This window comes from Streptomyces sp. NPDC054887, from assembly GCF_053610585.1.
This window is the reverse complement of sequence record NZ_JBSGYQ010000021.1, coordinates 1-57,671: the sequence shown is the minus strand read 5'-3', so window position 1 is coordinate 57,671 and position 57,671 is coordinate 1. Positions and strand designations below refer to the sequence as shown.

43 protein-coding genes and 5 pseudogenes (1 of these 48 running past the window's edge) are annotated in these 57,671 nt (G+C 68.9%); 29 read left to right on the top strand and 19 right to left on the bottom strand.

Annotation, left to right across the window (positions count from 1 at the left end; genetic code table 11):
• The 5 genes from ACWGH0_RS14630 to ACWGH0_RS14610 all read left to right on the top strand — a co-directional run.
• Positions 1-821, top strand: partial view of a cytochrome P450 gene (locus ACWGH0_RS14630; protein ID WP_453404514.1) — the 3' portion only. The gene continues 394 nt to the left of window position 1, outside the view; only the last 821 of its 1,215 coding nucleotides appear in the window; its start codon lies beyond the left edge, outside the window; it ends in the stop codon at positions 819-821.
• Positions 822-1,724: 903 nt separating this feature from the next.
• Positions 1,725-4,217 (top strand): SpoIIE family protein phosphatase, encoded by a 2,493-nt coding sequence (locus ACWGH0_RS14625; protein ID WP_453404513.1) that lies wholly within the window; start codon positions 1,725-1,727, stop codon positions 4,215-4,217.
• Between the two features lie 32 nt (positions 4,218-4,249).
• The gene (locus ACWGH0_RS14620) at positions 4,250-5,173 is read left to right on the top strand and encodes an IS5 family transposase (RefSeq protein WP_453404512.1); all 924 of its coding nucleotides are present in this window, start codon (positions 4,250-4,252) and stop codon (positions 5,171-5,173) included.
• A gap of 151 nt (positions 5,174-5,324) precedes the next feature.
• Positions 5,325-6,089 (top strand): hypothetical protein, encoded by a 765-nt coding sequence (locus tag ACWGH0_RS14615; RefSeq protein WP_453404511.1) that lies wholly within the window; start codon positions 5,325-5,327, stop codon positions 6,087-6,089.
• 305 nt (positions 6,090-6,394) lie between these two features.
• A complete protein-coding gene (locus ACWGH0_RS14610) occupies positions 6,395-6,784 on the top strand; it encodes a hypothetical protein (RefSeq protein ID WP_453404510.1) in 390 nt (129 codons plus the stop codon).
• 18 nt (positions 6,785-6,802) lie between these two features.
• Here the strand turns inward: ACWGH0_RS14610 and ACWGH0_RS14605 are convergent.
• The 7 genes and pseudogenes from ACWGH0_RS14605 to ACWGH0_RS14575 all read right to left on the bottom strand — a co-directional run.
• Positions 6,803-6,953 (bottom strand): annotated as a pseudogene (locus ACWGH0_RS14605) (ATP-binding protein); the annotation flags it as partial.
• Positions 6,954-7,129: 176 nt separating this feature from the next.
• Positions 7,130-9,244: a trehalose-6-phosphate synthase gene (locus ACWGH0_RS14600; RefSeq protein ID WP_453404509.1), complete on the bottom strand. Its 2,115-nt coding sequence runs from the start codon at positions 9,242-9,244 to the stop codon at positions 7,130-7,132.
• Between the two features lie 381 nt (positions 9,245-9,625).
• Positions 9,626-10,219, bottom strand: a complete 594-nt coding sequence (locus ACWGH0_RS14595; RefSeq protein ID WP_453404546.1) for an isochorismatase family protein — start codon at positions 10,217-10,219, stop codon at positions 9,626-9,628.
• A 659-nt stretch (positions 10,220-10,878) separates the two neighbouring features.
• Positions 10,879-11,397, bottom strand: a complete 519-nt coding sequence (locus tag ACWGH0_RS14590) for an AAA family ATPase (RefSeq protein WP_453404508.1) — start codon at positions 11,395-11,397, stop codon at positions 10,879-10,881.
• A 194-nt stretch (positions 11,398-11,591) separates the two neighbouring features.
• On the bottom strand, positions 11,592-11,975 hold the full coding sequence (locus ACWGH0_RS14585) for a TrmO family methyltransferase domain-containing protein (RefSeq protein ID WP_453404507.1): 384 nt from the start codon (positions 11,973-11,975) through the stop codon (positions 11,592-11,594).
• A 175-nt stretch (positions 11,976-12,150) separates the two neighbouring features.
• Positions 12,151-12,288, bottom strand: a complete 138-nt coding sequence (locus ACWGH0_RS14580) for a hypothetical protein (RefSeq protein ID WP_453404506.1) — start codon at positions 12,286-12,288, stop codon at positions 12,151-12,153.
• A gap of 641 nt (positions 12,289-12,929) precedes the next feature.
• Positions 12,930-13,079 carry a hypothetical protein gene (locus ACWGH0_RS14575; RefSeq protein ID WP_453404505.1) on the bottom strand — a complete coding sequence of 50 codons (150 nt, stop codon included), beginning with the start codon at positions 13,077-13,079 and terminating at the stop codon, positions 12,930-12,932.
• A gap of 545 nt (positions 13,080-13,624) precedes the next feature.
• On the opposite strand from ACWGH0_RS14575, the pseudogene ACWGH0_RS14570 reads away from it, so the two are divergent.
• A pseudogene (locus ACWGH0_RS14570) lies at positions 13,625-13,735 on the top strand (aromatic-ring hydroxylase C-terminal domain-containing protein); the annotation flags it as partial.
• Between the two features lie 545 nt (positions 13,736-14,280).
• On the opposite strand, the gene ACWGH0_RS14565 reads toward ACWGH0_RS14570, so the two are convergent.
• A complete protein-coding gene (locus ACWGH0_RS14565; protein WP_453404504.1) occupies positions 14,281-15,522 on the bottom strand; it encodes a PucR family transcriptional regulator in 1,242 nt (413 codons plus the stop codon).
• A gap of 33 nt (positions 15,523-15,555) precedes the next feature.
• Entirely contained in the window at positions 15,556-15,738 is a 183-nt protein-coding gene (locus ACWGH0_RS14560; RefSeq protein ID WP_452805873.1) for a hypothetical protein, read from the bottom strand.
• 239 nt (positions 15,739-15,977) lie between these two features.
• Between ACWGH0_RS14560 and ACWGH0_RS14555 the strand changes: the two genes are divergently transcribed.
• From ACWGH0_RS14555 to ACWGH0_RS14520, 8 genes are all read left to right on the top strand, one after another.
• Entirely contained in the window at positions 15,978-16,931 is a 954-nt protein-coding gene (locus ACWGH0_RS14555; protein ID WP_453404503.1) for a DUF3068 domain-containing protein, read from the top strand.
• 306 nt (positions 16,932-17,237) lie between these two features.
• Positions 17,238-18,443 carry a glycosyltransferase family 4 protein gene (locus ACWGH0_RS14550; protein WP_453404502.1) on the top strand — a complete coding sequence of 402 codons (1,206 nt, stop codon included), beginning with the start codon at positions 17,238-17,240 and terminating at the stop codon, positions 18,441-18,443.
• A gap of 78 nt (positions 18,444-18,521) precedes the next feature.
• Positions 18,522-19,199: a class I SAM-dependent methyltransferase gene (locus ACWGH0_RS14545; RefSeq protein WP_453404501.1), complete on the top strand. Its 678-nt coding sequence runs from the start codon at positions 18,522-18,524 to the stop codon at positions 19,197-19,199.
• Between the two features lie 22 nt (positions 19,200-19,221).
• A complete protein-coding gene (locus tag ACWGH0_RS14540; protein ID WP_453404500.1) occupies positions 19,222-23,568 on the top strand; it encodes an alpha-(1->3)-arabinofuranosyltransferase domain-containing protein in 4,347 nt (1,448 codons plus the stop codon).
• 80 nt (positions 23,569-23,648) lie between these two features.
• Entirely contained in the window at positions 23,649-25,235 is a 1,587-nt protein-coding gene (locus ACWGH0_RS14535) for a condensation protein (RefSeq protein ID WP_453404499.1), read from the top strand.
• A 26-nt stretch (positions 25,236-25,261) separates the two neighbouring features.
• Complete coding sequence (locus tag ACWGH0_RS14530; RefSeq protein ID WP_453404545.1) at positions 25,262-26,023, top strand: class I SAM-dependent methyltransferase; 762 nt, start codon at positions 25,262-25,264, stop codon at positions 26,021-26,023.
• 3 nt (positions 26,024-26,026) lie between these two features.
• Positions 26,027-26,938, top strand: a complete 912-nt coding sequence (locus ACWGH0_RS14525) for a DMT family transporter (protein WP_453404498.1) — start codon at positions 26,027-26,029, stop codon at positions 26,936-26,938.
• Entirely contained in the window at positions 26,928-27,143 is a 216-nt protein-coding gene (locus ACWGH0_RS14520; protein WP_453404497.1) for a Trm112 family protein, read from the top strand. Before ACWGH0_RS14525 ends, ACWGH0_RS14520 begins: the two co-directional genes overlap by 11 nt.
• Positions 27,144-28,060: 917 nt before the next feature.
• On the opposite strand, the gene ACWGH0_RS14515 is transcribed toward ACWGH0_RS14520, so the two are convergent.
• Positions 28,061-28,459 carry a hypothetical protein gene (locus ACWGH0_RS14515; protein ID WP_453404496.1) on the bottom strand — a complete coding sequence of 133 codons (399 nt, stop codon included), beginning with the start codon at positions 28,457-28,459 and terminating at the stop codon, positions 28,061-28,063.
• Between the two features lie 378 nt (positions 28,460-28,837).
• Here ACWGH0_RS14515 and ACWGH0_RS14510 point away from each other — a divergent pair, with 378 nt between their 5' ends.
• The 3 genes from ACWGH0_RS14510 (at position 28,838) to ACWGH0_RS14500 (ending at position 30,564) form a co-directional block, all read left to right on the top strand.
• A complete protein-coding gene (locus ACWGH0_RS14510; RefSeq protein ID WP_453404495.1) occupies positions 28,838-29,311 on the top strand; it encodes a hypothetical protein in 474 nt (157 codons plus the stop codon).
• A gap of 389 nt (positions 29,312-29,700) precedes the next feature.
• On the top strand, positions 29,701-29,901 hold the full coding sequence (locus ACWGH0_RS14505) for a hypothetical protein (RefSeq protein ID WP_453404494.1): 201 nt from the start codon (positions 29,701-29,703) through the stop codon (positions 29,899-29,901).
• A gap of 480 nt (positions 29,902-30,381) precedes the next feature.
• Complete coding sequence (locus ACWGH0_RS14500) at positions 30,382-30,564, top strand: hypothetical protein (RefSeq protein ID WP_453404493.1); 183 nt, start codon at positions 30,382-30,384, stop codon at positions 30,562-30,564.
• A 1,087-nt stretch (positions 30,565-31,651) separates the two neighbouring features.
• On the opposite strand, the gene ACWGH0_RS14495 is transcribed toward ACWGH0_RS14500, so the two are convergent.
• Positions 31,652-31,990, bottom strand: a complete 339-nt coding sequence (locus ACWGH0_RS14495; protein WP_453404492.1) for a helix-turn-helix domain-containing protein — start codon at positions 31,988-31,990, stop codon at positions 31,652-31,654.
• Positions 31,991-32,889: 899 nt separating this feature from the next.
• On the opposite strand from ACWGH0_RS14495, the gene ACWGH0_RS14490 reads away from it, so the two are divergent.
• On the top strand, positions 32,890-33,093 hold the full coding sequence (locus tag ACWGH0_RS14490) for a hypothetical protein (RefSeq protein WP_453404491.1): 204 nt from the start codon (positions 32,890-32,892) through the stop codon (positions 33,091-33,093).
• A gap of 267 nt (positions 33,094-33,360) precedes the next feature.
• Here the strand turns inward: ACWGH0_RS14490 and ACWGH0_RS14485 are convergent.
• Positions 33,361-33,791 (bottom strand): annotated as a pseudogene (locus tag ACWGH0_RS14485) (DUF6892 domain-containing protein).
• Positions 33,792-36,278: 2,487 nt separating this feature from the next.
• Here ACWGH0_RS14485 and ACWGH0_RS14480 point away from each other — a divergent pair.
• Positions 36,279-36,524, top strand: a complete 246-nt coding sequence (locus tag ACWGH0_RS14480) for a hypothetical protein (RefSeq protein WP_453404490.1) — start codon at positions 36,279-36,281, stop codon at positions 36,522-36,524.
• A gap of 76 nt (positions 36,525-36,600) precedes the next feature.
• The gene (locus tag ACWGH0_RS14475; protein WP_453404489.1) at positions 36,601-37,431 is read left to right on the top strand and encodes a pectate lyase; all 831 of its coding nucleotides are present in this window, start codon (positions 36,601-36,603) and stop codon (positions 37,429-37,431) included.
• Between the two features lie 394 nt (positions 37,432-37,825).
• Here the strand turns inward: ACWGH0_RS14475 and ACWGH0_RS14470 are convergent, their stop codons facing one another.
• Positions 37,826-39,028, bottom strand: coding sequence for a hypothetical protein (locus tag ACWGH0_RS14470; RefSeq protein WP_453404488.1), 1,203 nt, complete (start codon positions 39,026-39,028; stop codon positions 37,826-37,828).
• A gap of 484 nt (positions 39,029-39,512) precedes the next feature.
• Between ACWGH0_RS14470 and ACWGH0_RS14465 the strand changes: the two genes are divergently transcribed.
• The 3 genes from ACWGH0_RS14465 (at position 39,513) to ACWGH0_RS14455 (ending at position 41,887) form a co-directional block, all read left to right on the top strand.
• A complete protein-coding gene (locus ACWGH0_RS14465) occupies positions 39,513-40,751 on the top strand; it encodes a PP2C family protein-serine/threonine phosphatase (RefSeq protein ID WP_453404487.1) in 1,239 nt (412 codons plus the stop codon).
• Between the two features lie 580 nt (positions 40,752-41,331).
• Positions 41,332-41,688, top strand: a complete 357-nt coding sequence (locus ACWGH0_RS14460) for a PRC-barrel domain-containing protein (RefSeq protein WP_453404544.1) — start codon at positions 41,332-41,334, stop codon at positions 41,686-41,688.
• A 28-nt stretch (positions 41,689-41,716) separates the two neighbouring features.
• Positions 41,717-41,887: a hypothetical protein gene (locus tag ACWGH0_RS14455; protein ID WP_453404486.1), complete on the top strand. Its 171-nt coding sequence runs from the start codon at positions 41,717-41,719 to the stop codon at positions 41,885-41,887.
• 607 nt (positions 41,888-42,494) lie between these two features.
• Here ACWGH0_RS14455 and ACWGH0_RS14450 read toward each other — a convergent pair.
• Positions 42,495-43,103, bottom strand: coding sequence for a zinc-binding dehydrogenase (locus ACWGH0_RS14450; RefSeq protein ID WP_453404485.1), 609 nt, complete (start codon positions 43,101-43,103; stop codon positions 42,495-42,497).
• 442 nt (positions 43,104-43,545) lie between these two features.
• Between ACWGH0_RS14450 and ACWGH0_RS14445 the strand changes: the two genes are divergently transcribed.
• The gene (locus tag ACWGH0_RS14445) at positions 43,546-44,460 is read left to right on the top strand and encodes a GlxA family transcriptional regulator (protein ID WP_453404543.1); all 915 of its coding nucleotides are present in this window, start codon (positions 43,546-43,548) and stop codon (positions 44,458-44,460) included.
• 303 nt (positions 44,461-44,763) lie between these two features.
• Here the strand turns inward: ACWGH0_RS14445 and ACWGH0_RS14440 are convergent.
• Positions 44,764-44,949, bottom strand: a pseudogene (locus tag ACWGH0_RS14440) (zinc ribbon domain-containing protein); the annotation flags it as partial.
• A gap of 1,277 nt (positions 44,950-46,226) precedes the next feature.
• Between ACWGH0_RS14440 and ACWGH0_RS14435 the strand changes: the two are divergent.
• Entirely contained in the window at positions 46,227-46,967 is a 741-nt protein-coding gene (locus ACWGH0_RS14435; protein WP_453404484.1) for a DUF1775 domain-containing protein, read from the top strand.
• A 308-nt stretch (positions 46,968-47,275) separates the two neighbouring features.
• Here ACWGH0_RS14435 and chrA read toward each other — a convergent pair whose 3' ends face one another.
• The 3 genes from chrA to ACWGH0_RS14420 all read right to left on the bottom strand — a co-directional run bounded on the left by chrA (position 47,276) and on the right by ACWGH0_RS14420 (position 50,680).
• Positions 47,276-48,685: a chromate efflux transporter gene (chrA, locus tag ACWGH0_RS14430; RefSeq protein WP_453404483.1), complete on the bottom strand. Its 1,410-nt coding sequence runs from the start codon at positions 48,683-48,685 to the stop codon at positions 47,276-47,278.
• Positions 48,686-49,298: 613 nt separating this feature from the next.
• Complete coding sequence (locus ACWGH0_RS14425; protein ID WP_453404482.1) at positions 49,299-50,087, bottom strand: hypothetical protein; 789 nt, start codon at positions 50,085-50,087, stop codon at positions 49,299-49,301.
• Positions 50,084-50,680 carry an ABC transporter ATP-binding protein gene (locus ACWGH0_RS14420; RefSeq protein ID WP_453404542.1) on the bottom strand — a complete coding sequence of 199 codons (597 nt, stop codon included), beginning with the start codon at positions 50,678-50,680 and terminating at the stop codon, positions 50,084-50,086. Before ACWGH0_RS14420 ends, ACWGH0_RS14425 begins: the two co-directional genes overlap by 4 nt.
• 328 nt (positions 50,681-51,008) lie before the next feature.
• On the opposite strand from ACWGH0_RS14420, the gene ACWGH0_RS14415 reads away from it, so the two are divergent.
• From ACWGH0_RS14415 to ACWGH0_RS14400, 4 genes and pseudogenes are all read left to right on the top strand, one after another.
• On the top strand, positions 51,009-52,238 hold the full coding sequence (locus ACWGH0_RS14415; protein ID WP_453404541.1) for a flavin-containing monooxygenase: 1,230 nt from the start codon (positions 51,009-51,011) through the stop codon (positions 52,236-52,238).
• Positions 52,239-53,933: 1,695 nt separating this feature from the next.
• Positions 53,934-54,095 (top strand): hypothetical protein, encoded by a 162-nt coding sequence (locus ACWGH0_RS14410; RefSeq protein ID WP_453404481.1) that lies wholly within the window; start codon positions 53,934-53,936, stop codon positions 54,093-54,095.
• Between the two features lie 1,073 nt (positions 54,096-55,168).
• A pseudogene (locus ACWGH0_RS14405) lies at positions 55,169-55,599 on the top strand (Asp23/Gls24 family envelope stress response protein).
• Between the two features lie 37 nt (positions 55,600-55,636).
• Positions 55,637-55,864 (top strand): hypothetical protein, encoded by a 228-nt coding sequence (locus tag ACWGH0_RS14400; protein WP_453404480.1) that lies wholly within the window; start codon positions 55,637-55,639, stop codon positions 55,862-55,864.
• Between the two features lie 730 nt (positions 55,865-56,594).
• On the opposite strand, the gene ACWGH0_RS14395 is transcribed toward ACWGH0_RS14400, so the two are convergent.
• Positions 56,595-57,671, bottom strand: a 1,077-nt coding sequence (locus ACWGH0_RS14395) for an ice-binding family protein (RefSeq protein ID WP_453404479.1), incomplete at its 5' end; no start/stop codon positions are given.

Here is a 57,671-nt window from a genome sequence, read left to right as displayed (position 1 = left end):
TCGCGGCCGGGCCGCCCGCCGACCTCATCCAGCATGTGACCTCCCCCTTTCCGATGCACGTCGTCGGAACCGTGCTGGGTGTGCCGGAGGCCGACCGGCCGCGCCTGCGCACCTGGGCCAGCAACGTCCTCACCCGGGCGAAGGACGAAGCGGAGGTCGAACGCGCACGGCAGGCCAAGGAAGAAGCCCGCGCCTTCTTCCTCGAACTGGCCCGTGAACGCCGGCTCCAGCCGCAGGACGACCTCATCAGCGAGCTCGGAGCCGCTGTCGACAGCGGCAGGATCGAGGAGGAAGAACTCCTCGCCCTGGTCACGCTGACGGCGCTGAACGGCTGGCACGCGGTGCGCAACCACACCTCCAACATGGTCTACCTCCTGCTCACCGACGACAGTCTGAAGATCCGACTGCGCTCCGACCCGCAGGCCGTCCCCGAGGCCGTGGAAGAGCTCTCGCGCTGGATCCCCCACAAGCACGGCGTGGGACAAGCCCGCATCGCCACGGAGGACGTCGAGGTGGGTGGCGTCCTGGTCCGCCGCGGCGAGGCCGTCTACGTCTCATACGTGGCAGCGAACTGGGACGAACAGTGCTACCCCGAACCGCACCGGATCGACATCGACCGCAAGGGCCCGCCCCACTTGGCCTTCGGCTACGGCCCTCACCATTGCGTAGCACCACTGCTGGCCCGCATGGAAGCCGAACTGCTGCTGACCACCCTCATGGCACGCCTTCCCGACCTGCGGCTGGCCATCGATCCCGGAGACGTGCCCTGGCAGAAGGACGTACTCATCCGAGGGCCGGTGGCCCTGCCGGTCACCTGGTAGAACACCACGCCCACCGGCCGACGGCGGCCGGGAACCGGCTGCTGGTGGAGTCCTCGATGCTCACCGCGCTGTTGTGGTCCCGATGGGGGCAGGAACCGCCGACCTCTGGCGAGCCTCTCATTCCGCGTGCACCAAGGGCCCGAGGCTGACCTGTCTCAGGCAGGGGTACCAGCGCCGCTGCGACACCCCTTATTGGGCTGCTCCCCCTGAGCCACTGGCTTCTGCGATCACCGCCCCGGCGGAACTCCACAACGGTCTCAGCCTGATGCGTGCACGGACGCAGCCCCCGGAGCCCGTTCGCCCGCCGTCCCCACCCCCAGGCACCGCCGTGTTGCACGCTGACAACGCCCTGCGCCTGCCCCGTGCTGTCACCGCCAGCGCCTTCACCGGTGCGGAGATGGGCGGCGGCTGGGCTTACGACAGCCTTGGGGTGCTGCCAGTCCTCTACGGCGCAGCGCCCCGGGAGAGGAGCCGCCGCTGTGGGATCTGCTGGCCTGGGCGTCGCCGCAGGACCTCTTCGTGATGGCAGTCCGGGAGTCGCCGAGACCGCGCTCGCTCCGTCTCCGCTGCCTGCCTGCCGACATGATCGAGCAGCTCCGGTTGAAACCCAGGATGACCGTGCTGGCAGTCGGATGGGGCACGTACCTCATGAGCGCCGTCCGAGCAGATATGGGTGATCATGAGCATCGGCGACGGTCAGTAGCTGTCAGTTATCGGGGTCTTTACGGTCCTCCGTGTCTGGACCGTACAGGTGCCCCACCGACGGTTGGCGTGCTCTTGCCCGGGTGTCTCGGGGATCCAGGGCGGAGCCATGGCCATATCGAGGCGACGGACCCCGGAAATCGATGCGTCTCGCTGGGCTGCCCCCTTGGCCGGCGGGCCCGACCTGCGCACACTGGAACTATGCGCGAAATGATCGTCGGCGAGACGGCGCAGCGTGAGGATCTGCTCGCTGCAGCCGTCGTCGAAGCCGTCGAAGGAACCGGCGCGTACGCCGGGAGCGTTTTCCTCCGCTCCCACGACCGCCGGTCGATCGTGCTCGCCGCGACGTGCGGTGTACCACCCTCGCTGCTCGGGGGCTGGCACCTCATTCCGGTCAGCAGTCCCATCCCTGTCGCCGCAGCCTATGACTCCGGGCGCACGGTCCACCTGGCCGACGCCGAGGACACGATGCGCCGGTATCCCCAGCTCGCGGTAGCCCTGCCATACGCCTTCGGCTCCTGCTCCGTGCCGGTGGGCTCAGGTGGGGAGACCTTCGGTGCGCTGGCGATCGTCTGGGCGGCGTCGCCCGGCGGCGAAGGGCTGTCCAAGGCCCAGCGCCGCCACGTGCGGACCATCGCCAACCGGCTCGGTGACTCCCTCTCCGACCTCCGCGCCCGTACCGGCGACCCCGTCGAGTGCGACCCGCAGACGATTCCCGTCGAGAGCCCAGCTCCCTCGGCACCGGCCGTACGGGCCGGCCTGTTCGACTGGGACCTCGTCACCGGCACCTTCACCGTGGACGACGAGCTTTGCGCGATCTTCGGTCTCGACCCCCGCGCTTTCGACGGACGAGCCGAAACGCTTGCTGCCTGCCTGCACCCCGGCGACCGCGCCACCCTTCGAGCGGCCGCCCGCGCGGGAGCCGCCGAGGGCCGGATCACAGCACGGCCCCTGCGCATACGGGACCACAGGGACGGCGGCGAGGGGTACCGCACGGTCGAGTTGTGGGGCAGCGCACCGGAGGCCGGCACCGCGCGGGCACGCACCCACCTGATCGGCACGGTCGTCGACGCGCAGGCCGGCAGCGCGGCCGTCGCCGCGGTCGAACGGCTGCGGGACGGGGTGCTCTCCCTCGCCCCCGACGGGCGGGTCACCTATGCCAACCACAGCGCGCTGCAGCTGCTGGGCGTGCGCGGCGACGAATTGCTGGGCCAGTTCCTCTCGGACGTGCTGCCGTGGCTGTCCGATCCCGACGTCGAGTACCGGCACCGGTCCGCGATGATCTCGCAGGCGCCAGTCTCCTTCCTGGCCTGCAGACCGCCCGACCGGTGGCTCGCCTTCTCCCTCCATCCGCAAGCAGACGGAGTAACCGGCCGGGTGGTGCCCGTCGGCACTTCACCGTCGACCTCAACGCCATCCGCTGCCTCGGCCGAGACAGCAACCGCTGCCCCACCGGCGCGCCTAGGCGTCATGTACCACGTCCTGCAGCTGGGCAGCGCGCTGACCGAGGCGGTCACCGCCCGCGAAGTCTGCGAAGTGGTCTCCGACCAGCTCCTCCCGGCCTTCGGGGGCCAGCAGCTGGCGATCTACGTGGTCCGCGACGGCACCATGCACCTGCTCTTCCACACCGGCCACCACGAAGATTTCCTCGACTGGCTCGAGGGCGTACCGCTGCATGCGCGCCTGCCGGGTACGGAGGCCCTGACCTCCGGCACTCCGCTCTTCATCGAGTCGCAGCAGGACCTTTCCCAGGGCTACCCCGGCATCTACACGGGCGACGTACGCTCCTGGGCGTATCTGCCACTGATCGCCTCCAGCCGCCCTGTCGGCACCTGCGTCCTCGGCTTCGACGACATCCACCGGTTCACGGAGAAGGACCGCGGCGTCCTCACCGCACTCGCCGGGCTGATCGCCCAGGCCCTGGAACGCGCACGACTGTACGACTCGGAGTTCGCCCTCGCGCGCGGTCTGCAACAGGCGCTCCTGCCGCACCGACTGCCCGTAGTCCCGGGCATCCGCACCGTCGCGCGCTATCTACCCGGTACCAGCGGAATGGACATCGGTGGCGACTGGTACGACGTCATCCCCACCGACAGTGGGGTCTCTCTCATCATCGGAGACGTGGAAGGGCACAGCATCGCCGCCGCGGCCACAATGGCCCAATTGCGCAGCGCCGTAAGGGCCTTCGCAGCCGTGGGCCATAGGCCCGGCGATGTGATGGCCGGCGTCAACCGAACCCTCATCGACCTCGACCCCGGGCTGCTGGCCAGCTGTTGCTCCATCCACCTCGAACCCCACAGCCAGCACGCCTACGCCGTCGTCGCCGGCCACCCCGCACCCCTGCTCCGCCGTCCCGACGGGACGACCGACGCCCTTGAACTGGATGCCGGCCCACTGCTCGGTGTGGATCGCGCAAGCGTCTATCCAGCAGCCCGGATCGACCTCCCGCCAGGATCCATCCTCGCCCTCTACACCGACGGACTGGTCGAGGAACGCGGCGCCGACATCGACGTGGGGATCGACCGCCTGCGAACATCCCTCGCCCGCGTCCGGGCCGACTCACTGGACGAACTCGCCGACCGCCTGCTGCACAACGCCCGGGGCTCCTCGTACCGAGCTGACGACATAGCCCTGTTGCTCACCGAGCTCGGTGCCGGTCACGGTGCCGACAACCAGGCTTCTTGGATCTCCTGACAGGGGTGGGGTGTTGAGGTCAGGCTCGTCGTATGGGTCGTGGGGATCTGACGAGTGTGGAATGGGAACGGCTGGAGCCGTTCTGGCCTCGTGGCGGTAGGCCTGGAGGCCGGTGGAGTGATCACCGCAGGGTGATCAACGGAGTGCTCTACCGGGTGCGGACGGGTGTCCAGTGGCGGGACTTGCCGGAGCGGTTCGGTCCGTGGGAGACCGTCTACAAACGGCATCGCCGCTGGTCAGTGGATGGAACTTGGGCGATGCTGCTGTCTCGTATCCAAGCTGCCGAGGACGCCGCGGGCCGAATCGACTGGGAGGTGTCAGTCGACTCGACCGCGGTGCGGGCCCACCAGCATGCCGCCGGTTGCGAGGAAGGCACCGGCGGCCGCCGGTCCTCAAAGGGGAAACGTACGGGGGACGAACCAGGTCGATCCGGTGCTACGGAAACTCGCCGTCCGGCTGGAGCAGGTGGTCAGATCGGCGAATGTCTGGGACGTTCCCGAGGCGGCTACACCACCAAGATCCACCTCGCCGCCGAAGGACGGAGCCGACCTCTCGCCGTCGTCCTGACGCCGGGCCACTACGGCGACGGCCCCCAACTCCAACGCGTACTGGAGCACGTCAACGTGCCCCAGGCCGGAGTCGGCCGCCCGCGCATGCGACCCGATCACGTCCTGGCCGACAAGGCCTACACCTCCCGGAAGAACCGCCGCTACCTGCGACGACGCGGCATTCCACACACCATCCCCGAACGCCTCGACCAGCAAAGACACTGGAAGAACCGTGGCTCCCGAGGCGGCCGGCCCACCGGCTTCGACAGCGAGCGATACAAGAACCGCAACACCGTCGAACGCGCAAGCAACCGGCTGAAAGGCTTCCGGGCAGCCGCCACCCGCTACGAGAAACAGTGCCTAAACCACTGCGGCCGCCCGGCTAAGACGAAAAGGGGCAAGCTCTGATGTCCCTCGGCTGACGCCCCCGGCCACCGGCGGTGGCCGGATCGGCGGCCTTTCGGCGTCAGGGCATGGCCGGGTACGCCTGGCTCATGTGGTGGTCCGTCCGGACTCCCGTCGATCGCCATGGAGGCGCGCTGTGATGGCCCCAGCCGGCATGACCAGTTTCGAGGACGTCTACGCCCTCCCCGACCCCCGCGGGTACTTCGCCGCCCTCGAGCCGTACGCGTACCAGACCCCCGGCCACGCCCAGCCGGTCTTCCGCGCGCTCAGCGCCGAACTCGGGCCGGCGCGGCGAACGGTCCTCGACATGTGCTGCTCCTACGGGATCAACGCCGCCCTGCTCAACCACGACGTCACCCTCGACGAACTCTTCGCGCACTACACCTCGCCAGCGGTGGCCGGAGTCACTACCGCCGCACTCGCCGACCTCGACCGTGACTTCTACGCGGCCCGCCGCCGCCCGGACGCCGTACGGACCATCGGCATCGACGTGTCCCAGCCGGCCCTGGACTACGCGGTGGCCGTCGGGTTGCTCAACCAGGGGCACTGCCTGGACCTGGAACACACCGAACCGACGGAGCGGCTGCGCGGTTCGCTCGCCGGGACGGGCCTGATCACCATCACCGGCGGCACGAGCTTCCTGACCGAGCGCACCTTTACCCGGCTGTTCACCGCCATCGGCCGCCCCATGCCGGTGGCGGCCTTCGTCCTGCGTACCCACGACTACAGGCCGATCTCCGCCTGCCTGCAATCGTACGGACTCACCGTGGAGCGCGGCGCCGACACCCACCGGCAGCGGCGCTTCACCGACCCCCAGGAACAACAGCGGGCAGTAGCCACCGTCACCGCCCTCGGCGAGGACCCCGCGGGGAAAGAGTCGGCGGGCTACTTCCACACCCGACTCCACCTGGCCCGCTGAAAGCCATGCCGAGGACCGGGAAGGACCCGGCCGGACCTGTACCAAACGGAAGGAGTGGAAGTGCTTGTCCCCGGCGCGTTCCCGGCAGGCTGGGAAACACGACCCAGATTGAGCGGCCTGGGCACATGCCGCAGGCGGAGGGACCAGCGCAGCACGGCGCTATGGCTGCGTAGGTCAAAAGCAGGAACGGTTGTCGACGCGTTCTGGGAACGACCACGGGTCGACGACCACGAAGATGTTGCTGAGAAGTAGGAACAGGGGACGCCGTAGGGGGCTTCGGGTTCCTGGACCGCCGGGGATTGCCCATGAGGGATGATCCCCTCATGGACAGAGTTGTTGACCTTGACGAGGTGGCTGTCGTTCTAGCTGAGCGGACCGTGGGTTGGACGTCAGCTGGACTTGAAGTGGGCCGGGCGACGTGGAGGGATGCGGAGGCTTCCTGGCCTCAGCCACTGGAGACGGACAGGGCTCGGGTTCATGATCCGGAATCGGTTGGCGTGGTCATATCCGGTCCGGCGGAGGCCGTGCTGTCGGTTGTGCTGTTCCGTGGTGGCTGGGGCGATGTGGACTTCGTCGCTGACCTTGACGACGCTGGTTGCCTGCCGGCCTCGGGGGTCACCTCGGCTTCAGAGTTCGGGACCCGGGTGGATCAGTGGGTCACTCGTGTCTTCGGGAGCCTCGACAACGGTCGATGAGGGCTGCCCCGCCTCGGCTCACATGGCCACCTGCTGTTCAGCGCGAGCGCGGGGTGCTGGCGAGTCGGTAGGAGTCGGTGCCCGTCCCGATGATGTTGCCGCCGAAGGTGAGGCGGTCGACGATGGCTGCGCAGAGGCGGGAATCGGTGAAGGTCTTCGTCCAGCCGGACGTGAGGTATGGCAGACCGATCTCCAGGCATCTCCCTGCCGCCCCCGGAGCGGTTCGGTCAGCGTGAGGGCATGGACGACCCGCAGACAGGCGCGGTCGGTTTCGGCCCGAAGCCACTCCCCCGGGCGCATCATCACCGCCGCTTTCAGCGGGTTCGCCATACTTGCCCTCACTCACTACGCCTCGTGAGTCGAACCGCTCGGTCGCCAGCTCCTGCACGCGCCCCTGTATGGCGCGGCGGTGCTGGCGCGGATGGCAGTGATGACCGTGCGTGCCCAATCGGCGGGGTCCGGGATATTCAGCAAGGCGGCCAGGCCGGAGATGTGGGCAGCACGCTCCTGCCCCGTCATGGTGAGCGCAGTGCGCAGAGTGTCCACCAAGTCGTCGGGCAGCAGCGGGTCGGTCAGCACGGCTGCGTCTCCCAGGTGCTGGGCCACTCCAGCGTGGCGGGAGAGGACCAGGACGCCTGGGCGTCGAGTGGCGTGGTGTGCGGTGATGTACTCCTGGGCGGTGAGGTTCATGCCGTCGGCCAGGGAGGTCACCCAGAACACGTCGGCTGCCAGGTAGTGGTCGACGATGTCGGTGAAGTCGAGGTTGTGGGGGAGGTACTCGACGGGCTGCCAGCCGGTGGTGCCCCAGCGTCGATTGATATGGGTGATGGCGGTCTCGAGGGCGGTGCGGGTCGTGTCGTAGGCGCGGATGCCGAGCTCGGGGGGCGGGCAGATCAGCCGGTAACAAATCTTGTGGCGCAGTGCGGGCGTTTCAGTGAGGAGGCTGTCGAGTGCACGGATCTTGTGGACGGGGGCTTTGGCGTAGTCGAGTCGTTCCACGGACAGCACCAGCTGGGTGCCATCGTTGCCGGGGTGCGGTCGGGCTGCGGCACGGGTACGGGCGAGGGTGGTGACGGAGCTGCGGTCGATGCCCAGGGGGTGCACGCCGATGCGAGGGGCGACTCCGGCGGATTGAGTGAGGAGCCGGTGGAAGTGCTCGGCGCAATCGGGGGTGTGGAAGCCGGCCCAGTCGAGGCGGGCGAGTGAGTCGCGCAGCTGGTCGGCTTGCGGGATGCGATCGAAGACGTCGGGGTGGGGGAAGGGGGTGTGGTGGAACAAACCGATGGTCAGATCGGGTCGGTCGGCTTTGAGGACGGCGGGTACGAGCCAGAGGTTGTAGTCGTGGAGCCAGACGGTCGCGCCGTGTTCGGCGAGGGAGGCGATGTGCCGGGCGAAGGCGGTGTTGACGGCCTGATAGTCGCTCCAGTAAGCGCGAGGGTGACGGATGAGGTCAGGTTGGGACATCAGGGCCGGCCAGAGGGTCTCTTTGCAGGTCCGGTGGAAGTAGCCGGCCCACCGGCCGGGCGGCATCGGCAGGAGGGACAGCCTTGGGCCGCCGGCAGCCGCAGGAGGTGGCGGTGGCGGCGCGGGTGCTTCTCCGACGTGGGCGGCGGCCCACACGGCATTCAAGTCTGCGTCGGTCAAAGCGGCCTGCAGGGTGGGCAGGACGCCGTTCGGGCTGGAGGGCGGCTGCCAATGCCCGTCGAGCCACCGAACAGGCGGTCGGTGGTAGCCGACCACCACCGGGTGCTTCGGGGGCCGGCCGAGGCGTTCGAGCCCTTCAAGCACGGCGGCGGCCCCTTCGAGGGCCGAGTGATGGATCAGGGTGCCGGCCGGGGCCTGTGCCCTGAGGGCGGGCTCCGCGTTGGCGACCACCACGGCAGGCGTGCCCAGGCGGAACAGCGATAAGTCGTTGAGGGAGTCCCCGGCCACCAGCATCCCGCTGCGCGGCCATGCGAGCCTTCGGGCGAGAAGCTCCAGCGCGCGCCCCTTACCGGCGTTGGGCGGCAGGACGTCGAAGTAGCGGCCCGAAGCGTAGGACCAGGAGCAGCCCAGCGCCTGGACCGCCCGGATCAATTCGTGGCAGAGATGCTCCGCGGCGAGGTAGAAGGAGCAACGGCCTTCCTGCGGTACGTGCTCTTGGTAGACGAGGTGCGGGAACGGGGCCAGCGCCGCCCGGACGTGTCCGGCACCCGGCCATCCGGTACGTAGCTGCGCCTCCAGGGCCCGGTCGTGCGTCATGCGGGTGGCGTCGACGACGCTGGACCCGACGTCGGCGATGATCCATTGCGGAGAGGGCAGCAGGGGGTCCTCGCGCAAAAGCGCCCGGACCGACGGCAGGCCGCGGCCGGTCGCGAAGACAACGGCTGTGTCCGGATCCTCGCTCAGGGCGTCGAGGAGCCGGCGCCGCTCGTGTCGGCTTCCGGCCAACAGCGTGCCGTCCAGATCGGTGGCCAGCACCCTGACGGTGCCTGCCCTTGCCCTCCGGGGCTCACCACGCGGGGTCATGGGTCACCGGGTCGATAGCATCCGTTCCCTCACAGGCGTCCGGATCCGGCGGCTGCGGCAGAACTCCCTGCAGGTCCCGGATCGCTCGACCGAGACGGACTGCAGGGGCATCTGTGCTGTCCAGCAGCCGGGTCACCGCTTCCCCGGGCACCTCGCGCGCGGCGGCGACCAACTCGTCGATGGCGGAACCGATTCGGGACACAGCATCTCCCTCGGGATGGGCCGGCAAGGGCTGGCCGGGCGGGCGGCGGAAACAGGAGCACCGCACACCCCCCGACACGGGGCAGGAGGCCGGTCTGTGACCGGCTCCGAACGGCGTGAACCGGCGCCGGATTACTGGGCTACCGGTACCTCGCCGGACACCTCAACGCCCACCTGGCGGAAGTCCTCCAGAGTCGACGCCGTCGTGTCCGGGGCAACCCCGACCGAGTAGTCCAGGAGCACACGCGCACGGAACCCGGCCTTCACGGCGTCCAGAGCCGTCGCACGCACACAGTGGTCGGTGGCGATGCCCACCACATCGACGTCTTCCACCCCTCGCGAGCGCAGCCAGTCCGCCAGGGGCGTGCCGTGTTCGTCGGCGCCTTCGAAGCCGCTCTTGGAGGCACTGTGGGCGCCCTTGAAGAAGACGGCGTCCACCTTGCCGCCCGTGGCCGTGGGGGCGAAGTTCGGGTGGAACTCACCGCCCTCATTGCCGACCACGCAGTGGACGGGGAAGCTGTCTTTGAAGTCCGGGTTCTCCGAGAAGTGGCTCCCCGGATCGATGTGATGGTCCCGGGTGGCGACGACGTACTGATAGTCAGACCCCGCACTTCGTTCCACTAGATCGGCGACGGCGGTCGCGATCCGCGTTCCACCCGCAACCGGGACGCTGCCTCCCTCACAGAGGTCGTTCTGCACATCCACCACGATCAAACCTCGACTCATCACGACCACCTCTCACAACGCAGGACGGGATCGCTGCGACAAACAGAACCGCACCAGATCGGGCACCCACACCGGGGCCCTCGACCCCAGCCAGGCCGGGCCACCGGAAACCCGGAGGTGACACCATCCGCGCATCAGCCCTCGCCGCAATCCACTTCGGACACCCCCAAGGCCTACACGCCACCGCCCGCCCCGTGGACGGAGCATCCGCAGTCGTCACCCGCCCGGACGAACAGGTTCACCGCAGAATCGATTCGCGGCGCTGGCAGACCAGGCGTGCACGCGCAGAACCCGGTACGTACCACAGTTGCGGCCACTTACTGCGATGCGACCGGCAAGCACCGTGATGGGGGGGGCTGCCTCTCCAGTGCCCGGACGCGACGGCCCTGCTGACCGTCCACGACCTGGGGGACGTAAGGCAGATCGGCAGCGTTGCTGAGAGTGAGATTCGATGTTCATGCTGACGGCGTTGAGACGCGGGCCGGCATCGAAGTGTTCGTATCCGTTATTGGGGCTGACTTGGACGTAGTGAGGCCGCCACGGTAATGCGGGGAGATGGGGTCGACGCTATGTCGATCTCTGTGATCTCTGGCGCCTGTGACCTTGTGGTTTGCGAGACGGACATGTCTATGTCGGGTAGTCGAGTCGTCACCAGTCGCTCAGCTGGAAACGCTGCTCGTGATCGTTTCTGCAACTTGGGTGGGCGAGAGGTGAGTGGTGTCGATGACTTCAGCTTCTCGCCGCAGCCAGGGAAGGGCGTCCTGGTAGCGAGGAATGTGGTCCAGGCGCCATTGCCGAGCGCCGTTTTCGACCATGTCGCTCTCGATGCGTCGGGCCAGCGTGTCTGGATCGGTGTGCAGCACGAAGTGCCGCACCGGAATGCCAGCCTTCGCCAACCCGGCGTGGATCTCTCCCCAGTACTGCTCGACGAGCACCGACTGGGGGATTACGAGCACTCCACCGACGAAGTCGAGGACCTGCGAAGCAGTCGCCACGACCAGACCACGCCATGGCGGCCATTCCTGGAAGTCCTTGACGGGAACGGAGTTGAGGACGTGCCTCAGCATGAAGCCGACGGTCTCGGAGTCGAAGACCCTTGCGTCTGGAAGAAGCGCGGCAAGTTCCTTCGAGGTCGTCGTCTTGCCGGCACCGAAGGTCCCGTTCAGCCAAATAATCATACTGGTGACCCTATTCGCGGGGACGGATTCGCTGTTGGCGTCCCGGACAGGACCGCTCTACGGAGTAGCCCAGCAGACACGCCGCGAGAGTCAGCGGTGCAGCAACTCCATTCGATGGCGCGGCCGTCAGGGTGCGGAGGCGGCGGTTTTCACCGGGGCGGTGTCGAGTTCCGGCCGCTTCAGTGACCTCTCGGTCAGGATCGTTCCTCCGCGTGCGTCCAGTAGTCGCGCAGCATGTCGGTGGGCCACTCCGGCTGGTGTACAAGTCCGCGGGGCAGCATCTCTTGGAACACCGGTGCCAGGTCGATGACGGGGGTGCCGTCGTCGGCGTCCAGGTCGAGCACGTGAAGATCACGGCCCTCGACTCGAAGGAGCCTGGGGTACGAGGTGGCGATGCGGGCGGGGCGTCGGTGGTTGCGGTGGACGAGGCCGCCGGTGGCCGGCCATGCCGGGTTGTCGCGAGGGCTGCGGGGCTCGAGTTCGATGTCCTGGTCCGAGCCGAGGCTGAAGTGCCAGGTGACCTCGATGTGGCTGAACTCCTCGATCCCTTGCAGGGCGCCTTCAGGGATGCTCGGCACGATGCGGATGATCGACTCGACGTTGCCCTTGTAGTCGTCGAGGCGGCCCCTGTACCTCCGACGACTCTGCCGATCACCGGCACCTTGATGTGCTCGTCGAACACGCGCTGCCCTTCGTGGGTCTCCGGCGGTCGAGAAGCCGCCCTGCCCGAATCTGTTGCTTCTACGGTACGCGTCAGCCTGCGAGGAGCATTGCGCGGGCCCCGTCGTCCAGCTTCGCAGCCTGGGTGTCCGCACGGTTTCGGAAGGGCGACAGCGCCCGTCGCATCTGGACGACCGTCTCCTTGGCCCGGCCGGACTGCACGCCGGTCATGGCGTCGAGTGCCTGACTCCAGGTGTCGCAGGCGAGGTCGAGATGCCCTGCTGTGCCTGGACGGCGCCGAGGTACCCCAGGGTGACGGAGTGCGTCCGCGCGAACTGGGCGCGTCAAGTTCGGACGCTGTGTCTGAACTGCTTTCTAGCACCTTGAAGGTCGCCATGGTCACGCAGCGCTGCGGCGGTCTCATGAGCGAGGCTGGACTCGGCGAAGAAGACCACCCTCTTCGCTCATCGTCGCCTGCGTCTGCTCGGCCAAGGTCCCGTTCGATCTGCAGCAGCGCGGCCACGGCGGCCTTCTTCCCTCCGACGGCTGCCAGGCCGCGGGCGTGCACGACGCCGAGCAGCGAACGCTCCCGCCAGCACGCTTGCGCGTAGCGGCGGCTGGACAAGGAGGCTTCGGCGAGTCGTACGGCTTCCTGCGGCTTGCCCAGGTTCGCCGACCCGGTCGCACTCGGCGAGCGTGCCGCTCAGGTTGTCCGTGATCGGACAGCGTCGCCAGTCATATCTGTAAGCGGGTGAACCAATCTCTACGGCAGGCGACCCGTCGCTCGTCACCTCCTGCTTCTGCCATGACACGTGGACGCGGGTTGCCATGCACGGTGGTGGGGGGCGGGCTCTACAACGCCGCCGGTGTGGTCAAGGCACCAGGGGTTTGTCGTCGGTGTGGCCGCATACCCAGGCCAGAGCGTCGTGGACACCGTGGATGTAGTCGCGGGGCACGGTGCGCTGGGTGGAGTCTGCCATCTGCACGGTGGTCGCGTCCGCCTCCGCAATCAGTACCTCCATCGCTGGCGCTCCGTCCGTTGACTGCGCGGTGATGGGCCCGGGCTCCCCACGCCCCAGCGCCCAGAGGTACCCAGCCAGGGCACCCCGGGCATACTGCGTCTGCTGATCCGGCCCCGCAGCCTCAGCCTCCAAACACTCAAAGGCCCGTTCGACCTCGGTCACATCGCGGACTCCGGTCTTTGCCTGCGTCGCACTGAGCGGATGCCTGGTCATACATGTACGACTAACCCCGCTCACCCAGCCCATGTCACGGCGCACCCGGCGCTCACCCGACAACCGGTAGCCGCCCCGGCGCACCCAGCCCCATGCGAATACACCCGTAGGTACGGGCGATACGACGGCTCGCTCAGTCACCCCAGGTGATTACCCCGGGCCGCGTCGCAAGCGGGCACGTGCAACAGAAGGCGACACACCTCGGGAGGTCTGCCGCTCCTTCCTTGACCGTAACCTGCGTCCCAGCCTCCCAAATGGGCTGCGCCAATCCAGAACTGATGAGTTGCCAGGATTGAGCGCAACGCTCGACGCATGGCCCAACTACCCAAGGCGCGCTGCTCGTCCGCCCCGACGGCTTTGTCGCATGGCGGACACCGGCCGCCGAACCCGACCCGGAAACACTGCTCTGCGACATAGTGACGGCGCTACTGCGCCGGCCCTGACGCCTGCGGTGAGTAGGCGCCGCTGCGTGCCCAGGGCGGTGCCGCAACTTCTGTCCGCCCGTAGGCACCTGCACAGTAGATGCGGCAATCTCGCGGAGTCCCAGCCGGAGCCCTGGACCAAGCCGTCCAGGTCCTTGTCTCTCCCAACAGTGTCATCACACTACTGCGGCCGCGGCCAGTCGCCCGGAACCTCGTGCGGCTGCATCTTCGTCAACGGGCGGCAATCCGCCTGCACTCGGGCCGAATGCTGGCACACCGACGTGACGGCGATTGACACGGCGACTACTACGCTCCCGGGTTCGTCAGTCCGCCCATCTTCCGGGCGCTCGGGTCCCGGCGCTCGGGTCCCGGCTCCCGGCTCCCGGCTCCCGGCTCCCGGCTCCCGGCTCCCGGCTCCCGCAAATCAGAATCCATGACCCCCGTGTGCGAAGTGCGTGTGGCGCACCCTGGGCCCGCTCATCCGCTTCCGACCTGACCGCCCGGGTAGGGCCGCAACGCGGAGTTCTTCGGCGGGCCGGTCCCAACTTCCCGTCAGGGCAGCCCGGTCAGTCAGGCGGGGGGACGAGGTCACCGCGCAGCCGCCGGGCGCGGAGTACCATTTCCATTTCGAAGCGGCGGTCCGGGTCGTCCAGGTCCTCGCCCCACAGCTCACGCAGCTGTCTCAGCCGGTAGCGCACGGTCTGCGGGTGGACTCCGAGCCGGTCGGCCACTTCCGGTGCGCCACCTCGCGTCTCCAACCAGGCCAGCAGGGTTTCGGCGAGACGGTGGGCGTGCGCGGGGCCGCCGGTCTCGCTCAGATGGGCCAGCCGCCGCCGCGCCAGATCGTCGATCAACTCGCCCGAGGGCAGCAGCACCAGGGCTTCGACGTGATCGCCGCAGTGCAGGAGCCGCCCTTGCGGCAGCAGGCCCTGCTCGATCATCCTGACGGCGGCCTCGGCCCAGCGCAGCGACGTGGCGGCCTGCGCCAGGGGAACCGACGGGCCGATCGCGCCGGACCAACTGGCCGTCGCCCGGTGCAGCAGCTCCGCGCGCCCGGGCGCGTCCGGGTCCGGCACCACCATGCGCGGCTGCTCGCCTTCCATGTCGAGCAGCACCTCGTCGCCCACGGCGGGGGCGACGGCCTCCTGGGCGGGGCGCAGCAGCACAGCCACTGCCACCCTTTCGGGCAGTTTCCAGCCGATACCGGCCGCGCGGTCGGCGAGGCGGGTGGACGGATCCGTGCGGTGCTCGGTGAGCAGGAGCTCGACGAGTTGTCGTTGCAGGCGCAGCCGCTCTCCGGCCTGGCGGGCGACGGCCTCGGCGTAGCCGCGTACCGACTGGGCCACCATGACGTCGAGGTACTCGAACGCGGACTCGGCGAGTTCGTACATGGCCGCGGGCGGGATGTCGACCTGCTGGCCGATCTCCGCCATACGCCGCCAGGAAAGGCGCACCCCCAGCCGGTAAATTCCCTGCAGGGAGTCCAGGGTGCGCCCCTGCGTGACTTCGCCGCGCCCGAAGTCCTGGAACATTTCGGGAAGGGCGCGCGGCCGGTCCGACCCCGTGGTCATCTGCTCCACGAAGAGCTCCAGCGCGTGCCGGATGGCGATCAGGGCCTTCGGCTCTCCGGACTCGTCGGTGATGAAGGCCAGCCCCGGATACTCCCGTCGGATCGCGGCGAGGATGTCCCGTGCGAGCTCCGGGACCTGTTCCAGGGCGCGGTCGGCGAAACGCTGAATCCGTTCTCGTGGCACGTCGTGCCACGCTGACGACGCTTCCACAGCACGACTCCTGGATGTCCGCCGCATGCCGCTCGATCAGCCGGCCTGGATCCTTACAACCTAGCCCGCGCTCGGGCTCGGCGTGCTGGACGTCCCGTCGGCGGGCGGGTTGGGGAAGGTGACGAGCGGCACATTCTGCTGCTCGGGTGTGGCGTCGAGAGCGGCGACGATTCCGAAGGCGGCGCCTGTGGCCAGGACGGCGGAGGCAGCGCAGGTCAGGAAGACGGCGAGCAGTCTGGGCATGAGGATGATCGGCCTCTCTGTCGATGAGGTTGTCACCCAGCGCGCCGGCCCGGTCCGGCGCGGTCAGTATGCGAGTCGCATTGACAGGTGGTCAAGGGCCGCCTAATTTCGCCGGTCACAGCGCTGTTACTCCCGGGTACGCCACTCCTCGGCCCGGACAGGCTGGAAACCGTGCGTGCGACCCCTTCCCGCACAGTCCACGAATGCCCCGCACATTCCGCCCGCATTGGAGTACCCGTATGCGCCATTCAACGTCGCGTTTGTCCCTGATTCTGCTGGGTCTTGGAGTCTTCCTGCTGGTATTCACCCAGCTGCTCGTCTGGTACGTGGAGCCGCGCGCCAAGCGCACACCGACCGATGTGAACTCCACGACGGTCTTCAGCGGTAAGGGCAGCTATTTCGACACCGGATCCGGGTCCACGGTCGAGGGTCAGACCATAACGATCACCCGCCGGGTGCTGGGCGACGTCGCCGGCAGCGAGCGCAGCGGAAACGCGATCTGGGACGTGTCGACACAGATCGACACCCCGAAGACGCTGCCGCTGGCTGACCCGCGGAGATCGTTGCAGTGGACCACGGAGCGCTGGGTCACCGACCGCCGGACGAACCTGCCGGTGCGCTGTTGCGAGGAGAAGCCCAGGTTCGAGGGCGAGGCCTACCTGAAGTTCCCGTTCGACGTCGAGAAGCGCGGTTACACCTGGTGGGACAGCACCCTGGGTGCCGCCGTACCGCTGAAGTTCAAGGGCACCACCACGGTCCGCGGCCACCGGGGCTACCTCTTCGCCGGCACCGTCGCGCCCACTGCCACCGGCACCCGTCAGGTGCCCGGCGTGCTGGTGGGCCGCCGTCAGGGCCAGGTGCTCGCCGAGGAGTGGTACTCCAACGCGGGGATCGAGCTGACGGTGGACCAGCGCACGGGCCGGATCATGAACGCGGTGATCGCGCCGACCAAGACGCTGCGGGCCCCTGGGTCGAAGAAGGACGCGGTCACACTGCTGTCCAGTAAGCGGCTCAAGTTCACCGAGGCGACCCGGCGCGAGCAGGTGGCGCTGGCCTCCGACGACGGAAGTCGGCTGAAGCTGCTCGGCGAGACCGTGCCGGTGGTGGGCGGGATTGCGGGCGGCCTCTTTGCGGCCGTCGGCGTCGTGATGCTGATCCGTGGCCGCCGTCGGACGGAACACTCAGGTAAGTGATAAGAACGGTCCGCCGATGAGACCAAACTTGTCACCTGCGTGCGTAGTGGAACGAATCACTCGTACCAACACTTGGGTTACCCCGCAGTAGAAACAGCTTGTTCCGGTTTGAGGCGACTCCCACTCCCAGGAGTCGCCACCGATCCGGTGCTCGCTCACCCGTCGAGCGCACCCGGTCGGCACCGTCGCCGCAATAACGGCAATACGGCAGTACCCGCACTCCGCACCAGCCCAGCGCTTCACCCCCGGAAGCCCGGCAATCCCTCACCCCGCCTCTCCCCGCAGCCGCCGAGTCGGAGCACCTCTATGCCCCAGCACGCGTCCGCCCTGGCCTCCGGCCAGGAGGACTCCCCCGCTCAAGCGCGCCCCGGCGGCCGAGTCACCGACTCGCCCGCCTTCGATCCCCACATCGCATCCGTCGCGGAACCACTGCCGCGCCGGATCACCTTCCTCGCCCGACGCGACCTGGGCAACCAGGCCGCCGGCGGCTCGGAACTGCTCATCGACCGGATAGCCGGCGGTCTGACCGCCGGCGGCCACGAGGTCACGCTCGTGTGTGGCGGCCCGGCCGCAGAACGCGACTACCGAGTGATCTCCGCAGGCGGCGACGCGGGACACTTCCTGCGCGCCAGGAAGACCTTCGCCCGTGAGGTCGGCGAGTGCGACCTGCTGGTCGAGGTGTGCAACGGCATGCCGTACCTGGCGCCGCTGTGGCACCGCGGACCGACGTTGTGCCTGGTCAACCATGTGCACACCGACCTTTGGCAGATGCGCTATCCGGGCCCGGCGGCCCGGCTCGGCCGCAGGCTGGAGCACTGGGCGCTGGCGGGCACTCACCGCGACAACCTGATGGTGGCCGTCTCCGAGTCGACCGCCTCCGAGCTGCGCGGCATCGGCGTGGCCGCGGACCGCATCCGGATCGTCAACAACGGCGTCGAGGATCCCGGCCCGCTCCTGCCCGAAGCGAAGGAACCGCTGTTCCTGGCCGTCGGCCGGCTGGTCGAGTACAAGCGCATCGACCTGCTCCTACGGCTGTGGGAGCGGGTCCGCCCGGTCACCGGCGGTCGGCTCGTCATCGTCGGTGACGGCCCCGAACGCGAGCGACTGGAAACCATGGCCGGTCCCGGTGTGACGTTCGCCGGCCGGGTGTCGGAGGCCGAGAAGCACCGGCTGATGTGCGAGGCGTGGCTACTCTTGCACCCCTCCCTCGTCGAGGGCTGGGGGCTGGTCGTCACCGAGGCCGCCGCCCGGGCCACTCCCGCCGTCGGTTTCGACATACCGGGCCTGTGCGACTCCATCGAGGACGGGGAGACCGGAGTACTGGCACGGGGCGAGAGTTCGTTCGCCGCCGCGTGGTGCGCGCTGTCCCTCAGTGCCCACCGGCGCGCAGCCATGGGACGTGCCGCCGCGCGTCGTGCCAAGCGCTTCCGCTGGAGATCCACGGTCCGCCAGTTCCAGGCTGTCGCCGCCGAGGCCGCGGCCCTCGCCTCCGCCCCGGGACGCAGGAGGTGAGCGGCCATTCCTGAGGTCACGACAAGCGCGTACAAGGATCCGTCGCTGCGGCGATCGGCCACCCTCTTCCAAGCGTTCATGCGTGAGCAGAGCGACCCCGAGCGGTGCTACACCCTGCTGGCCCGTGACTCGGTCGCGCAGGTGGCACGTCACATCGACCTGCCCGGCAAGATCGTCGTCGACATCGGCGGCGGCAGCGGCCACTTCACCGAGGAGTTCCGCCGCCGCGGCGCGCGGAGCTACCTCTTCGAACCCGACCCGCGGGAGCTGAGCGCCCGCGGCACGGTGTGCGAGGACGCGGTGCTCGCCGACGGATACCTGCTGCCGCTCGCGGACGGCGCGGCGGACGTGTGCTTCTCGTCCAATGTGCTGGAGCACGTGGCGGACCCGCAGACCTTCATCAGCGAGATGGTGCGGGTCACCCGCCCCGGCGGACTGATCTACCTGTCGTTCACCAACTGGCTCTCCCCCTGGGGAGGTCACGAGACAGCGCCGTGGCACTACCTCGGGGCCGGCCGGGCCCGCGATCGCTACGAACGGCGCACCGGCCGCGAGGCCAAGCACACCCTCGGCGAAAACCTGTTTCCCGTCCACATCGGTCCCACCCTGCGGCATGTCCGCGGCCGTGACGACGTGCAGGTCGTCACAGCGCGGTCCCGTTACTGGCCATTCCTCGCGAGCACGATCACCCGGGTGCCGGGACTCCGCGAGATCGCCACCTGGAATCTGCTGCTGATTCTCAGGCGAAGCCCATGAGCAAGCGAAGCGAGGAACGGTCATGACCACAACGGTCCAGGCGCCCACCCGGGCGCCGCAGCCCGGCCCGACGCCGTCCGAGGCGTCCCGGGCGCCGCGGGGACGACGCCTGCTGTTCGGCTTCTGGGCCGTCGTGCTGGTGTGCTTCCTCGCGGTGTCACCGGGGAAGATGACGTTCGAGACCAAGCTCGGTGTCGCCCTCGACCCCTGGCGCTTCCTCGGCGACCTCGGTTCGCTGTGGAACGGCAACATGGGCCTCGGCGGCATAGCCAACCAGTACATCGGCTACGCCTTCCCCGCGCTCCCCTACTACGCGCTCACGGACCTGCTCCAGGTGCCGGTGTGGCTGGCCGAGCGTCTGTGGCTGTCGATCATCGTGACAGCCGCCTTCTGGGGTGCGCTCAGACTCGCCGAACGGCTGCGCGTGGGCACGCCCGCGACTCGGTTGCTCGGTGCGGTGGTGTACGCGCTGTGGCCCACCTTCACCATCGTCATCGGCTCGACTTCTGCCGCCGCGCTGCCCGGTGCCGTGCTGCCCTGGGTGCTGCTGCCGCTGACCTCCGCGGCGCTGAGCCCGCGAACGGCCGCCGCGCGTTCGGCCATGCTGATCCCCTTCATGGGGGGTGTGAACGCCGCCTCGACGCTGGCCTCGCTGCTGCCCGTGGGTCTGTACCTGCTCAGCCGCCCGGCCGGCCGGCGTCGGCGCGCCCTGCTGGGCTGGTGGATACCGGGCGTCGTGCTGGCCACCGTGTGGTGGGTGGTGCCGCTGCTCCTGTTCGCCGTCCACGGCGAGAACTTCATGCCGTACGTCGAGCAGGCCGACACCACCACCGCCACCATGTCCGCGACCGAGTTGCTGCGCGGCGCCGGCAACTGGGTGGCGTACCTGCACTTCGGTGAGGCGTGGCTGCCCGCCGGCTGGACCGTCGCGGCCTCCGTCATCGCTGTGCTCGGTTCGGCGTTCGCCGCGGCCCTGGGGCTGGCGGGCCTGGCCCGCCGGGACCTGCCGGAGCGCCGCTGGCTGCTGCTGACCGTGCTTGCCGTCGTCCTGATCACGCTGGCCGGGTACGGCGGCGCCTTCGGCGGTCCGTTCCACGGTGTCGTGCAGGACTGGTTGAACGGTGCGCTGAAGCCCTTCCGCAACATCTACAAGTTCCAGCCGGGGCTGGCCCTCGCGCTCGCCCTCGGACTGGCCCACCTGACGGCTGTGCTCTCGATGAACACAAGTCCTCGCGCACTTCCCGTCCGCCGCTGGGCGCCCGCGGCGGTCGCGGTGCTGGTACTGCCCGGCCTGGCCCTGCCCTACCTCAACGGCTCGATCCTCCAGCCGGGCGCCTTCACCAAGCTGCCCACCCACTGGGAGAAGGCTGCCGGCTGGCTCAAGGACAACGCCCCGAACAGCCGGGCCATGGTCGTACCCGCGACGGCGCACGGCATCTACACCTGGGGCTCCCCCATCGACCAACCGTTTGACGTGCTGGCCGAAACACCCTGGGGACAGCGCGACTTCGTGCCCTTCGGCGCACCCGGCTCACGCCGCGCGACGGACGCCGTCGAGCAGGCGCTGCTGACCGGCACCGAGGTCCCGGGCCTTCAGGCGTACCTGGCACGGGCCGGCATGCACGAAGTGGTGGTGCGTAACGACCTCGACCCCGACCAGATCGGTTATGTCCCGCCGCAGACGGTGAAACGGACCCTGGAATCCTCCGGCTACAGAAAGGTCGCCGGGTTCGGCCCGCTCGTGACCGGCGGGCGCATCGCCGCCGACACCCCGCTCCAGGTGCAGGGACTGTACCCGCGGCTCCAGTCCGTGGAGATCTACCAGCCCCAGGACCGCGACAGGCGTCCCGACCGGGTCGGTGTGTCTGCCGCGGCCGACACGGCCGTGGTCAGTGGCGGACCCGAGGCGCTGCTCCAGCTGTCGGCCGATCCCTCGATGGCCGACCGGCCGGCCGTGCTGGCCGGGGACAGTCTTCCCAAGGGCGTCACCGCACCGGTGAAGGCCGTCGCGGACGGGCTGCGCCGAGCCGACACCCGGTTCGGACTGGTCAACAACAACACCTCGTACACGTACACCCCGGACGAGCGCAATCACTCCGGCAGCCTCCAGAACCCGGGCGAGAAGCCCCGGCAGATCCTGCCGTCGGAGGGCACGGGTCACCAGACGACGGCCCACCTGCGCGGCGCGACGTCCGTGACGGCCTCCAGCAGCGGCAACTGGCTGTTCCACCTGCCGCAGTACGACCCGGTGAACGCCTTCGACGGCAACCCGGACACCGCGTGGGCCGAGGGCAGCCCGGGCAAGCCGGCCGGTCAGTGGCTCAAGGTGGACTTCTCCGGGCCGACCGACATCCCGGCCTCCATCCAGCTGACGCCCCTGCCGGGCGACAGCATGCGCGCCGCGCCCACGCGGGTGCGGATCGAGACCGACCGCGGTTCGGCCGAAAGCCCGCTCCAGACGCACGGTCTCCCACAGGCCGTCAAGGCGCCCGCCGGCGAGGCCTCCTGGATGAAGATCACCGTCCTTGCCGCGCAGCAGGCGCGGCCGGGCCTGACCGGGGCCGGCTTCTCCGAGGTGTCGATCCCGGACGTGCAGGTGACGCGCATGCTGGCGCTGCCCGCCGACGCGAAGCGCACCGACGCGGCGGCGACCGTGTACTCCCTGCACCGCGGCACCGACGCGGGCGGCCTGTCGCCCGTATCGGCCGAGGTGGGACTGCACCGGCAGTTCAGCACCCAGGAAGCGGGCGAGTACAAGGTGTCGGCGCGAGCCGTCGCCGTGCCCGGCGGCCCGTTGGACGAACTGCTGAACCGTTCGGCCCCGGGATCGAAGAACCGGCTGACGGCCTCCGCGGACTCCACCAGCCGCAACGGCACGTCGCTCAGCGCCCGCAACCTGGTCGACGGTGATCTGACGACCGCCTGGATCGCGGGCGACCGACCGGTCGTCCACCTGAGCTGGCCCAAGAAGGAGAAGGTCGACGAGATCGTCCTGGCGCCGGCGGGCGGGGTGTCCACCCGGCCCGAGCAGGTGCTGATCAGCTCGCCGCACGGCGCCGCGACAGCTGATGTGGACGAGAACGGGCGGGTGCGCTTCCCGGAGATCGAGACGAACCGGCTCGACATCACCGTCAGCAGGGTCGCCCCGCTCACCGTCCACAATCCGGTGGCGGACGCGCAGTTGCAGCTGCCGGTCGGGCTCAGTGAGGTCCACGTACCCGCGCTGGCCGACCTGCGGGTGGCTCCTCCGAAGCCGTCCGCGCGCTTCTCGCTGCCGTGCGGTGAGGGCCCGGACCTTGCTGTCGGCGGTGTCCTGCACAAGACGAAGGCATCCGGAGCGGTACGGGACCTCACCGAGCGGCGTCCCGTCACCGTCGCACTCTGCGCAGGAGACGAAAAGGACGGCACCCTGAAGCTTCCGGCCGGAAAGCAGGAGGTGGAGGCGGGTGACGCGGGTCCGCTGGCGATCACCGACGTCACGCTGACCCAGGGCACCCCGCAGAAGATCGCGGGGGCGGAACGCGAGGCCACCGTCACCCGGTGGACCGACGACAGGCGGAGCGTGTCGGTGTCGGCCGGCTCCGGCGAGGCCACGTACCTGCACACCTACGAGAACGCCAACGACGGCTGGAAGGCCACCCTGGACGGTAGGGAGCTGGAGTCGGTGCGGCTCGACGGCTGGCAGCAGGCCTGGGTGGTCCCGGCCGGGGCGTCCGGCACCGTGGACCTGGAGTTCGAGCCCTCCGGGCCGTACCGGGCCGCACTGATCGGCGGTGTGATCGCGCTCGTCGCGCTGGCCGCACTGGCCTTCGTGGGCCGCAGGCGCAACGCCGGCGCAGCCGACGAGGAGCTGCCCGAACCGGCGGCACCCGGGATGCTGCTCGGGACGCTGGCGCTGACCGCCGTCGTCGCGGTGGCGGCGGGTCCGCTGGCCCTGGTGGTGCCCGTACTCGCCGTGGCGGCCCGGTTCCGGCCGGCCGTCCTGGTGCCGACCGCCGGGGTGGCGATGGGCGCAGCGGGCATCGTCGCGGCCATTGGCGCCGGGGAGCCGGCCGCCGACGGACAAGGCGCTTTCAGCGCCTTCGCCCAGGTGCTGGCGCTGGTGGCCCTGTCCGCCGCCTTGGTGACGGCGGTGAGCCCGGCGTCCACGGCGACCGGTCGGGGAAGTGAGGGCGGCGGCGCCGCGCCGGAAGGCGACGGCTACGGCAACGCACCGGAAGGCGATGGTTACGGCGGCACATCGGAAAGCGACAGTTACGGCGGCGCGGCCGTAGCCGGACCGGTGGTCACGGCCCGGCGGGGAAGCACAAGCCCCGGGGACCGGACCGAGCCGCTCCCCAGGGATCCAGGACGCGGTGGCCCGTCATGACCTCGTCGTGGAGCGCCGCCGGGAGGGGGGCCTCAACCTCTCCCGGCGGGGTCCGGATTCCCTTTCCGGCCACCGATGAGGTGTCGCGGCACTGCGTCAGTGACGACGAGCCGGAGACCGTACACATCGAGGTCCATCTGCCCGGCCGGCTGGACCCGGCACGGTTGCGGACCGCGTTCCGGCGGGCGCTGCTGATGCACCCCCGGGTGCTGATGCGGGAAGTGCCCGGACGCCGGCACCGGCAGTCCTTCGTGTGGGAGCTGACCGGCGAACCGGACCACGACCCGGTACGTTTCGCGCGGCCGGGACCCGACGCGTTGGGCCGCGCCCGCGCGCGGGCCCTGACGGAATGCCCGTCACTGGCCCTGTCGCCGCCGATGCGCCTGGAAGTCATCGAGGTCGACGGGGGCAAGGCCGCCGGTGAGCTGCCGGAGGCGGGCTTGCCAGGCACGGGCTTGCCGGGGGTGACCCGGACCGTGCTGCTGCTGACGATGCATCACACGGCCCTCGACGCAGGGTCCGGGCTGCGGCTGCTCGCCACGACCGCGGAACAGTACGGCGGCTCGGCCGCTCTCCCCGTCCCCGGCCCGGTTCGGCCGGGCCCCTCCGGGCCGGCCGCGACCGGCGGCACGGGCCGTGTGATGTGCGCGCGGCCCGTACGCATCGCCCCGGACTCCCGCCCCGAGCCGGCACGGGCCAGCGCCGTCGGCAATGGCATGCTCCAGGTGGAACTTCCTGTTCCGCCGCGTGCGGGTGGAACGGACGGGCTCGCACCGTGGACCGTCAACGACCAACTGCTGGTCGCCGCAACACTGATGGTGAGCCGCTGGAACACTTCGCAGGGCCGTCCCGCCGGTCCGGTGCGGATCACCATGCCCGTCGACGACCGCCCGCGCGGCAGAGAGATGCCCATGGGGAACGGAACCCGGCTCGTCGAGGTGCCCATGACCTCCCAGGACCCGCGCGACTCTGACCTGCTGCTCGGTGAGCGGCCGGACCCGGCGGCCCTGACCCGGTTGCTGCACACCACCGCTCGGCGCACCCGCGCGCTCAAGTCGGCCCACGGCGCACCGCTGGGGCCCGGGACGAGCCTGTTGACAGCGCCGCTCCTGCCGGTCAGGCTCCGGGGCACCCTCACCCGTGGCGCGCGGCGGGCGGCGGCACCCTGGACATCGACGGTGCTGGTGACCAACATCGGACGCGTTCCGTACGCGCTGGACTTCGGTGACGCCGGCCGGGCGAAGGCCGTGTGGTTCTCCGCACCTGCGCGGATGCCGCGCGGGCTGAGCGTGGCCGCGGCTTCCACCGGCGGGCGACTGCACGTGACCCTGCGCTGGTCGCGCGCGCTGCTCGGTGACGCATCCGGCGCGTACTTGACCAGCCTGTTCGAGCAGGTGCTTTCGGCAACGTCACAGGTCACCCGGCACGGATCGAACGCTGGGGATTCGGGACCGGAAACCGACGTACCGGAGTCGGACGTACCGTGGGCGGACATACCAGGGACGGACGTCACCACTCCGGACACCACCACTGTGCACGCGGAGCCGCCCGGAGTTCGGAGGAAGGCCCGCCGACCCGGCGGGCCGCACGACCGCGACGCGCCGCGTCCCGAACCGACACCAAGTGGAGACCGCTCCGCCCGGCAGAACCATGCGAGGCCGTCATGACCCGCTCACCCCACTGCTCCGCCGCCATGAAGTCGGAGGAGGCGGTCATACCTTCGCCGGCCCGGCCCGTTCCCGGACTGCGGGACTTCTACGAGGACCCCGCCGTCCCCGTCGCCTCCGGCGAAGCCCGTAGTCTGCGCCAGGCCCGGATGCTCGCCGATGCGCTCGGACCCGCAGGACCCGGCCACCCCGCCGCGACCGTGCTCGACGTGGGCTGCGGCGACGGTACGGCGGCCGCGACCGCCGCCCGCGAACTGAACGGGCACCGCATCGTGGGAGTCGACTGGTCGCTGGGCGCGCTGCGCCGGGCGGCACCACGCCTGAGCCATGTCGTCCGCGGCGAGTTGACCGGCGGTGGGCTGCCGTTCGCCTCCGGCAGCACCGACGCCGTGCTCTTCAGCGAGGTGGTCGAGCACCTCGTCGACCCCGACAGCGCACTCGACGAACTGCACCGGGTGCTGCGCCCCGGAGGACATCTGATGCTCTCCACGCCGAACCTCGCCGCCTGGTACAACCGCGGGCTGCTGCTCGCCGGAGTCCAGCCGGTGTTCTCCGAAGTGAGTCTGCGCCACATCCACGGCAGGCCGGGCAGCGAGGTGGTCGGCCATCTGCGCCTGTACACGGCACGCGCGCTGCGCGAGTTCGTGGCGGCGTGCGGGTTCGAGGTGGTGACGGTCGCCGGTGCGCCGTTCCACGGCGTGCCGCGCCCACTCCGCCCGCTGGACCGCTTGGCCTGCCGGCTGCCGTCCCTCGCCTCCATCCTCCTTGTGCACGCGAGGAAGGTGTAGCCCGTGGTGTGGGGAGTGGCCGCCGCATTGGTGGCGAACGTTCTGTACAGCACCGGCTTCGTCCTGGAGAAGCGGGCCCTGGCCGGCATGCCGCCGCTGAGTGCCGCACATCCGGGCCGGGCCCTGCTCCTGCTTGCAGGCAGGCCCTTGTGGATTTGCGGCGCCATGGTGCTCGCCCTCGGGTTCGCCGCCCAACTGGCCGTCTACCGCACGCTGCCGATCGCCGCCGCCCAGGGCCTGTTCCTGTCCGGGCTGGTCCTTCTACTGGTGCTCGCGTCGGTGGTGCTCGGTGAGCGACCCTCCGGCCGTGAGCGGCGCGCGGTGGCCGTCATCGGGCTGGCACTGGTCATGGTCGTGTCCTCGCTGTACGGGAGCAGCGAGGAGATCAGCCACAGCGCGCCCGCGGGCATCCTGCTGGCACTGTGCCTGCCGACCATCACAGCCGGACTGCTCCTGTACGCGGCCGCGGAACGGCGAGCTCGCCGACGCCACCGGCAGCCGACCACCGGAGTGGCCTACGCCGTGGCGGTCGGCCTGCTGTACGGGGTCAGCTCGCTCGCCATCAAGGGCATCTCCGGGCACCTGGGCACCTCGGACCTCCAAGACTCCGTACCGGCCCTGCTCGCCTCCCCCTACCCGTACCTTCTGCTTTTGACAGGGAGCAGCGGACTGGTGCTCTCGCAGACCGCCCTGCAGCGCTGCCGGGCGTCACTCATCGTCCCGGTGTGCTCGACGGTTACCTGCGTGTTCACCATCGTCAGCGGCACGATCGCGTTCAGCGAGCCGCTGCCCCAAGACCCGCTACGGCTGTTACTGCGCATCGGCGGCACCGCGTTGGCCCTTATGGTCCTGCTCACCCTGCCGCGACACGACGCGGCCACCCCACATCCGAAGGAATACCGCCATGAAGCCTGACAACCCGCTGCTGAAAATCCTCGCCTGCCCGCTCGACAAGGGCCCGCTGACCCTCGACGAGACCGGGGGCGCTCTCTACAATCCGCGCCTGCACCGCCGCTATCCGATCATCGATGGCATTCCCCAACTGCTCCCTTCCTCCGGCGAGCCCGTCGTCGAACAGGAACACGACGCACTGCCGACCGGGCTGCCCGACTCCGCCTGAACGCAGAAGTGAGCGTCCGTACCCACCCGCACTTTTGACCGTCATGGGCCCCGAAGCGCTCCCGGGCTCCGTCATGGCCGTTGGGCCGCCTACGATCTCCCCCGCTCCGACGGAAGGCGGCGGCCGCACTCTGCAGCGGCGGATAGACGCGGTGGTGCTGACCAGCAGACTGCCGGGTCCCGTCGATCTCGCGCAGATCACTCAGCGCGAGCCCCATCTGGGCTCGGCCGCGAAGACGCGACGCCGAGACGTGCACTACGACGTCCTCGTCTTGCACCACCTGCTCGGCTACTCCAGCACTGACACCGCTGAGTCATGGGAGAAGAACCCACCAAGATCCGATACGTCGTCACCCAACACGCCCACTGACCATGAAGCAGCACCACACGAGAGTCGACCGGTCGCTGGCAGGGCACAGGCGGCAGGCCAGAAAGCCATCGCCCGCCACGGTCCGGTGGCGATGGCTGCCACCTCGTTCGCGGGGGGCAGCTGATCGCGGTGCGGACCGCCTGCACCGAAGAACTGCAGGCCACCTCGGGGATCGCTTTGAAGTAGGTGAACTGCCGATAGGTGTTGTCGGACGACCCCAGCGGCCTCTCATCCCTCCGGAAGCTCACCGCGTGCGGGCCCCGTTCGGCGCAGCGGGGAAAGGAGAAGCTCTCCCTCAAATGAACGTGCACCTCATGAGCCAGGCGCAGCGTCGTCCACGCGCCGGCGTCCGGGTTGGGTGGGCCAGATTTGCTCTGCTGGGGCCGAATGGGCGGGACCCGTGGCGAGGTTGGCAACGGTGACGGCGTCGGCACCCTGGCTGATGTCGGCGTGCGGTGGAGGGTCGGCCGTAGCTTTCGTACGGAGTTCCGGGTGGGGCGGTGGTTCGAATGGGCCGAGGCTGGTCTTGAGTGGGGCCTGGCTGCCGGTTACAGACGCCGTGAGAGGGGATGAGCGGATTCGGGACTGGCTTCGCGTTCGATGACGATGTTGCGGGCGAAGACGACTTGTTCGACGAACGCGGGGAAGCTGCCGTCCGGGACGGGGGCGGCCCCGTCGCTGATCGGTGGTCCGTTGAGTGCGCAGGCGCGCGAGCCCGAGAGGCGCACGGGGTCGGGCAGCCAGGGGCAGTCCACGGTGACCACCGTCCAGTCGAGGGTGATGCTGCCGATGGTCGGGTCGTGATCTGTGCCGAAGGTGCGGATCCGCTCTTCGAGGGCTTGGCCGGCCAGGTTCGTGATGTCCTGCCGCGTCAGGTGCATGGAGGTCCACAAAGCCTCGACGGCGGTTGATGAGTGGTAGTAGGTGGCGGCGAACAGGCGGGGCACACCACCCCACCCACCGGGCCGGACCTTCGTAACAATCGTTCTGCACGTTTCTTCGCACACCCGAACCCACGCCGCACAAACGCGCGAAGAAAGAGGACGGGCGGCTCCTGCAGTGACGGAGGAACAACCGCAGAAGCCCGCCCTGACCAGGGGTTGCCCCCGAAACCCGGATGCATGCCCATCTGGCGCCAGATTGCGCACGAGGGCCTGAGCGGGTGGCCTGGCGGCATGAGCCGGCACCGCCTCTTCTGGTGGGCTTTCGTGAACGACCCCTTGCGCTTTCGGTAACAAATGGTGACAGCATGTCACGAGCAGTGATGGCTGCCGGTCGGAGCACGGCTGTTCGTTCCACCGGCCCGGAATGCAGGGGTGGTCTGTATGGGCAACACGACGGGTGCGATGGAGTGGCTGGCCGACGCGGCATGGGATCCGGTCGCCTGCGCCAGGCAGTGGCGGCGCCACCAGCCGGACGTCGCCCTGCTTCCGGCCGGCCGACGTTGGGACGTCGTGATCACACCCGAGCGCCTCGGCTTCACCCTCCTGCGCGCCATAGGGGCATGCCGACTGCGGCCCGGGCCGGTCCTGTTCGACACCTGCGCCAGGCTCACCGGGTTCTTCGTGCCGCCGGGCGCCACTACCGGCTGGTTCGCCTCCGGAATCCGCTGCGCCGGCACAGGCGCCTGGATCGCCACCCCGTGGCCGCGGCCCACGCGCGGACGTCTGCGCTGGCTCGTCCTGCCGGACGGCACCGGCGCCCTCAACGATCTGGCCACCCTCGAACACCTCATGCACGACGCAACAACCCGCGACCTGACCGGCACCCGTGCCAGCGCGAGCGAGCGGGGGCGGTGAGCATCTGGTGTCAGCATCCAGCGAACGCGATCACCCGAAAGGGATGCGGTCACACGAACTTCGTTCTCGCCTGCGGGGGAACCCAGCAGCCCATGATCGAGCCCTACGCACTGTCCGGCGACGCCCGCGAGTTCCACTGCCTGCCGTCAAGCACCCAAGCCCAGCGGTGCACCCTGTGCGGCGAACTGCGCTTTTACGAACCCGAAACCGGCGCCGACCAATGGCCAGAGCACGCCAGCTACTGCCCAGACGCCTCCCCCGCTCCCCCTGCAGACGGAGAATCCCTTTGAACGCCCGACACGGCGGCCCACCGGCACGCCGCTCGTACCGGTGCTGTGACAGTCCCTATGTGTCGCCGTCCCCCGCCGCTGCGAGCACGTTGTCGGACCATGACGCGACATGACGAAGTGGATCCCCTCGAGCCCTTCACCCACTGGCCCAGGCAGGTCCAAGCACCCGAGAAGGCAACGACCGGAGCAGCCAGGCTGACGCGGGCACTGCGATTCGTGCGCCTCCTGCTCCTCACCCTGGCCACCCTCGCTGCCGTCCTGAGCTTCGCCACAGCACTGGCCGGCCTCCCCCTGCCCTGACAACGCACCCACTCCAGTCAGCAACAGCCGAAAGCTCTGACGCAGCCGCCCCGCCAAGCCCCGCCGCCCGGAGCGGCTGCGCTCAGTCGCGAGCCCGTCATGCGGCCAGCAGGTCAGTCCTGCGGCTTGGCGTTCCTGTTCATGCCGGGTCTTGATGAGCGGGCTTGGTCGGCTTCGGCTTCGCACAGCTTTGCGCACCACCGGCACTCCTCGTGATCCTCCTGAGAAGCGTCGCGCCGAAAGGCGCCGAACAACCCTGCCGCGTTACGTCCGATGCGGTACTCATCGCGTGAGTGATTCATGCCGCACCAAACGCCGCGGGCCACCGGACGCTACGGGACGAGACCGTTCCCCCACACCGCTGTGACCAGCGCGCCGAAACACTCTGATCACGTAACAGCCGCGCCACACGGCGCGCCGCGACCACCACCGCCCCAACCATGACCTCAACCCGCGTTCACAACTGGCGCCCGGGCCAGCATGAGCACGGGAGGCTCGGGAAGTCGCCAAGGCTCCAGTGTCGGACGGTACGAAGGGCCCACCCCACGGCCCGCCGCCCTCAACGGCCGCGGCGGCCTGGGCGGTCGCCTCATCAACACCCTCGCCGAGCAGACCCTCTGCGACGACGGCGGCAAGACCGTCCACGCCTCCCTCCCCCGGTAGCCGAAAGCCGAGACGACCGCCTCCCTAGCGAGGTTCCTCGAGCACCGCTGTGCGGAACTGCGAACACTCAGGGCCGGGGCGCGGGCTCGTGCACCCCAAGCGGTGCAGAACCGATTAACCACTAGGCCGAATTACTTCACATGCGACAACGCGGCCACCCGTTTGCCGCGCATCCCGCCCAACAGGCGTTCCGTTGAACGGAATATGACGAAGTTAAGTCCGTTGGTCACTCCAGGGCTCCACCCGCTCGGCGCGCGGAAGCCCAATTGCAGGGTTCGGATGGGAGCCTGGACGTTCACGCCGACCGACGGGCACCCCCTCTGGGGAACCGACGCGACCCTGCACGACGGCGAGCGGCGCGTCGCCCTGCGACACTCCGCCGCCCTTCTCGAGCACCTCCTGGCCCGACTGGAGAGCATCGAGGCCGACCTCGACGCCGGTGGCAATGGCCCGGGTGCAGGCGAGGGACATTACCGTGACGCCCCGGGGGGCGGGGTCCCGTCGACGCGTAAGTGATATCCGTCCCCCACGGACCCGCAGTGTGGGGCCCTGCCACCCCTCAGGGCCCCCTTTACGGGCGGCAGCGTGCCTTCTCGCGCCCTGTCCGGCCGGGCTCACTGGGAGCACGATGGAGGTGTGGCTTCCTCGGACAAGCAGAACCAGGGTGCGGGGCTGCAGCCGGCTGGATGCCCTGCGGCTGACCGAGCAGCCGCAGGGCGGCGATCAGTGAGGGGCGGCGGGCCACTACGGTGCTGGCGCAGCGGATGCGTGACGCGCACCGGGCAACCCGTACAGAGCACTTCCACCACCAAGCCGATCTGCGCGCCGTCGGTCCTTGCGGCACTTTGCTTCATGCCGTCCTGCGCCCGAAGCTGCAGACGCGCGGGATGACGGGTCGTGTCGCTGCTGGTCCTTGGGCGGGGTGTTCCTGCCGGCATCCACGTCGGCGGCTAACACCAGGCGGCAACGGTGAGGTCCCGGCCGTCGGCCTGTTCAAGGTAGCGAAGTTGCCCGGAACGCTTTGCGTCCCGGGCAGCATGTGTGGATGGCAGCCACGAACTCTGAGGAGCCGTAGGCCTCGGCCGACTCAGGCCGCGGCCCTCGAGTTCGCCGATCCGACGGTGCGGCGGTGTTCGGCGTTGATGCGCTGGGCTTCTTCGAGCTGGTCCTCGAGGACGATGATGCGGCACGCGGCGTCGATGGGGATGCCCTGATCGACGAGCTCCCGGGCCCGGGCGGCGACACGGAGCTGGTAGCGGGAGTAGCGGCGGTGACCACCCTCTGAGCGCAGCGGGGTGATGAGGCGGGCGTCTCCGAGGGCTCGGAGGAAGCCTGGGGTGGTGCCGATCATGTCGGCGGCCCGGCCCGTGGTGTAGGCGGGGTAGTCGTCGTCGTCGAGACGGCTGTAGGAGTCGTCTGCGGTCATCGCACCTTCCTGTGGGGCATGCTGGAGGGGCCCTGGTGCCAATGGCACCAGGGCCCCGAAGGAACTGCTACACCATCTGCCGGCCCTGGTACTGCGCCGGCCTTCTGTTTCCGCGTGCCCAACTGAGTTGCTGTCGGGGGTGCGGGGATCGCGGTTGCTTGACCGGAGACCACCTCACTATCGGATGTCCTGCGGTACCCGGACTCAAAGACTTCAGCCCGGGCGATCCTGATGGCGCCTCGTTCCTCCGCTCTTCCCTCTGGGATCAACTACTTACCAAACGGGTACTGCTGTACTGCTCTACTGCGTACTGCTGGTGATGCGAACTGCTCAGCGGCCTGAGTCAGCGCCACCCTTTCGGCAGCCAGCCCCGTCGCCCATCCTGCGTCTACTCTGGCTTAGAACCCCACTGCCGAACCTCCCGGTGCGCGCGCCCGCAGCCGACGCCTTCACCGAGGTGCTGCTCACTGACTTCACTGCTGGGTACTGCGAATCGGTACTGCGAACTGCACTTGCGGGTACTGCCACCGCGTCAACTGCGGTACTGCTCACGGCGGCCCCTGATCACCGCGGGCCACCCGGTCCGGTCGTCAGTCCCGTCGCCGTCCTGCAACCACTGGCTTCGACACTCCACCACCGCACCGCCCTGCGCACTGCACTTACGGGTACTGCGTGCTGCGGATACTGCTTGCCCGGCGTTCGTCTCTGCCAGGCCCTGCGGTCTCTCTGCGTTACGAGAGAAACCATAACCACACCACCACCCAATGTCTACTCCGACGAGCACAGATTTCTGCTCGTGAGAGGCAGAGGTACTTAGCCTGCGCACGTGTGCACGGAAGCCGGCCCTGCGTCCAGCGCGGCTCGCCCCGGCCATGAACGACTGCATCTCCTCCGTCCGCGTGCCTGACGGGTGGACGGTGACGCTGTACGAGCACGCGGACTACACCGGAGAGCACCTCGCCCTGGTAGTCGACACCCCGAAGCTGCCCGATGCCCTGCATGTCAAGGAGTCCTCAACTGTCGTCGCCGAGCCGTCGAAGTCGTTCGCGCACTACTTGGACGCCGGGGACGATCACTTCTACTTCGAGGACTCGGTCAGATGACCCGGCTGCCCCTGCGGGGGCGGGGAGGCCGCGGCGGAGCCTGCGGCCGGCGGGTTAGCCGACCATGATCGTTCTCACTTTCAGAGATGCGGGAGTCAGGCCCTCCCGGCCAGTCGGCAGGTAGCCCGGCGCCGCAGCCACCTAAGAGCCGCCGGCCGCCTTCCCATCAAGGGGCGCCGGAGTAGCCGTAGGCGCAGGAGGCGTCCGTGTGACGGCGGTGCGCGACCTTCTCCGGCCGGGGCGGCGGGCGACGAACGGGGCCGGTACTCAGTCGGTGTCGATGCCCCGCGCGGTGAAGACCTCCGCCGCGTCCGGCACGGCCAGGACGCCGTCCTCCACGAAGGTGACCTCCCGTAGGTTGGGCAGCAGGGCGAGGTGGTCGAGCGAGCGGACGTCGAACAGGTCGTCCTCGCCGTCCCAGGCGGGGGCGCAGTGCCGGCAGACGTCCGCCCCGGCGTCGAAGCACAGCTCCTCGACTCGGGCGAGCAGGCCGGGATCTCCAGGGCCTCGAAGTGGGCCCGGGACTCCGGCAGCACCTCCGCGTGCAGGCCGTTCTCCCGGACGTGGGGCGCGGGGTCGTCGATCCCCCGCTCGGCCAGGCGCGCGGGCAGGTCGCAGACCGGAAGGAACGGCTCGGAGCCGTACATGAGCCCCTCGATGACGAGCAGCTTGAGGTTGAAGTCGCGGAACTGGCTTATGGGAGATGAGCACCACGGAGGTACGACACGGGCCGGAGCCCAGCCCCGGCCGGGCCCGGCCCCGCCCAGGCCGCAGTGTCGGTCAACCTGCGAAAGCGTATGCCGTGGCGGACGTGGAGGCGGCGCAGCTCAAAATCGACTCGAGATACCTCGTACCTCCGGCATGCCGCGACGATCACCAACCGTCAGCCCTTACAACAAGACGACTGCAAGGTTAGTACCACCCGTGGTGCCTGGCTTGTAGCCGCAGTGGCCGTCAATGGGGCTTGGGCCGCCGGTCGTGCGCTTCCACTAGCGGCACCCACTGATTGTTCTCAGCGCAAGCCCGCGCTACCGCCTGGCGTCGCGTCCTCTACTGCTCGAGTCGGCCATCTCGGCCAGCGCCGTGAGTTCGCCGATGGCGAGCAGGACCGGTCGTCTGCCCACCCCGGAGGGCTATAACGACCGGAAGAACATCCGCACCCGTTACCCGGTAAGCGCAGACGCCGTTGTACGGGCGAAGCGCGAATGAGTCCCCCATCCCATACGCGCCTTCTGGAGGGGCCCTGAGAACCGCGCCTGGCCTCAGGGCCCCTGCCGCGCGGAGCTGCGCTGGCCCAGCAGTCGGTTGAACGCGCCCATGCACCGCAGGCAGTGACGAGAGCTTTCCGCCCGTGCGGTTTCGAATGCATCCTCGAGCCGTTGACCGCACAAGGCCTCGGCGCCTTGTTTCATCCGCCCGTGCCACACCACTTCTGTCCCTGGCTCATCAGAGCCGGGGCACATCTCGTGCATAGCTCTCCCAGGATGGACAATCCTTCTCTCCCAGGACACCGCCTACCGGTCCCCCGCGCAGCGCGGCAGGCGCCAAGCGGAGCAGCCAGCCGCACACGCGCGTGATGCCGTGCCGTTCAGAGTGATCCTGCATCCGGCGGGCACTGCCCCCGAGACGGCGTCGGCATCCTGCCCCCCTGCGCCTGCACTGGTGTCACCCTGACGACGCACTCCCTAGATGTGACCGCGTCAACAGGCATGGGAACCCGCCTTGGGGCAAGGAGGCGTTTATGAGACCGGGTGACCACAACAGCGAACCTCTGACAGCGGATGCACCGCTCGAGGAGACTGCGGACGCGGTGGCGGCCCAACTGGCAACGGATACCGCGGCTGCCGTCGCTGCCCTGCGTCCCCAGGCGGCCCGTTACATCACCGGGCAAAGCCCGCTCGCCCAAGACAGCGACTGATACACCCATCACAGAAGCACTTGCCTGCCACGCCCGTTGGCGCCGGCCCGCACGGCACCAGCTCCTAGCCAATGCCAGCCTACCGCGCAGTAAACCGGTCCCTGGCAGGTACGCAGAGGCCTACAGCCCCCATCGGGAGGGGCTGGACAGACTGCGGGCCCGCGAGGGCAGTCGAGCCGCGGTGGCCGGCCTAGTCTTCGCGCGCCCAGGCCGGCCACGCTCTTCATACCCTCGCCTCGGCATCCCGCCAAGGCGCCACGACGCGTCTACCCCCCCAGATCATTCGGGTGCCGCCAACGTCTCAGTGATGGACGGCCTCAGCAGCAGTGGGCCACCTCCCGGCATTACCCGCGTAGGGCGTACCTCGGCAAGGCAAGAGTCCGGGCACCGATCTGCGCGCACGTATGCCGCCACCCAGACGCGGCCCACTAGCCACGCCCGCTCTGGAAAACGTGTCCCTCGCCTCGACAATCGGGAGCCGGGCATCCCCAGGCTCGGGGGGAGCGGCGCCCTGCGAGCGCAATGACCAGCGGAATATGTGACGTGACGATCGGATGACGGCCAGCTACGCGACGTGCCCGCGCAGGTGTCATCAGCGTTAACGGAGCGTGAATATTCTCGACGGGTCGGATGACCCCTACACCCGGCCGCCCGCCTCGGCGCCTACTGGCTCGACCGGGCAGAACACGACACAGAGCTGTGCAGGGATTGCCGCACCCTGTTCGAACCACCGCCCGAAGCACCCCAGTCGGCGGCAAGTTATCGCATGACCAGCCTCGCGACACTGACGGTCATGGCCGCACTCACCCTGACCTTCGCAGGAGCGCTCCCGCGCTGACCACCGCGACGCCCTGCAGGGGGTGGGGTCCCACCACTCGGGCCCGGCGCCTCGCCATTGCACGAAGTCGGGTCAGTGAGGCCACGTCCTCGGCGTTCTCCAGCACCTCCACGCCCATCCCGTCGACGGACGCGACGCGCCCGTGCCCTCGCCGGTGGACCCGACGCCTGCGGATCCGGCGCCCGCAGACCCCACGCCGAGCACCTCCCTCAAGTCCCGCGAGCCGAGCGCCTCACCGTCACGTACGTCCGATGCCGGCGCGCCCGCCGCCGGTGAGCAGGACGGGCCAGTGTTGGTCGGACGGCTCTGTGGACCCGCACAGCAAAGACTTCTGGGCGCAGAGCAACGTCACGCTCAAGACGCGCGAGGAACTGGACACGCTGACCGTCGAGTTGTGGATCGCCCAGACCGGCGGAGTCACCTCCACCGGTGCCTGGCGGTCACTCCCCCGAGGACGACTTCACCCTGACGATCGCCGAGAAGGACGGCTACATCGTCCACACCTGGGTGCTCAAGCACGGGCGTACGGTCCAAGCCGGCCTGTGGATGTTCGCCGGGCAGTACTACCACACCAGCGGCGGCCGGGACGCCCGGGACGACCGCTACGCGGCCACCGCCCGAACGCGGAGCGAACAGCTCGCCGTGTCGGGCGACTTCGCCCCGCACGACGACTGATTGCGAAAACGCGGCAACCTTTTCCTCCCCCGTGGCGACCAGAAGGCGCAAGATCTTCCCCACACAAGGAATGGGCATGACTGCACGAACTGAACAGCGCGTCCGCCACCGTCGCCGGGTCACCACGCGCCGGGCGGTGATCAGCGGAGCCGCCGCCCTCGGGCTGACCGGTGCGGTGATCGCCACCACGACGATGCTGTCCCCTGCCGGGGCCGCCGCGTCCTGGCCCGCGGACACCGGCAGCAAGCCGGTGCCGAAAACCATCCCGGTCTCCGGTGAGTACGACGGCGGGATGAAGAAGTTCTACGGCACCGGAGCCCTGGGCGGCAGCGGCCAGGACGAGGGTCAGTCCCCCCTCTTCGAGTTGGCCGACGGTGCCGTCCTGAAGAACGTCATCATCGGCACGCCCGCCGCCGACGGCGTCCACTGCAAGGGCAGCTGCACGCTGCAGAACGTATGGTGGCTGGACGTCGGCGAGGATGCCGCCACCTTCAAGGGCAAGTCGGCTTCGGCGACGTACAACGTCATCGGCGGTGGGGCGAAGAAGGCCGACGACAAGGTCCTCCAGTTCAATGGGGCCGGCAAGCTCACCGCGACCGGCTTCCAGGTCGAGGGCTTCGGCAAGCTGGTCCGCTCGTGCGGCAACTGCAAGACGCAGCATAAGCGCACGATCGTGCTGAGTGACATCGACGTGACCGCGCCGGGGAAGTCGATCGTCGGCATCAACCAGAATTACGGCGACACCGCAACGCTGTCGAAGATCCGGATCCACGGCGACGCAAAGAAGAAGATCAAGACCTGCGTGCGCTTCAAGGGCAACAACACCGGCAAGGAGCCCACCCAGCTGGGCAGCGGCCCCGACGGCACCGCGTGCCGCTTCTCGGCATCGGACATCACGTACAACTGAGTCGTACCACTGACTGACGTACGTCGGCGCCGTCGTCACCGCACGGCGGCGCCGCACCGCCGTCTCCTGGAACGTCACCGTCACCCGGACGGTCGCGCCCCATCGCGCGGCGGCCGCCCGCACGTCGTCTGCGTCGCGCATGGGGATGCTGCCGAAATACACCGGCGGTTCGCCGACGTGGAAGACCGCCTCCACGACGGCGGGCAGCGAGCGGGCGTCCGTCCGGAACCAAGCGCCGGTCTGCACCACGTCGAGGGTTCTCAGTCAGGCACTGACGCCCGTAAGGCAAGTCAACGATCTGGCACGCACGCGCCTCATGAGGTGTCCAATGACTCACAACCACATCACTGGCTCCTCGCGCTCGCCGCAGAAGCGGACCGACCGCCAAGTACGCTCAGCGCGTCGGCGGAGCGAGGGCGGTCAGATCCGCGCAGACCGGCCCCCGGGCCCTGAGATCGCGTAGCAGCGCCTTCTTCGTCCGGTGCATGGCGATGAACCGAGCGTAGCGTTCAGTGAAAGTGCTCGTCGTGGCTTCCTGGTCGGCCAGGGCGGCCAGGTCGCCCATGATGCGGACGACTTCCGCGTAGTGGCGGGTCCCTCGCGCGGCGAGCAGTTCTGATGCCCGCTGCCAGGCGGCCTCGGGATCGTGCCGCAGGTCGGCCAGTCGCCGGTCCCGCGCCTGGCGTTCCTCACGAGCCGCACGTTCTCGCGCCTGCGCCTCCTGGCGTTCCTCCTCAGCGACGCGCGACGCCGTCAGGGCAGTGGCTGCGGCGAGGATTTCAGAAGTTGTTCGGGGTGCCGTGGCACGGTCGGGAGCCGGCTGGGCATCAAGGAAGCGGCGGCGTAGCTCCGACAGCATGTGGGTATCGCCGTCGTGGAGCAGGTGGGCGAGGACGGTGTCCTTCTCGCCCGCGTCGAGGGTGGCGATCCAAGCACGGTAGGCGGCAAGTGAGGGACGTGGTTCGGGCTGCGGTGAGCGTTTCGCTGCGGCAGCGATGAGGTCCATGTCGATGCGCAGGAACGTGGCCAGGTCGGCGAGAGCCTCGGGCAGGTCGGCCAGGCCCGGCGGCACCGGGGGCTCGAGGCCGTCACCGTCGAGCTCGCCGTTTTGCAGGCACAGGAGCCAGGCGAGGTAGAGGAGGCGCGTGTCGCCCTCGGCGACCTGCTGACGGGAGCGGGCGATGGACGGCAGCCACTGCTGGTCCCTGTCCTCGTCGTCCTCAGGGTCGAAGAGGTCGATGAAGTCCTCCACCGCGTCCTCGGAATCGGACTGCAGGGTGATCAGCACGTGGCCCCCGCTCTCGCGGACGGTCGCCGAGTCGCCGACGCAGTAGGGCCCGGTGGCCCCGAGTGGCAAGACGGTGGTGGGCCAACGCAGGATCACCTGCCGGGTGCCCCAGTTCGCGAAGTAGAGGTGGGCGTCGTAGTGCGTTTCCATCAGTGCCTGCGGGTCGCCCCGGAAGTCACCCCAGCTGTAGGTGTTGAGGAAACTGTGCCGGGTGAGGCGGGCGCGCGTCGTCAGCGCGCGGATCTCGGCGAGCTGGCTGTCGGTCAGCGGCGCCTCAACCAGGAACTGGTAGTGCTGGTACTCCGACATGTTCCTCGTCTCTTCGTATCCGTTCTGCTCCGGGCCAATTCGTAGCAGACATGCAGATCCGGGGCTGGGGGATGCGCCATTCTGGCGGAAGGCGGGCTCGCCGAGCTCCGGCCAGGGTGACTCACACATGATCCCCTCGAGAATTCGCCGTGCGAGTGCTGCCTCTGGAACGAGCTGCGGCCACGTCGTGGCAACGCCCCGCCACGACGCGATGCTGTACGGCGGCGGCCGGACGCAGTCGCGGTTTACGACCTCGCGACGCCTGCCGGGCCGTTCGGGAGCTGTTGGTCAATAGGTGCGTCCGTACACCAGCCCTGTGGTGCAATGACTTTCGGCCCGGCACCAGCCCCTGATACACCTGGGACGGAGTCGCGGAGCCCCGAGCAGCAGCGACCAAGGAGTCATCATGACCGTATGCGAGCCTGACGGAAATGGTGAGCCGACTACTTGCGCTCCGGAGAAAGGGAGCGGCCGAACCAGGGCGATGACTTTGGCAAGGACACTGTCTGCCGCGGAGACCGCGGCGCCCGTGGAGTCGCTCGACGTGGTCGCGCACATGCTCAAGGAGAACCTCGGGGCCGCGTCCGTATCGTTCTTGATCACCGACTTCACCGGCAGTTCGGTAGTACGGCTGGGTGCGGCCGGCAGCGTCGACACCGACGGGCCCGCCCGGCGCATCACGCTACGAGGCACCCTGTACGACGACGTGATCCGCACCCAGCGACCGAAGGTGCAGGACATCGGTGAAGGCGCGCTGGTGCGGATTGTCGCCCCCGTGACCAATCGGGGGGACGCCATCGGGCTTCTCGAACTCTTTCTGACCGCAGTGCCGAATGCGGAGGTGATGCGAGAGATCGGGGAGACCGCGCACGCCCTGGCGTACATCGTCATCGCGAACCGGTCCTTCACCGACGTGTACCAGTGGGGCCGCCGCACCACCCCGCTCAGCCTGGCGGCAGAGATCCAGCACCGGCTGCTCCCGGCCTCCCTGGCATGCGAGGCCGCCCAGTTCGCGGTCGCCGGGGCGCTCGAGCCCGCCGACCACGTCGGCGGTGACACCTTCGACTACGTGATCGACCGGGACACCGTCCAGCTCTCCGTCACCGACGCCGTGGGCCACGACGTCAACGCCGCACTACTGGCCACCCTCCTGGTGGGCGCCTTGCGCCGGGCACGCCGAGCCGGCGCAGACCTCGCCGAACAGGCCCGCCAGGCCGACCAAGCGATGCGCGATCACGGCCGTCAGGGCTACGCCACCGGCCAGCTCCTGCGCATCAGCCTGCTCGACGGCAAGACCGAATTCATCAACGCCGGCCACCCGTGGCCGCTGCGCATGCGGGACGGACAGGTGCAGGAGCTCGTTCCAGAAGTCGATGTACCGTTCGGCTTCCAGATCCCCCACACCTACCGGGTCCAGTCACTCGACCTGCAGCCGGGTGACAGGCTGATCATGCTCACCGACGGCATGCTTGAGCGCAACGCCAACAGCCTCGACCTGTCGGACCTGATCGTCCGCACCCGCGAACTGCATCCCCGCGAGGCAGCGCGCACCCTCATCGCGTCCATCGTCGATGCCAACCACGGCCACCTGCAGGACGACGCGACCGTCATGTGCCTGGACTGGCACGGTATCGGCCACTCCCGGCGGGACGCCGACACCGGCGCCGATCTCGCCGACGCCTCCGCAGCCTCGCGGACGGCGCGGACCACTGCTGGACACTGACTTCGAGCACTGCTCCGGCAGCCGCCTTCGGAACCGGCCGCCCGCCGGGCAGAGGATGCCACCGCCGTCGGCTCCTGGGCACGAGCCCGTCTACGTTCCCTCGCGGACGCACATCGTGCCCAGCAGCACCTCTCCGCCGCCATAATGGAACCGTGCACGCCTGGTCACCGCCCGTGCGCGAACCTCTGAGGACCGGACGCCGACGGCCTCGCGCCATGACGGGAGATCCTGCCGGCGCCTGCCGAAGTCGCTAAATGAGCCTCACTGCCCCAGAAAGCGTGGAGCTGCCCCGTACACGGTTCGGGCGGGGATGACCGACGACATCACCAGCGTACGCACGAGTCGTACCTCCTGGAACTGCCGTCGGCCCGCGGGGAGCCCCCGCCATCAGCAGGCGATTGCACGCCTGCCCCCGGCGTCAGCCCGGGGTTCCAAGACAGTCCGTACGGATGGCCCGCGGCCGAGCGCCCCTTGGTGGTGCAGGGAATTGCGAGTGTCCAAGCTGGTGCCGGCAGCCTTTGCGGGGCAGGCTGTGAAGTGCACCGGCTTCGGGCACATCACGCGAGAGGGAATGCGGCTAATGATTCAGATCGCGGATATCCGTGAGTGGCGCACCCAGGATGTCGTGGATGTGGGCGGTCACAAGATCGGTCCGCTGGAAGCGGTCTACGTGGACACCAGCACGGACGAGCCGGCCATGGCCACTGTCCAGGTCGGCCTGCCCACCAGGCGTCACCTGGTCTTCGTCCCGTTGGCGGGCGCGCTGGTCGGACCGGGATACGTCAAGGTCCGCTATGACAGGTCGCTGGTGAAGAAGTGCCCGTCGATCGGCACGGATGATGTCCTGCCGGCCGAGGACGAGGCGGCGGTCTTTGCACACTACGGACTGTCGTACAAGCCCGGCGCGAACGGTGAGCGTCAGCTCGCCCGCCGCTGACCGGCACCCGTCAAGGAGGTCCGACATCATGACGTTGTTCTTGATCCTCATCATCGCGGCGATCGTGCTGGGCTTCATCGGTGTCGTCGCCGAAGGCTTGTTCTACTTGTTGATCATCGGCAGCGCGGTGTTCGTCGCGGCTCTGCTCTACCTGGGTCTGAACATGCGGCGCTCCGGCCGACGCCGGCCGCTGCGCTGACTGGCCGGCTGCCGCCTCGTCCGGCGACAGGCCGGGCTGTTTCGTCCTTGGGCGGCCAGGGAGACCAAAGGACTCATGGGTTGGCGTGCGCTTCTGCCAGTCTGACTGACGCTCCTCGGACAGGGTGGAACCCCCGGTGAACAGCCGAACGTCGACTCGGATCTCCAGTGCGCGCCGACGTGCTGATGGGCGGGGAGTCGCAGAGCGAGAACCGCTGAGCTGTCCCTGCGCACAGGTCCTGAACTGGGCCTGACGGTGAGAGCGGGGCATCGGCGTACGTCTGTCTGCCGGACGGAGCGCCGCTGGCAGCGTCACCGCGTGGTGCGGAAGAAGAGTCGGCGTGACCGGTGAGGAGCACCAGCCGGCAGCCCTGCTACTGGGAATGCCTGGAACGGTGTCGACGACGTCTCCCAGACCTTCGGCTTTTGTCCGGCGTGGAGTAGCAGGCCGTTGCCGGTCAGAGGGTGAGGCGCATCCTCAGACCCTCACGGTGGTTCATGACGTGGCGCAACCAGGATGGAAGGAAGGCGTCCCAGTGCTTTCGTGGCCGTTGCCACGGTGCTGAGACGGAGGCTCAGCTGTTGGTGCAATGAACCGCAGCGCGTGATCAGGTGGTCAGGGTGTACTTGCCGAGCTGGCTGACGACGGCCGGGCCACGGTGGTCGAGGAACAGGGACGCTCTGGTGTCCAGGGCGGCGATGGCCGCCATGTGGTCGTCGGTCAGTTCGAAGTCGAAGACGTCAAGCGCGTCGATCAGTGGCCGTACCCGGCCGACGGCGACAGCCGACAGATCCCCACCGGCCGCTGAGATGACCGTGCCGAGTTCCGCAGGCCGGGTGAAGCCGAAGGCGACTCCGGCAACGTACAGGTGGCGGTAGGACAGGGCGTGGAGGTCGATGGTGGCTCGGGGCTTGTCGAGGCGGCCGACGTTGATCACCGTCCCGTCGGTGCGGGCAGCACCAAGGCAGACGGCGAAGGTCTCACCGCCTACATGGTCAAGGACGACATCGACACCGTCACCGCCGGTGGCATCCATTACCGCCCGGACGAGGTCCTGCTCGCCAGTGATCACAACGATGTCGACACCGACCCCTGTGAGCAGGTTGCGCTTGGCGGCGTTGCGAGTGGTGACGATGACCTGCCTGGCACCCATCGCCCTGGCGATCTGGATGCCGATCAGGCCGATGCTGAAAGTACCCCTGGCGATCAGCGCCATCTCGTACATTGCGACTACCTGGACGGACACCCGCTCCTTCAAGGAGACCGCGTCATGGTCAACCTCGCTGCGCAGCAGGTGCCAGGCGGAGCAACCAGGCGCTCCCCCACTCCACCATGACCGTGGTCTTCATAGCGTCGTTCGTAGACCGGGCTGGGCACTGTCCTTTGCCTCCGGCGTCGGCATCGTGTTCCTGCTTCGCGGTGATGAGGCCCAATGACGACAAGGGACCGCAACTGCCCAGGTGTGATGGCTCCAACTGATCGTTCAGTCGCAGTCGCGAACCAACTACCTCGTACAGGTGGTCGCCGTCGGTCTCCCGAGGAGGGCGAGGCCCGTCGCCTACGAATGGCATTGATACCGCTGATCGCAGGGAACCTGCCATACTCCGGGTGTGCCCCCTTTCACGAGCGTCGTCGCGTACGCCCCACCCGGAGTCGGCATGCTTGCCGTCGGCATCGTCGCGGAGGTGTTCGGCCCCCACGGTGAGGGAGCGCCCGGTTTCGACTTTGACCTGTGTAGCGATCGGCCGGGGGCCCTCACCTCCGACATTGGTGTACCGCTGACGATCGCGCACGGACCGGGGCGGTTGGACGCTGCCGACCTCGTGATCGCCCTGCCGGGCGCCGGCTTCCGCACGCCACCGGGGCCCGACGTGCTCGACGCCCTGTCCCGTGCACACGGGCGAGGGGCGCTGGTCGCCGCGCACTGCGTCGGTACGTTCGCGCTGGCCGCCGCGGGCCTGCTTGACGGCCGCCGTGCCACCACGCACTGGCGGTTCGCCGGGCTGCTGGCGCGCAGCTATCCGACGGTCACTGTCGAGCCCGATGCCCTGTACCTCGACGAGGGGCCGATCGTCACCGGCGCGGGTGCCGCGGCGGGGGCCGACCTGTGCCTGCACCTGATCAGGCGCGAACACGGCGCCGCTTTGGCCAACCACATCGCGCGGGACATGGTGCTGCCCTCGCACCGCGATGGAGGCCAGGCCCAATACCTGGCCGTGCCGGTCCCCGAGGACGGTGAGGACGAGCGTCTCGCCGAGGTGCTCGCCTGGGCCCGACAGAACCTTCACGAGCCACTTCCGGTCGCGGAGTTGGCAAGGCGAGCCGCGATGAGCAAGCGCTCCTTCGCCCGCCGGTTCAGTGCCACCACCGGCACCACCCCGCACTCCTGGCTTCGGGACCTCCGGCTGAGCAGCGCTGAGGAACTCCTGGAGACGACCGACCTGCCGGTCGAGGAGGTCGCCCACAGGGTCGGCTACGGCAGCGCGGCGGTCCTGCGTGAACAGTTCGTCCGCCGCCGCGGCGTCCCGCCCCGCTCCTACCGTCGCTCCTTCGCCCGCACAGCCTCTTCCTGATGGCAGCTCAGCAGAAATGGCCGTCGCCGGCGCGCCTTGATGGGCGCGCCGGCGAGCTGTCGGTGGTTCCGTCTTACCTGGGCTGTCCCCAGTCGAGGTAGTGGCGGAGCCGTCGTCGTTGCGCAGGTGGAAGCGGGCCTGGGAGGGGCGCCAGATGCCGATGTTCGCCGCAGACGCTCCGTTGCCGCCGTCCCAGTTCCCAGCGGCGGGAGCGTCGTTGCCGCCGCCCCAGTCCAGGACCACGAGGCTCCCGTCGTCCATGCGCAGGTGACTCCTCCCTCTCCTAAAGGAGGGGGCTTCTCGCTATGCCTGGTTGGCGTTGCGACGGACCAGCCCGGTCCGTAGTACGTTCAGGGCGCCTACCGTGTCCGCGTGCGCCTGGTGGCCGCAGGACTGGCAGTGGAACTTCTCCTGTGTGGGCCGGTTCTCCGTGGCGGTGTGCCCGCATTCGGGGCACCGCCGTGAGGTGTTGCGGGGGTCCACGGCGATCCGCCCCGGTAGAAGCCCTCAAGTCCGACGCCCCCGCGCGCGGCGAGATGGAGCTGCTCCAGGCCTATCTCGTCACGCGCGATCCCCCGCGCGAAGCATGAGAGCCGCCCCGAGGCCGAGGCCACGGGCCCCCGGGTGCTTCTGAAAGTGGTAGACCGTGCCCCAGTGCGCGACGAGCGGGTCGAGATCGCGGCGTGCTTCAGCCATCCGGCGAGGATGCCGTCGACCATGGCGATCAGGAGACGGCTTCGCTGCGGATTCAGACCGTCGACGATGCGGTCGGCCGCTGAGGTGACTCGTCAGCCCCGACCGGGCGGGAACGGAACCCCGGCGACCCCTCCCCCGCTGCTGACCTTGATCCAGCAGTCGACAACGGCCTGCCTCAACTCCACGCTGAAGTCATGGGGTTCTACGATCGGCAGGAATCCAGGGTTATAGCTGTTGGTCATGACGGTGGGTGTCGCAAGCCGTTCTCGTCAGACGGTGCACAGGCTGAGGAGCAAGGCATTGCGAAGCTATGGGCCGCGGTGGGCGTGGATGGCCCATGATGGTGCCGCCATGTCGTGGACCCGTTGTGCCCGCGCAGCGCGTCGCGTCGGCCTGGGGCCGGCGAACGGCGTGCTGGTGGCCGCTGCCCGGTCCGGGGTGTTCACCGCGGCCACCACGGGGCTCGCCGTTACGGGCCATCATCTAGTTTCGGGGCATCCGGTGCAGTGGCCGGCCACCCTGGTCGCTGCCGGGCTGCTCTTCTGCCTGGCGCTTCCTTTCTCACGGCGGCCGCGCTCACTGCCCATGGTCGCGTCGGCCACCGGAGCCGCTCAGACTGGGCTGCACCTATGGCTCGTACGAGCCGCTCATCGCGGCCGCGACCCGCACGCGGAGCATGGCCCGGACAGCGATGCACCGGCCGCCTTCGAGCCCTGGCACGCCGGACAGCACGGCGGCGCCGCGATGACGGCCGCCCATGTCGCGGCCGCGCTACTGGTGGCTTGGGGCATGCAGCGCGCCGACGCCGCGTGCCAGGCGCTCGCGGATGGGGTCGAAGGCGTACTCCACCAGTGGTTCGTGCATGTCGCTCCGCCACACCGGCTGGTCGCGGTGCCGCGCGCGCTGCGGCCGGCCGGCACCCGATCACACCCACCCTCTCAAGGCACGGGGGTGCTGGCACACGCGGTGGTACGCCGAGGTCCGCCCTCGCAGTGCGCTCTCCCCCCCCTTGACCTCGGGGCGCGCTCAGGCGCGCCCGCACGTATGCGAGACCCTCTGGGAGTAACGCCATGTCCCGCACCAACCCTGCGCACACCGCACGCCGCCTCTCCGTTGCCACCGGCGCTGTTCTGGCAGCCGCCATCGTCTTCGCCGCCCCCGCCTCGGCGCATGTGGAAGTGGAGTCGGCGAGCGCCCGCTCGCTCGCCGAGAACGTCACCCTGGACTTCACCGCCGAATCGGAGTCCGACAAGGCCGGCATCACCAAACTGGAGGTGATCCTGCCCAAGGGCATCGAGGCGGCCGACGTCACCTACAAGGAAGGCCCGAAGGGCTGGAAGCTGACCGCCACCGAGCGGGGATACGCCGTCTCGGGACCGGCGGTGCCTGTCGGCCAGGACGCCTCCTACTCCGTCACCGTGCGGCAGCTGCCGGACGCCAAGTCCCTGGCGTTCAAGACCCTGCAGACCTACAGCGACGGCCGTCTGGACCGCTGGATCGAGCTGGAGAAGCCCACCGACGGCGGGCACGGCAGCCCCGCCCCCGTCCTCGCGCTGAAGGCGGCCGAGCCGGGAGCCAAACCGGTCAGCCCCAGCCCGACCACCGAGCCCACGACAGCCGCGCCCTCCACCCCCGCCGTCACCGACCCGACGGCCTCCAAGGCTCCGGCCAAGGAAGACAACGAGGACGCCGCCGAGAACAAGGACGACGGCATGAGCCCCGCACTGCCCATCGCAATCGGCGCCGCAGTAATTGTCCTCGCCAGTGGACTGTGGTGGTACAAGCGCCGCAACACACAGGACGCTTCCTGACGTAGGACTCACCCCCTGCGGACCCGTGGAAGACGGGTCCGCAGGGCACCGGCTCCAGCCATCAGCGCAGGCCGGGCGCCATACAGGCTGAGCCGCCACATTGCCTTACACGAGGCCCAGCACATACCAAGGTCTGGGCCGTCGGCCATGAGAAGGCCGGCGAAAGATCGTCGAGGTGTACGGGACGTTCACCGAGAAGACGACACGGCCTGAGCTCGACGGGTGCCTTGCACGTCGCTCACTGGCCCATGAGACGGCGACACCCGACCGCCCCACCAGTCCGCCGCCAACGCGTAGGCCACAGCGGCTCAGATTCCGGGAACGCCCACAAGCGCTGCGCCCAGCCCCAGCACGGCGCACACGCCGAGGGTGCGCAGGACGCTCCAGCGGAACTTGAAGATCAGCAACACCGCGATCACCGTGATCGTGAGAGCAGCAGGGCGCAGTGTGGCCAGGTCGGGCAACATGAGGTGTACCGGGCCAAGGGTCTTGGCGTCCACGGTGGTGAACAGGGCGTGCTCGGCAAAGTAGAGGGCGAGGTTGGCGATGACGCCGACGACGGCGGCCGTGATACCGGTCAGGGCGGCGGAGATTCGGCGGTTGCCGCGCAGGCGCTCGATGTAGGGGGCGCCGAGGAAGATGAACAGGAAACACGGCACGAAGGTGACCCAGATGGTGAGCAGGGCGCCGAGCAGGGCTGCGGCCCATGGTTCGAGGCTGCCGGGGTCGCGGTAGGCGCCGAGAAACGCGACGAACTGCACCACCATGATCAACGGGCCGGGAGTGGTCTCGGCCAGGGCCAGGCCGCTGACCATCTCCTTGGCGCTGAGCCAACCGTAGGTCTGCACGGCCTGCTGCGCGACGTAGGCCAGGACCGCGTAGGCGCCGCCGAAGGTGACCAAGGCTGTCCCCGAGAAGAACAGGCCTTGGGTGGTGAACACGCTCCCCACACCGGTCAGCGCCGCGACGGCGGCCACCGGGACGGCCCACAGCAACAAGCCGACGGCGAGGATCCGCCAAGTGCGTCGACGGCTTGGCTGCTCGTGATGCAGGGCGTCGTCCGGGATCAGCGGCGGCTCCCCCTCAGTGGCCCCGGACCCGGCCGCGGGCGTAAGAGCGTCCGGTTTGTAGCGGCCGATGAGCCAACCGGCGAGTGCAGCGGCGGCGATGACGGCGGGGAACGGCACGGCGAACAGGGCGAGCGCCGCGAAGGAGGCCGCCGCTAGGGTGATCAGAAGCGGATGAGTCAGAGAGCGCTTCGCTACCCGGGAAACAGCTTGGACGACGATGGCGACCACCGCAGGGGCCAGGCCGGCAAACACACCGGTGACGGCCGCCGTCGCGCCGAAAGCCACGTAGAGGGCGGACAGCGCCAGCAGTGCGAGGACGCCGGGCAGGACGAACAGGGTGCCGGCGATCAAGCCGCCACGGGTGCCGTTGAGGAGCCATCCGGTGTAGATGGCCAACTGCTGGGCCTCAGGGCCCGGCAGAAGCATGCAGTAGCTCAGGGCGTGGTTGAACCGCTGCTGGCCGATCCAGCGCTTGTCCTCCACGAGTGTCCGCTGCATCACCGCGATCTGCCCGGCCGGTCCGCCGAAGGTCTGCCACGAGATGGCGAACCAGGCACGGACCGCCTGCCGAAGCGCGATGACGTCACCGCCGGCGGCGGCGCGACCGGCTTCGTTCGGAGGGCTGGGGGGCTGGTCGGTGGCGGTCACCGGCACTCTCTTCCGTCCTGACGAAGCCGTGCAAGACGGCAGGAAGCGGGGGGCGACCCGGCCGTACGCGACCGCGCACGCCGCCCCGCCCCACTGCTGGAAAGCCATGGTCACATCAGACTTCGGGTTACTGGAAGAGAAATCCGGGGGATGGGCGTGAACAGTTTGTTGCAGCTTGCGGATGCGGACGGAAGCTGAGCAGGCACCAGGTGAGCATCGCCGCCGAATCTCGGTGAGTTCTGCTCTCCTACCATCAGCCGCGGGAGCCCTCCACCCTGCGGATCAACGTATGTCGCAGACTCAAGTTTGAGGGGCTGCTCAGCGCGGCGGTATGCGGACTGACGTCCTGGACGTGTGCCATACGAGCGTTGCTGGAACATGGGCGAGCCGCTGACCGGATCACCTGTCAGTTGTACTTCGGGCCTTCAGTAATCACTCTTGCAGCCGAGCCTCTGTTGCCGGCGCGGACCTGACAGCAGAGACAACTGGCAAGACGGTGAAGGACATCGCGGACGGATCCAGGCGGTCTACACGTCCAACGCGGTGGGAGGTCCGCAGTCACTCCCCGACGAATAGACCGCGCTGAAATGCGGCCATTGGGGCACGACAGCGATCACCCTGCCCGGACCCCCGTCCCGCGGGACGGGGAGCGGGAAGGGCGGTGGGAGTGGAGGACGAGCAGCGCCAGGGCGCCTGTCACTGCTGACCAGGCGAGGGAGAGCAGGCCGTGGGACCAGGAAATGTGCGCGGTGAGGGCTGAGCTCAGCGCCAGCTGGGTCACGCCGTACAGGGGAAGGGCGGATACCCCTGCCACATCCATGAGTGTGTTGAAGACGGGGTTCTGCAGTCCGGTGTCGACCAGGCTGAGCATGATGATGAGGAAGAAGCCCTCCAGCTCGCCACGGACCAAAGAGCCGAGCAGCAGGCCGATGCCGCCGTAGGCGAGGCCAGCGCCCGCAAGGGCCAGCGCCAGGAGGGCCGTGTGGCGTACGGGCAGGGAGATGGACAGCAGGACCGTAGTATAGAGGGCCAGCAGGGCGGCGGTGAGCGCTACGGCGGCAAGCTTCGCCAGCAGCATCGGCAGCCGGGGGTAGCCGGCCAGCAGCAGACGGCGGTCCATCTGCCGGGACTGGAAGGTCTCGGTGAAGGCGATGAAGCCGGCGACCATGGTGATGGCGCCCAGTGCGCTGGCCACCTGGCCCAACCGGCTGGCAGGAGCGGAGACGGTGGCGCTGGTGGCGTCCAGCCAGATGCGCACCACTTGGTCGGAAGTGCACAGGCGTGCCACAGCAATCCAGATGGGGATGAACGCGACCGCCAGAACCAGGGCCAGCCGGTTCCGCAGGTGGCCCAGCAAAGTGCAGCGCAGCAGTTCAGTGAATGCCGTCCAGGAGAGCCTCAACGGTCGATCTCCTCGAAGTGCAGACGGCCCTGGCGCAGATGCGCGATCGCGTCGAAGTGGTGCAGGTCGTGCAGCAGGTGAGAGACCACGATGATCGACCGGCCCTGATCACGCAGATCGGCGGCGAGGGTCCAGAACCGCTGATGGGTGTCCCAGTCGAAGCCCTGGTAGGGCTCGTCCAGAACGAGCAACTGCGGATCGTGCATGAGAGCGATCAGCAAATTCAGCTTCTGTCGCGTGCCACCACTTAGTTCGCCGACCTGCTGTCGCAGGCAGCCGGTCAACGCCAGCAGCTCCAACAGCTCGCCGACGCGCTCAAGTGTCGGGAGCCGGTAAGCCATCTGGAACAACCGCAGATGCTGACCGACGGTGAACGCCTCGTTCAATACCGCCTGTTGTGGGCAGTACCCCACCGCCCCGATGCGTGTCACCGTTCCGCGATCGGGTGCGAGGTGTCCCACAGCGATCTGCAAGAGAGTGCTCTTGCCCGCCCCGTTCTCGCCGACGACTCCCACCAGCGTCCCGGCCGATACGGCAAGATCGATGTCCTGCAGTACCTGCCTGCCGCCGTACGCCTTGCGGACTCCGCTCATCCGCAGCCGCGCTGTTACTGCCTGCACATAAGCCCCTCAAAAGATGCGACAAGTTACGCGAGGCGGCCCAAAACCCGCCGCAGATAACGAGGCCGCACAGGCTCATGTCCCCTGGTCCGTCCGGCTCATGACCGCTCAGCTGGCTCGGGCGGACGATCCGGCGGCCCCCTGCGCAAGGCGGCGCACTGCTGCCCAGTTCAACGAGCCCGTACCGCCGGTGTAACGGCAGCCACCCGCTGTTCCGGCGAACAGTCTGCATCACCACTCCACAGGCCCGTACCTTCCCGTCGAGCGTGACGTGAGCCGCAGTCTGCCGTTAAACAAGCCGATGCCCCCGACACCACAGCCAAACTTCCACGCGCCTACGATCGTGATCGGAGCCGGTCCCCACGGCCTGGCGGTCGCCGCACTACTGCGCCGCTCCGGACTACCGGCCGTGATCCTGGAACGGTCGGACCGAGTCGGAGCAAGCTGGGCGCAGCGCTATGACCATCTGCGCCTGCACACCACACCCGGCACCTCGAAACTCCCCGGCCTGCCGGTGCCGCGCCAGTTGGGCCCGTGGGTGAGCCGGGACGACTATTTGCGATACCTGGAACGCTACGTCACCCATCACCAACTCGACGTCCGGGTGAGCACCCCGGTGTGGCGCATCGTACGGGCCGAGCCAGGTTCGGGAGCACAATGGCTGGTCCATACCCCCAACGGCCTGGTGTCCACCGGTGCGGTCGTGGTGGCCACCGGCCGGTGCCACACCCCCAACACTCCAGCGTGGAAGGGGCGTTCGACCTTCACCGGCACCCTGCTGCACTCGGCTCACTATCGCTCTCCGGCCCCCTACCGCGGGCGGGACGTCCTGGTGGTCGGCGCCGGTAACAGCGGTACCGAAATCGCCGGTGCCCTGGCCGGGGCCGGGGCCGCACGGGTACGGATCGCAGTCCGCACCCCACCCAACATCCTGCCTCGCTCAAGCGCCCGATGGCATGCGATCGGCCGACTGACGGAGGCCCTCCCACTCGCGTGGCGCGACCGCACCTCCCTGCTCACACAACGTCTCGCGGTACCCAACCTGACCTCGCGGGGACTGCCCCGGCCTCGCACCGGCCTGTACACCCGCAACGCCCGCGAAGGGGTCAACCCGGTGCTCGACCACGGCTTCGTAGACGCCGTCCGGTCCGGTCGGGTCGAACCCGTCGCGGCCGTCCAGGCGTTTGACGGCCCCGACGTGCAACTCGCCGACGGCACCCTGCTGCGACCTGACACGGTCATCGCCGCCACCGGGTACCGGCCCAACCTGCACGACCTGGTCGGACCCCTGGGCGTCCTCGACCAGGCCGGGCAACCCCTCGCTGCAGGGGCACAGACCCATCCCGAAGCCCCACTCCTCTACTTCGCCGGATACACCAACCCTCTCACTGGTGTCCTTCGTCAGGCGGGCATCGAAGCGCGCTCCATCGCCCACGCGTTACGACGGGAGACGGCGCGGGTCTCCTTTCCCTCCCCCCGTGTTGGCGACCGCACGGCCGACACGGGTCACAGACGGCACACCCCGAACTGACGGGGTGCGAAAAGCTCAGCCCTCCAACGGCATGCCCACACAGGGCGAGTGGCAGGCGTCGCCCTACGGCGACACACTCCCTGGCCCTTGACGGTCACCGCCATGGAGGCGGCCAGTGGATCGTGCCCGTGCCCTGTAACGGGTGGTAGCCGTCCCCGACGCGGAGAAGGCCAGATGTCCCGATACGGGATAGCTGGCGGATGCTCCTCGGTGACGTAGGTGGCTGTCTCACCGCGACCCCGGCACTCGGTCCGCTGGCCCTCGGACGGCAGGCATCGCCCCGACTGTTGCGGCGGACTGTGGTGGCATGGGCGGGTTGTGTGCCAGTGAGCACCGACCTTCGCGCCTGGTACGCCGGCTGGTTGCACAGTCGGTAGGAGTGCGTCACACCGTCCGAGCCAACCTTTTCACCTTCGGCGCCGCAAGCCGCATCGTGAGCGCGTGACCCAGGCCGCTCAAACTTGGACGGCACCGCTCAACTTTCGATGGCACAGGGCAATAGATGGCGGCTCCGTCCGATGGTTGGCGGCTGCGGTGAACGTCTGAGCGAGGACGGCTCCGACGTCGCGTCGTCGACCTGCCGGACACGCAAGAGCGGCGACATCGAGTGTCCCGATGCCCGCCGCACCGCACGAGGGCCCCGGCACCGGCGAGTAGGTGTTAGCGGCGGTCCATCACGTGAAGCGTGCCGTAGGCGGCGCCATGGCCTCTTCACGCCATGGCCTGTTCACCTCCCATGGCGCCCGCGGGGATGGACTTGACGATCGCTGCCAGCCGGGGTGTTAGGCCGTCGGCGTTGAGTTGGGTAGCGGCCGGCCGGGCCGACCTGGGGTTTCGGCGGTGTGCATGTGGTGCTCCCCCCTGGCGGGATCTTGCGTGAGGGGACAGTAACCCGCCAACCGCGACAAAGGGAACACTGATTCGACCACCGCGACGTCGCTGGGTCGGGCGGCTGGCGCGGGCGGCCCCGTTGCCTCCGCCGTGGGAGCCGACGCCGCCTTCCAGGCGCGGAAGGCGGCGGCTGGCGCAGCGGTGCGTGCCCGCGCGGGCCCGGCGCGTCGCAGGACTCCGCCTCGATCACGGGCCTGCCTGGCGTCGATTACGTCGATCTTCGGACCGCTCGCCTGTCATGCGCACAGGCCGGTTCGGGTCTGCTGCCTACAGGGCGACGCCGGAGGTCCCTTTCGCAGACGAGGTGCCGACACACCCGTTCGGCCAGGCTCAGCGCGCGGTGGACTGCCGGTCGTCGTACGGTCTGGCGGAAGGCCGTCTTTCAGACAGGACTGGCGGCTGCGGCCCTGCGTTCCATTCGCACGTTGCGTAGGGCCGCACACCGCACCTCGGGAGCACGCCGAACGCCGAGAGCTCAGCCCGGTGAATGGAGCCCCAGGACGACGCCGATGTGGTGATCACCCAGGCCGCGCAAGATCATCCCACCCTGGCCGGCAATGACGGAACACGTACTTAGACGCCACCTTCAGGCGGAGTCCTGACGGCAGCCCCATGGACCCTGCGCAAGCGCCCAAGCTGTAGACGGTAAAGGAGAACGTCCTGGAGCGGTGCTGCGACCTGGTCGCGAACGGGCTGCCCTTCGGCAGGCAGGTACCACTGGATCGGCAGACTGGTGGACTTATTCAGTAATGTTGCGCTAGGGGGTGGGAAAGAGCAGAGGCGGGAGGGGAACAGGAGGCGACCATGACCGTCCTCGCCATGTTTCTTCTCATCATCGGGACGATTCTGATCCTGCTCGGGACGGTCCTGCTCGCTGTCGGTGCAATCGTGATCCTCATAGGGATTGGTCTTATTGCCGTTGCGGCCTTCCTACTGATCCGCAGGCTGCTGAGGCGCCACCAGTAGCAGTGGCAAGGCCGAGTGGGTGCAGGCGCAGGCGCAGGCAGGGAACGGCTGGGCGCGGCGGCCGGAGAGATCGGACCAGATCAGGCCCGAGGCGTCGAGGTGTCGTCGGCACCTGGCTCGGCCGCGGTTTCTGTGATGAGGATCGTGACAATGGCCGGGCCCGGGGTGTCACGGGTGGCTGCTTTGCTTACCGCTGCACGGACGGCGCGGGCGACCTCCAAGGGGTGGTGCCCGGGGGCCACCCCGAGTTGGACCTGGATGTGCCTGCCGGGTGGATGATCGCTGTGTTCCATCGTGACTGGTCGGCTTCCCAGCACCGCGGTGAGTCGGGCCACGCCCGCAACGGCCGCTGCGGCGTCGGCCAGCCCCTCGTGACGTCCCCACGAGGTTGTCACTCCGGCCCCCGAGGGGTAGCTTCGCGTGGGTGCCGATTCCGGCGGTGGGCTCATGGCCTGGTCCGAGGTGCGTGCTCCGGCATTGTTCTCCGGGCCCTCGAGGAGGTCCGTGACGCGCAGATCGACTGCGACGGTAGGCAGGCCGAGCTGCTCTTCGGCTGTGTTGAGCAGTCTGGTCCTCAGCTGTTCGGCGGTTTGGGGCAGTGGCTGCCCGATGGATGCGGTGAGGGTGGCCTCGATCCGGAGCGGGCCGGGCGGCAGCGCGCCGGCCGGTGGACGGACGGACGGCTGTGACACGGGCTCGAGCGGTGCTGGTCCGATACGCAGGGTCTCCAGCCGGAGACCGGGAATCTCCGCGGCCGGGCGTCGGAGGGCGTGGGCGGCGGCGTACTCGGTGATCCACGTACCGTCGTCGGGCCTGCCGAGTGGGAGTTTCCGGCCCAGGTAGAGCTGGCGCTGTGCTGCGTGAGTCCGCACCTCACTCACGACCTCTCACCCCTACGTCTTGGCGCTGTGGCCCTTCACCAGCGGCACTCCGGATCGGAGCCTCCGGAAGGGCTCTTGGATAGCGGCGCTCGCGGCATTCGCACTCCTAGGCCATTAACCGAACAAAAGCCCTAATCTGACTGTAATCTGTTTGGAGAGTGTCGAACGACTACATGTTGGAAGGACCGCCTGATGGCTGAGAACGCCGACGTCAGGCAGGGCGGTGCGCCCGGCTCGCGCGGTCGGACGACGGTCGCCGATGTGGTGGTGGAGAAGATCGCCGGAATCGCAGCGCGGGACGTACGCGGCGTCTATGCCCTGGCAGTAGGTTCGCGCGCTCGATGGGGTCCATGCGCGAGCGGATACCGGGCCCCGGCGGGGTCAAGTCCGTGACACGCGGAGTCAGTGTCGAGGTAGGGGAACTGCAGGCGGCCATCGATCTGGAGATCGTCGTCGACTATGGCGTTTCGATCACGGACGTGGCCGGTTCGGTGCGGGAGAGCGTGATCTCCGCGGTGGAGCGGATGGCAGGTCGGGACGTCGTGGAAGTCAACATCATGGTCAGTGATGTGAAGCTGCCCGACGAGGAGGGCGAAGGGGAAGAGCGGCAGCGGATCGAGTAGCCGGGATTGAGCCGCTGCCTGAGTGAGGGAGCGTGTGATGAGCAGGGCCATGGTGGGCTTGATGGCCGGGATGGCGCTGGGTTTCGCCGCGCATTTCGGCGGCTTCTGGGCTTTTGTGTTGGTGCTGGGGCTGGGAGCCGCCGGCCTCGTGGTCGGGCGGCTTATGGAAGGCGATCTCGAGCCGGGCAACTTTGTCCGTCGCCGGGACCGGCAGGAGCGGATTCGCGATGATCGGAGACGGGCTCGAGGAGACTGGCAGCGGTGACCAGCGAAGCCGGTTGGAGGCCGGCCAGGCCGGCCATACCGCGTGCGGAGCGCGGGGCGATCATCGTCGCCGACCGGGTCGTCGCGAAAATCGCTTCCCGAGTGACGCGTGAGGCGCTGGGCCATTACGCCGGACCCATCAGCCACGTGTCGCCCGATCGCCGGACGCCTCGCGTGACGGCGTCCGTGCACCGGCCCACGCGGGGGGCAATAGCCCTGCGCGAAACGCCGGGTCTGCCGCCCGACGGCAGGCGGTGATCGGCGAGATACGAATGCACATCACTGTCGAGCTCGGCTATCCGTCCGACATCAGAGCCCAGTGCGCCGCAGTGCGCCGAGAAGTTACCGAACGGCTTAGGGCATGGGCCGACATGGATGTGTCCGACCTCGTGGTGTCGGTCGAGACGCTGCACTCAGTGCATTCGCGCCACGCGGGCCAAAAGAGGGTGCGATGAGCGCGAACACCTCGCGGCAGCCCACCGGTACTGGCCGCCTTCCCCCTGATACCAGACGGTAAGCAAGGGGCGATTGACACATCAGGCCTGCTGGCGCACCGTTCCTGGTCGACGCGGCGTAATACCGCGGCCATGGCGGCACTGCTGTCCGCCGTCGTGAACGCATGTCTGGACATGCCACGTTGAGAATCACTGCCACCGGTGGTGCACGGCGGATTCGATGGGGAATCCGCCGTGCACCGTCAGTCGATGAGCGGGTCTGCGGCAGCGTGCTGTCTAGCCCTTGTGGCTCGCCGGCTTGTTGCCGTAGCCGTAGCTGTAGACGTCGTCCTCGTTGCCGTGGTCGGGCTTGCCGTGCCCTTCCTCGTGTCCGTGGCCCGGCTTGTCACCGTGCTCCGGCCCGCCCGGCTTGTCGTCGTGGTGGCCGGGGCCGCCGGGCTTGTCGTGGTGGTGGCCGGGCCCGCCGGGCTTGTCGTGGTGGCCGGGCTTGCCGGGCTTGCCGCCGTGCCCGCCGGTGGTGTTGCCGGCGATGTTGCCCTGGGTGTTCCCGCCGGCGGTGTTCCCGGCGGTATTCCCGGCGGTGTTCCCGGATGTGTTGCCCTGCGTGATGCCGGAGGTGTTGCCCTGGGTGTTCCCGGCGGTGTTGCCGGAGATGCTTCCCGAGGTGCTTCCGCCCACGATGCTGACGATGGGGCCGCCGAGGACGGGCCCGCCCAGAACTCCTCCGCTGATCAGGCCACCGGTACTTCCACCGGTGGTCGCACCGGCAGTCGTACCGGCGGTCGGGCCGGTCGTGGTACCGCTGGTGGTACCGGCCGTGGCTCCAGTGGTCGTGCCCGTCGTGGTCCCGGTGGTGGTACCGGTCGTGGTGCCGGTGGTCGTACCGGTCGTGGTGCCGGTGGTCGTTCCCGACGTCGTTCCACCGGTGGTGGTCGCACACCCGCCGAGGAAGATCCGGTTGGTGTCGAGCGTCACGGCACCGTTACGGGCCAGCGCACGGCCCTCGATGTTCGTCCCCGTGGTCACACTGATCGACGTCAAAGCCATGATCGTGCCGACAAAGGTGGAGCTGGTGCCGAGCGTGGCCGAACTCCCGATCTGCCAGTACACGTTGCACGCCGACGCGCCGTTCGTGAGCAGCACCCGGCTGGACGATGCCGTCGTCAGCGCTTCCGGAATCTGAAACACCCAGACCGCGTTCGGGTTCCCCCCGGCGTCCAGAATCAGGTCACCATTGAGTCCGACACCGGATACAGCGGTGTGGACCCCCGGAAGCAGCGTATTGCCATTGCCGATGCCCGCCGGAAGCGCGAAGTCGGTGGCCTGGCCAGCCGCATTGTTGTACGCCTGGAC

Bases quoted from the DNA above. Each gene is read 5' to 3' on its own strand.
- ACWGH0_RS14625 (WP_453404513.1), top strand. From the start codon at position 1,725: ATGCGCGAAATGATCGTCGGCGAGACGGCGCAGCGTGAGGATCTGCTC.
- ACWGH0_RS14620 (WP_453404512.1), top strand. From the start codon at position 4,250: ATGGGTCGTGGGGATCTGACGAGTGTGGAATGGGAACGGCTGGAGCCG.
- ACWGH0_RS14615 (WP_453404511.1), top strand. From the start codon at position 5,325: ATGACCAGTTTCGAGGACGTCTACGCCCTCCCCGACCCCCGCGGGTAC.
- ACWGH0_RS14610 (WP_453404510.1), top strand. From the start codon at position 6,395: ATGAGGGATGATCCCCTCATGGACAGAGTTGTTGACCTTGACGAGGTG.
- ACWGH0_RS14595 (WP_453404546.1), bottom strand. From the start codon at position 10,219: ATGAGTCGAGGTTTGATCGTGGTGGATGTGCAGAACGACCTCTGTGAG.
- ACWGH0_RS14590 (WP_453404508.1), bottom strand. From the start codon at position 11,397: ATGATTATTTGGCTGAACGGGACCTTCGGTGCCGGCAAGACGACGACC.
- ACWGH0_RS14580 (WP_453404506.1), bottom strand. From the start codon at position 12,288: ATGACCGGCGTGCAGTCCGGCCGGGCCAAGGAGACGGTCGTCCAGATG.
- ACWGH0_RS14575 (WP_453404505.1), bottom strand. From the start codon at position 13,079: ATGGAGGTACTGATTGCGGAGGCGGACGCGACCACCGTGCAGATGGCA.
- ACWGH0_RS14565 (WP_453404504.1), bottom strand. From the start codon at position 15,522: ATGCGGCGGACATCCAGGAGTCGTGCTGTGGAAGCGTCGTCAGCGTGG.
- ACWGH0_RS14560 (WP_452805873.1), bottom strand. From the start codon at position 15,738: ATGCCCAGACTGCTCGCCGTCTTCCTGACCTGCGCTGCCTCCGCCGTC.
- ACWGH0_RS14555 (WP_453404503.1), top strand. From the start codon at position 15,978: ATGCGCCATTCAACGTCGCGTTTGTCCCTGATTCTGCTGGGTCTTGGA.
- ACWGH0_RS14550 (WP_453404502.1), top strand. From the start codon at position 17,238: ATGCCCCAGCACGCGTCCGCCCTGGCCTCCGGCCAGGAGGACTCCCCC.
- ACWGH0_RS14545 (WP_453404501.1), top strand. From the start codon at position 18,522: ATGCGTGAGCAGAGCGACCCCGAGCGGTGCTACACCCTGCTGGCCCGT.
- ACWGH0_RS14540 (WP_453404500.1), top strand. From the start codon at position 19,222: ATGACCACAACGGTCCAGGCGCCCACCCGGGCGCCGCAGCCCGGCCCG.
- ACWGH0_RS14530 (WP_453404545.1), top strand. From the start codon at position 25,262: ATGAAGTCGGAGGAGGCGGTCATACCTTCGCCGGCCCGGCCCGTTCCC.
- ACWGH0_RS14520 (WP_453404497.1), top strand. From the start codon at position 26,928: ATGAAGCCTGACAACCCGCTGCTGAAAATCCTCGCCTGCCCGCTCGAC.
- ACWGH0_RS14510 (WP_453404495.1), top strand. From the start codon at position 28,838: ATGGGCAACACGACGGGTGCGATGGAGTGGCTGGCCGACGCGGCATGG.
- ACWGH0_RS14505 (WP_453404494.1), top strand. From the start codon at position 29,701: ATGACGCGACATGACGAAGTGGATCCCCTCGAGCCCTTCACCCACTGG.
- ACWGH0_RS14500 (WP_453404493.1), top strand. From the start codon at position 30,382: ATGAGCACGGGAGGCTCGGGAAGTCGCCAAGGCTCCAGTGTCGGACGG.
- ACWGH0_RS14495 (WP_453404492.1), bottom strand. From the start codon at position 31,990: ATGACCGCAGACGACTCCTACAGCCGTCTCGACGACGACGACTACCCC.
- ACWGH0_RS14475 (WP_453404489.1), top strand. From the start codon at position 36,601: ATGACTGCACGAACTGAACAGCGCGTCCGCCACCGTCGCCGGGTCACC.
- ACWGH0_RS14470 (WP_453404488.1), bottom strand. From the start codon at position 39,028: ATGTCGGAGTACCAGCACTACCAGTTCCTGGTTGAGGCGCCGCTGACC.
- ACWGH0_RS14465 (WP_453404487.1), top strand. From the start codon at position 39,513: ATGACTTTGGCAAGGACACTGTCTGCCGCGGAGACCGCGGCGCCCGTG.
- ACWGH0_RS14460 (WP_453404544.1), top strand. From the start codon at position 41,332: ATGATTCAGATCGCGGATATCCGTGAGTGGCGCACCCAGGATGTCGTG.
- ACWGH0_RS14455 (WP_453404486.1), top strand. From the start codon at position 41,717: ATGACGTTGTTCTTGATCCTCATCATCGCGGCGATCGTGCTGGGCTTC.
- ACWGH0_RS14450 (WP_453404485.1), bottom strand. From the start codon at position 43,103: ATGGCGCTGATCGCCAGGGGTACTTTCAGCATCGGCCTGATCGGCATC.
- ACWGH0_RS14445 (WP_453404543.1), top strand. From the start codon at position 43,546: ATGCTTGCCGTCGGCATCGTCGCGGAGGTGTTCGGCCCCCACGGTGAG.
- ACWGH0_RS14435 (WP_453404484.1), top strand. From the start codon at position 46,227: ATGTCCCGCACCAACCCTGCGCACACCGCACGCCGCCTCTCCGTTGCC.
- ACWGH0_RS14420 (WP_453404542.1), bottom strand. From the start codon at position 50,680: ATGAGCGGAGTCCGCAAGGCGTACGGCGGCAGGCAGGTACTGCAGGAC.
- ACWGH0_RS14415 (WP_453404541.1), top strand. From the start codon at position 51,009: ATGCCCCCGACACCACAGCCAAACTTCCACGCGCCTACGATCGTGATC.
- ACWGH0_RS14410 (WP_453404481.1), top strand. From the start codon at position 53,934: ATGACCGTCCTCGCCATGTTTCTTCTCATCATCGGGACGATTCTGATC.
- ACWGH0_RS14400 (WP_453404480.1), top strand. From the start codon at position 55,637: ATGAGCAGGGCCATGGTGGGCTTGATGGCCGGGATGGCGCTGGGTTTC.